Here is a 57,671-nt window from a genome sequence, read left to right as displayed (position 1 = left end):
GCGACCAGAATTAACACGATTTCTGGTCGCATGGTGTTCATTACATCGCGCCAAGGCGTTTTTGCGCTTGTTTCGCGCCATCAGTGCCAGGGTATTTAGTGATAACCTGCTGATAAACGGCTTTAGCTTTCTCTTTATCACCTTTGTCCTGCATGATGACGCCGACTTTATACATCGCGTCTGCAGCCTTTGGTGATTTCGGGAAGTTTTTGACTACTGAAGCAAAATAGAACGCTGCATCATCTTTTTTCCCCTTGTTGTAATTCAACTGACCCAGCCAGTAATTCGCATTTGGCAGGTAAGTCGAGTCTGGGTACTTTTTGATGAAGTTCTGAAATGCTTCAATCGCGTCATCCTGGCGGGATTTATCCTGCACCAGAGCAATGGCCGCATTGTAATCGGTATTCGCATCGCCAGTTTGTACCGGAGCGCCTGACGCTGCCGCCGCGCCCGCATCAGGCGCAGGGGTTGCTGCTGCCCCACTCTGATCGCCGCCCGCAGATTGCGCCGCAGGTGCACTACCGCTGCCCAGATTATTCATCTGCAGCAATATCTGCTTCTGACGCTCAACAACCTGATTCAGCTGATACTGATTTTCCTGAATTTGACCGCGCAGGGAATCAATATCGGACTGATTATCGGAGAGTTGTTGCTGGAGTTGGGTTAAAAGCTGACTGTGAGCGTTAGAAATACGCTCGAGTTGAGTGACACGGTCTTCGACCGAGCCAGAGCCGACACTACTGATTGGCGCCTGTGCAAAAGCGGCCCAGGGGGCCGCTATGCCAACCAGTAACGACAGACTCAACAGATGATGTCTGAAGTTACTGCTCATGCAATTCTCTTAGTAAACCAGTACGGCGCGACGGTTTTTGGCGTAAGCCGCTTCGTCATGACCCAGTACTGCAGGTTTTTCTTTACCGTAAGAAACGATGGAGATCTGGTCAGCAGAAACGCCTTTACCCTGCAGGTACATCTTAACGGCGTTCGCACGACGCTCACCCAGGGAGATGTTGTACTCAGGAGTACCACGTTCGTCCGCATGACCTTCTACGGTGACTTTGTAAGACGGGTTGCTACGCAGGAAGTTAGCGTGAGCATCCAGCATTGCAGCGAAGTCAGAACGGATATCGTACTTGTCCAGATCGAAGTAAACGATGTTGTTCTGCTGCAGCTGTTGCATCTGAAGACGCGCTTGCTCTTCAGAAGACATGTTGCCGCTGCCGTTTGCATCCATACCAGTGCCGGCACCCAGCATGCCTTCGCTGCCGTCATTGCTGGCGTTCTTGTTAGAAGAACACGCTGCAATAGCCATAACAGGCAGAGCAATCATCAGCCCTTTCAGCACTTTGTTCAGTTGCATTTCAATGATTCCTTTATTAATCAATTATTTATTATCACAGATACGGCGACCAGGCAGGGAATTTAACCTGTCCATCAGTTGCCGGAAGACGCGCTTTGAAACGCCCATCTGTAGAAACCAAATTCAGCACGGATCCCATCCCCTGAGAAGAGCTGTAGATTACCATAGTGCCGTTAGGTGCCAGACTTGGCGTTTCGTCCAGGAACGTTGACGACAGAACTTGTACGCCACCCGCTACCAGATCTTGTTTGGCAATGTGCTGCTGACCGTTGGCCGAGCTTACCATTACCATAAATTTACCGTCGCTGCTCACATCCGCATCCTGGTTTTGCGAACCTTCCCAGGTAATGCGCTGCGGAGCACCGCCGTTGACGTTAACTTTATAAACCTGCGGACGACCGGCCTGGTCAGACGTAAAGGCCAGGTTTTGGCTGTCCGGGAACCAGGTAGGTTCCGTGTTGTTGCTACGACCATCCGTCACCTGACGGATCTGACCGGAACCAATGTCCATGACATACAGGTTCAGGCTACCGGTTTTAGACAGGGCAAACGCCAGTTTGCTGCCATCCGGAGAAAACGCAGGCGCACCGTTGTGACGTGGGAACGAGGCTACCTGACGAACCGCGCCGTTAGACAGTGTCTGAATAACCAGCGCAGAACGACCGCTTTCGAAGGTAACGTACGCCAGTTTTGAACCGTCCGGTGACCACGCCGGAGACATCAGCGGCTGCGGAGAACGGTGTACCACGAACTGGTTGTAACCATCGTAGTCGGACACACGTAATTCGTACGGGAACTGACCACCGTTGGTCTGAACAACATAAGCGATACGGGTACGGAATGCACCTTTAATGCCGGTCAGTTTTTCAAACACTTCGTCACTTGCAGTATGGCCCGCGTAACGCAGCCACTGCTTGTTCACTTTATAGGTGTTCTGTGCCAGTACGGTACCCGGTGCGCCACCGGTGTCAACCAGCTGATAGGCAACGCTGTAAGAACCATCCGGGTTCGGCGTAACCTGGCCGACGACTACGGCATCAATGCCCAGCGCAGACCAAGCGGCAGGTTGAACTTCCTGCGCGGTACCGGGCTGCTGAGGCAGACGAGAACGGTCTAACGGGTTAAATTTACCGCTGTTACGCAGGTCAGCACCTACGATACCACCGATATCTTCAGGTGCAGCACCCGGTCCTGCCCACTGGAAGGGGACAACACCAATCGGGCGCGCCGAGTCCACCCCCTGGGTGATCTCGATACGTACTTCTGCGTGCAGCACCGCTGCCCACAGCATCAGAAAACCAAATGCTACTCGTAATGCCTGCTTCATCATATCTCCCTTATCTGGACGGAAAGCCCACGATAATTTAGCAGAATGTTAACAAACTCAAATACACAAAACTACCAGAACTCTGTCTCAACCTTAGACCGTTTCCCCTGATTTCTCAGGGGTCGTTATTACAGTTTGAAGTCCAGTTTGGCATCTTTTACTTTTTCATAAACTGCCTGGCTAGGCGGTTTAGGAATTCTGGCGGTTTTCGCAGCCGTCAGCGCAGCCTGACACAATGCCGGATCCCCGCCCTCTTCGGTCACATCCAGTAACAGACCATCGGGTGCTAACTTGATATGTAATACGCAAGATTTACCTGCATACAAATCTGCACCATACAGACGGCTCTGGATCGCATTACGAATTTGAGATGCGTAAGCACTGATATCAGCGCCAGATGCACCGCCATTGGCACCACTTGTACCACTATCTTTCGCCGGTTGGCCGTTTCCTTTCGCTCCACCGCCCGATTTCGGTGCATTCTTACCGGAGCTCAGGTCGCCCAACAAGTCGTCAACGCCAGAGGCTGCAGCGGCTTTTTCGGCCGCAGCCTTTTTAGCAGCAGCTGCTTTATCTGCCGCAGCTTTCTTATCGGCAGCGGCTTTCTCAGCTGCAGCTTTTTTGTCTGCTGCTGCTTTTTCTGCAGCGGCTTTCTTATCAGCCGCCGCTTTTTCAGCAGCGGCAGCTTTCGCGGCAGCGGCTTTTTCTGCTTTCTCAGCAGCAGCTTTCTCGGCTGCAGCTTGCTTAGCGGCTTCAGCCTGTGCTTTCTTCGCAGCGTCCGCAGCTGCCTTAGCAGCTTGTGCTTCTGCAGCTTTCTTCGCATCAGCGGCGGCTTTAGCGGCTTCAGCCTCAGCTTTTTTCTGTGCGTCCGCAGCGGCTTTCTTCGCGGCATCTGCCGCTTGCTTAGCCTGAGCATCAGCTTTAGCCTTCGCGTCTGCAGCAGCCTTCGCCGCAGCCTCTTCAGCCTGTTTCTGTTGCTCTTGCGCTTTCGCTGCGGCGGCTTCAGCTTGCTTCTGCTGTTCCGCCTGTTCGCGCACTTTTTCCTGCGCGGCTAAACGTTCTTTTTCCAGCTGCTTCAGTCGCTCTTGCTCAGCTGCCTGCTTCTCGCGAAGTTCTTCAGCTTGCTGCTGCGCCTGCTTTTCACGCTGCTCTTCAGCACGTTTCGCACTTGCCTGCTGTTGCTGCTGCCTGTCGTACTGTTGCACAACGGCGCCAGGATCGACCATAACGGCGTCGATGGACGAACCGCCACCGCCGCCGGCTGAAGCATCAATGTGCTCATCGAACGAACTCCAGATCAGCGCTGCAAATAAAATGACATGCAGCACCGCTGAAATAATTATCGCCCTTTTGAGCTTGTCGTTTTGTTCGGTTGCCTTTGACACTCTCGGTTCCCAAAAAACTGTTCGCCTGTTACGTGCTATCTTTCAAGCCAGCAAAACGCAGTCATCAGATTGGCTGCGTCATCAAGCCAACCGATTTTACGCCTGCACTGTGTAACAAGTTCAGCGCTTTAATTATTTCATCATAAGGCACGTCTTTCGCACCACCGATTAAAAAGACCGTTTTCGGATTGGTCTGCAGGCGGCTTTTCGCTTCCGCGATAACCTGCTCCGGCGGCAGTTGATCCATACGATCTTTCTCAACCACCACGCTGTATTGCCCAATACCGGAAACTTCAATAATGACCGGGGGTTCGTCGTTACTGCTGACGGCTTGCGACTCGGTCGCATCCGGCAGGTCGACTTCCACACTCTGCGTAATGATCGGTGCGGTTGCCATAAAGATCAGCAACAGCACCAGCAGTACGTCGAGCAGCGGTACAATATTGATTTCGGACTTGAGTTCGCGACGACCTCGTCCACGCGTTCTGGCCATGGCTTACCCCTTGTTGCTCTCGCTAACGGTAAACGCCTGGCGGTGCAGAATCGCGGTGAACTCTTCCATAAAGTTGTCGTAATTCAGTTCCAGTTTGTTCACGCGCTGGTTCAGACGGTTGTAGGCCATAACCGCCGGGATTGCCGCAAACAGACCGATAGCCGTTGCAATCAACGCTTCTGCGATACCCGGTGCGACCATTTGCAGCGTCGCCTGTTTTACCGCGCCCAGCGCGATAAATGCGTGCATGATCCCCCAAACGGTACCGAACAGACCGATATACGGGCTGATGGAGCCAACTGTGCCGAGGAATGGAATATGCGTTTCCAGCGTTTCCAGTTCACGGTTCATCGAGATACGCATCGCACGGGAAGCCCCCTCTACGACCGCTTCCGGCGCGTGGCTATTTGCCCGATGCAAACGCGCAAATTCTTTGAATCCGCTATAGAAAATTTGTTCCGAGCCCGCCAAATTATCACGACGCCCCTGGCTTTCCTGGTACAGGCGCGACAATTCAATGCCGGACCAGAACTTGTCTTCAAATGCTTCGGCTTCACGCGAAGCAGCATTAAGAATACGGGTCCGTTGGATGATGATGGCCCAGGATGCGATTGAGAAACCAATCAAAATCAACATGATAAGTTTAACCAGAAGGCTTGCCTTCAGGAACAAATCAAGGATATTCATGTCAGTCACTGCTTAAACTCCGCGACAATAGACTTGGGAAGCGCACGAGGCTTCATTTTGAGTGGATCAACGCAAACAATCAGAACTTCGGCTTCATTCAGCACGGTGTTCTCTGCGTTGACAATGCGTTGCGTGAAAACCAATGAGGTGCCACGCATTGACGTAATTTCGGTTTGAACTTCGAGCATATCGTCGAGCCGGGCAGGCGCAAAATACTCGAGGGTCATCTTGCGCACCACAAAGGCTACACGTTCGGCCAACAGGACCTGCTGACTGAAGTGATGATGACGAAGCATTTCTGTGCGTGCTCTTTCATAAAAAGCGACGTAACTGGCGTGGTAAACCACCCCACCGGCATCGGTATCTTCATAATAGACACGAACCGGCCATCGAAACATATACTTATTCATTCCTACTGCCTCTTTGTTGGATTCGCCCACTCGCACCAGTTACTTACCTTTGTAAGCGTCTGGTGATTCGCGTTCTTGCCGCCGCGATGCATCAAGAATGTCGTTGTATATCGCGCTGTCTTCACTGTACATCCCGGTAATGCAACAAAAGGTTAGTGCTTTCAAACTTTGCTACTATACGCGCGGGAATGGTGCTTTGGAATGGGGGAAAGTAAACGGAGAGTAAAAAATTATGGGCTTATGCAAGCCCATAAATATTTAAGGATGTTTCTTATTCAAAAGAAGAAGAAAATCAGACCAACAACGAGGACAATATCCGCGATCAGCGGGCAGAAGATGCCCTGCCAATGTACGGCGCGAGGACGGAAGCCAACGCCGTGAATCATGCCTGCGCAGACCGCCCACATAAGCAGGAAACCATGCCAGATTTCAAGCTCACTGGTTTTGGCTGCAAAACGTGACGGATCCCAGAATATGCAGCCAGCCAACACGATTGCCAGCACAAATGAAAGCGCCCGCAAGGGGCGCTTGTCCATCGCGTTGTATACCATCGCGATAATGTTGGTCATTAGCTATCTTCTTGCCCGGCTTTGCCTGATTCAACGTGCTCAAGCGCCAGCGCTGTGATTATCCCAAATGCACAGGCAAGAAGCGTTCCCAAAATCCATGCGAAATACCACATTTTAAGCTCCTTACTTAGTACAGAGAGTGGGTGTTGCTTTCAATATCTTCTTTAGTGATGCGACCGAACATCTTCCAGTAACACCAGCTGGTGTACAGAAGAATGATCGGTACAAACACCGCCGCGACCCAGGTCATCAGATTCAATGTACGCTGGCTGGAGGTGGCATCCCACATGGTCAAACTTGCGTTCATCATGGTGCTGGATGGCATCACAAACGGGAACATTGCGATACCGGCAGTCAGGATGATGCAGGCTAACGTCAGTGAGGAGAAGACGAACGCCCATGCCCCTTTCTCCATACGAGAAGTCAGGATGGTCAACAGCGGCAGAACCACGCCCAGTGCAGGAACCAACCACAGGATAGGTGCATTGTTAAAGTTCACCATCCATGCGCCAGCCACACGAGCAACTTCTTTGGTCAGCGGGTTAGAGGCGGCATGATGATCCAGTGCAGAGGTCACAACATAACCGTCAATACCGTAAATCACCCACACACCGGCCAGCGCGAAGCAGACCAGAGTCACCAGCGCCGCAACCTGTGAAGTTGCACGAGCACGCAAATGCAGTTCACCTACCGTACGCATCTGCAGATAGGTCGCACCCTGGGTGATGATCATCCCAACGCTCACGACACCTGCCAGCAGACCAAACGGATTCAGCAACTGGAAGAAGTTACCGGTGTAGTACAAACGCATGTAGTCATCTACGTGGAACGGAACCCCTTGCAGCAGGTTACCGAACGCCACGCCAATCACCAGCGGTGGCACGAAGCTACCTATGAAGATGCCCCAGTCCCACATGTTGCGCCAGCGCATATCTTCAATCTTAGAGCGGTAGTCAAAACCGACCGGACGGAAGAACAAGGACGCCAGAACCAGAATCATCGCCACATAGAAACCGGAGAACGCAGCGGCATACACCATCGGCCAGGCAGCGAACAGTGCGCCACCCGCGGTGATGAGCCAAACCTGGTTACCGTCCCAGTGCGGGGCGATGGAGTTAATCATAATTCGACGCTCGGTATCATTACGACCGAGGAAACGGGTGAGCATGCCCACCCCCATGTCGAAGCCATCAGTGACCGCAAAACCAATCAGCAGAATGCCAACCAGCAGCCACCAGATAAAACGCAATACTTCATAATCGATCATTTGACGACTCCTGTCTTAGCGTGCCGGCTGAGAAGTCACAGTGGACTGCTCGTAGTGATAACGACCGGTTTTCAGGCTACTCGGCCCAAGGCGTGCGAACTTGAACATCAGATACAGTTCAGCCACCAGGAACAGGGTATACAGGCCGCAAATCAATAGCATCGAGAAGATGAGGTCGCCAGCAGTCAGCGAAGAGTTCGCTACGGCTGTTGGTAACACTTCACCAATCGCCCACGGTTGACGACCGTACTCTGCAACAAACCAACCGGATTCAATAGCAATCCACGGCAGAGGAATCGCATACAGCGCGGTGCGCAGCAGCCATTTTTTCTCACCGATACGGTTACGAAGCACAGTCCAGAAGGACACCGCGATAATTGCCAGCATCAGAATGCCGCATGCCACCATGATACGGAAAGCGAAGTACAGCGGCGCAACGCGAGGAATAGAATCTTTCGTTGCCTGCTGAATTTGCGCTTCGGTCGCGTCGGTGACGTTATCCGTATAGCGTTTCAACAGCAGACCATAACCCAGGTCTTTCTTCATGCTGTTGAACTGGTCGCGAACGGCCTGGTCGGTAGTACCAGCACGCAGTTCTTCCAGCAACTGATACGCTTTCATCCCGTTACGGATACGCTCTTCGTGCTGCACCATCAGGTCTTTCAGACCAATGACCGGTGTATCAACAGAGCGGGTGGCAATGATGCCCAGCGCATAAGGAATCTGAATCGCAAAATGGTTTTCCTGCGCATCCTGGTCCGGAATACCGAACAGCGTAAAGGAAGCTGGAGCAGGCTGAGTTTCCCATTCTGCTTCAATCGCAGCGAGTTTGGTTTTCTGCACGTCACCCATTTCGTAACCAGATTCATCACCCAGAACGATAACAGACAGAATAGCAGCCATACCAAAGCTGGCAGCGATAGCAAAAGAACGTTTAGCAAACGCGAAGTCACGACCGCGCAGCATATAGTAGGAGCTGATACCCAGAACGAACATCGCGCCACATACATAACCAGATGCCACAGTGTGAACAAATTTCACCTGTGCTACCGGGTTGAGCACCAGTTCAGAGAAACTCAGCATCTCCATACGCATGGTTTCGAAGTTGAAATCCGCTGCGATTGGGTTCTGCATCCAGCCGTTCGCAACCAGAATCCACAACGCAGACAGGTTAGAACCCAGAGCCACCAGCCAGGTGACACACATATGCTGGACTTTACCCAAACGGTCCCAGCCGAAGAAGAACAGACCTACAAAGGTGGATTCGAGGAAGAAGGCCATCAAACCTTCGATCGCCAGCGGCGCACCGAAAATATCCCCTACATAGTGGGAGTAGTAAGACCAGTTAGTCCCGAACTGGAACTCCATGGTCAGACCGGTAGCCACACCCAGAGCGAAGTTGATACCAAACAACTTGCCCCAGAACTTGGTCATATCTTTATAAATCTGTTTGCCGGAAAGGACGTAGACCGTTTCCATAATGGCCAGCAAGAACGCCATACCGAGCGTCAGTGGCACAAACAGGAAGTGGTACATCGCGGTCAAGGCAAACTGTAAGCGCGACAGTTCGACTATATCTAACATCATGACTCCTTGCTCATCGCATGAAGACTCCGAGAGTGAACCCCGTTAGAAAGGGTCACACGCATGCCCCAATACAAATTTATCTGCTTCCTTCCGCCGCTACCCTTCCCTCTCATTTGAAGAAAAGATAATGATGAAAAGTTACAAACATGTTAATAAAACACTCAAATTGATCCCGCAATTATATTACGCCGTAAAATCCTTACAATAAACAGGTTTTTATCGAGACAAATTTGCATTTTTCGATAGTGATCAATTTATAGCTAATTTACCACTTTCAGACCAATTTGATCTGAAGCAATTTAACCTCTTTTGATGCTGTTTTCCAAGTTTTAAACATTGATTTAAATCAATTTTCAAATTTAATGTTAATAGTGTTTAGCACTCACGCTACTAGTAAACACCATGTTAACAACATGTTTTTCAATGAGTAATTGCCGTTACTACAAATGATAGGATATTTATTTAAATGTACACGATCTTTTAACCAGCCCGGCTGACTAAATTGATAGCAGATAAAGAATCACTAATGCTGGGTAGCTCACAGTTTTTTGTTTAGCAAGTCATGGATTTGTTATTTCATACAAATTATTCATTTAAATTTTACTTATAATTAACACCGAGATGTAACTATCTCAACTGGAAGCGAAAACGTTCCACAATGACCGATGCATTGCGTTTGTCGTTCTGCGAGAGAATGCTGACGTTTCGCTTAAATCATCACTGAAAGTTATCATTAACACCCCCTCTTCTCTTATGTGGCAAAGATTAAATATGCCACAAACATTTCCTTATCATTTTTATCCTAAATTTAACAAAAATGAATTATGACATATAAGATTAAAAAATAAAAAACCGTTATGTCGTTCACAAGTTAATTAGTAATTGGGATTTTTGAAATTATTTAAAACACGTCATAAATGGCTCGCATAACAAAATAAGATTTCGATCACAAACATGGCAAGTCATTTATTACCCAATTCTCTAATAAATTAAAAGCAGTTAAAAAAACACATCGCATCATATTGATTACAAAAGAATTTTACACCAACTAAATATAACAATCATTTTTCTCAGGATATTTTGAAAATAGATCAATTGCTTCCTTTTTCGCTTCCACAGAAACTCCAACCCTATTAAGAGGTTGTCACAATCCATGTTCTAAATATTAGAAAATAATTTCACTTATTGACCATCAGCCCTACAGAGGATTACCCATGAAGAAATCTACACTTGTTATTGGCGTCATCGGTGCTGACTGCCATGCAGTAGGTAATAAAGTTCTGGATCGCGTTTTTACTGCTCATGATTTTCACGTAATCAACCTCGGGGTGATGGTGAGCCAGGATGAATATATTGATGCTGCGATTGAAACAGGCGCCGATGCCATCGTGGTGTCCTCTATCTACGGTCATGGCGACATTGACTGCCTCGGGTTACGTGAGCGCTGCATCGAACGCGGCCTTGGCGACATTCTGCTGTACGTCGGCGGCAACCTGGTCGTCGGTAAACATGACTTCGCCGACGTGGAAGTGAAGTTTAAAGAGATGGGCTTTAACCGGGTCTTCGCCCCCAGCCACGATCTGGAAGATGTTTGCGCGCTTATCACTAATGATATTCACCAACACAATGGCCTCGAACAGCATTGCCTGGAAGAGGCCATCTGATGCAAACAGTTTCTGTCGATATCGGCTCTACATGGACCAAGGCAGCCCTCTTCGCACATGAAGGCGAGGAATTAACCCTGGTAAACCATGTCCTGACCCCAACCACCACACATCATCTGGCAGACGGTTTTTTTGCCAGCCTGAATCAGGTGCTGAATGTTGCCGATGCTCGCCCGTTACTGAAAAGTGGTGAAGTGCAGTTGAAATACTCCTCCTCAGCGAAAGGTGGGCTCGCCGTTGCAGCAATGGGGCTGGTGCCTTCCATTACGCTGGAGTCGGCAAAAGTTACCGCCCATTCGGCAGGAGCGAAAATCGCGCAATATTATTCGTACAAGCTGAACCGTCATGACATCCAGGAGCTGGAATCATCACCACCAGACATTCTGTTGTTTACCGGCGGGACAGACGGTGGCGAAGAAAGTTACGGCCTGGCGAATGCACACGCGCTGGCAGGCTCAAAGCTTGATTGCGCCATTATCTACGCCGGAAACCGGGACATTCAGGACGAAATACAAACGATTCTGGGACATAAGGATCTGACCACGGTAGACAACATTCTGCCGGACCTCGATCACCCGAATCCGTTTGCCGCGCGCCAGGCCATTTGCGATGTGTTCTTGTCACGCATCGTCAAAGGCAAAGGTCTGGACGTTATCGTCGGCGAAACAGGCGAAGAGCCTATGCCGACGCCATGGACGGTATATGAGTTAGTCAAAGCCATTAGCGATTACGACAGCGCATGGAAGGAATTCATGCTGATTGATATGGGCGGAGCCACCACGGATGTCTATTCGGCCAGCGCGAATACCCTCTCCCCCGATACCGTCCTGCATGGTGTTCCTGAACCGTTCGTCAAACGTACCGTTGAAGGCGACCTTGGCATGCGCGTTTCCGCCGTTGTGGTGGGAGAAAGCACGCAGGATATGGTGAAAGTCATCTTCGCCCAGCAGCCACAGCGCGAGGAAGCGTTTTACCGCTATCTACGCCACTTGGTTGGGCAACCGGATTACCTGCCACTCAGCGAGGAAGAGAAATATTTCGACACCCTGCTGGCAGGTTTATGCGTGGGCTATGCCGCTGAGCGCCACGCGGGCACTAAAAAGCAGGTTTGCACCTGCGTGGGTAATGTGGATTTACAGATGGGTCGCGATCTCACCACCGTACGCAAAGTCGTCGGTTCAGGGGGATGGCTCTCTCGCGCCAGCCAGTTCGATATCCATAACTGGCTCAAATACAGGGAGCTGGACGACCAGGGTAAAAGAATTCTGTTACCGAATCAGTTTGAGTATTACCGCGATTCAAATGGCCTGCTCCCGCTACTGGCAAACGTCGCCAGGCTGTACCCGCAAGCCGCTGCTCGCACCAGCATTCAGTGTTTAACCCTATAAAACTTAAGGCAGCTACGAATGGAACTTCGAAATAAAAAATTGACCCATGACGAATTCATGACCGAAAGGCATCAGGTGTTACAAACCTGGGAAACCGGTAAAGACGTTGAGAACTTCGAAGATGGCGTGAAGTACCAGCAATCAATTCCAGAGAAAAAGCGTTTCTCCCTCGCCCTGCTGAAGGCCGATCAGGAGGGTAAAACTCTGAGCCAGCCGCGCGCAGGTGTGGCATTAATGGATGAGCATATTGCGCTGCTCAAAACATTGCAGGAAGAGTGCGACCTCCTGCCAAGTACTATCGATGCCTATACCCGTCTGAACCGCTATGAAGAAGCCGCTGTCGGGATCCAAAAATCCATCGAAGCAGGTACTTCCAAGCTGAATGGTTTACCGGTCGTCAATCACGGGGTTGCTGCCTGCCGTCGTATGACTGAATCGCTGGATAAACCGATCCAGGTTCGCCACGGTACACCGGATGCGCGTCTGCTGGCAGAAATCGCCATGGCCAGTGGCTTTACCAGCTACGAAGGCGGCGGTATCTCCTACAACATCCCTTACGCCAAACGCGTCACCCTGGAAAAATCTATCCGCGACTGGCAGTACTGCGACCGTCTGATGGGTCTGTACGAAGAGAACGGCATTCGCATCAACCGTGAGCCGTTTGGTCCGCTGACCGGCACGCTGATCCCGCCGTTCATGTCCCACTCAGTCGCGATTATCGAAGGTCTGCTGGCGCTGGAGCAGGGCGTGAAGTCTATTACCGTCGGTTACGGCCAGGTCGGTAGCCTGACACAGGATATCGCTGCTATTCAGGCACTGCGTGAACTGTCCCACGAATACTTCCATAACCATGGCTTCGACGATTACGAGCTGAGCACCGTTTTCCACCAGTGGATGGGCGGATTCCCGGAAGATGAAGCAAAAGCCTTCTCCGTTATCGCCTGGGGCGCAGCGGTTGCCGGTATGTCTGGTGCCACAAAAGTCATTACCAAAAGTCCGCACGAAGCATTCGGTATCCCAACCGCGGCAGCTAACGCCCAGGGTCTGAAAGCGTCACGCCAGATGCTCAACATGGTCAGCGATCAGAAATTCCCGCAGTGCGCTGCCGTGGAGCAGGAAGTTGACCTGATTAAGAGCGAAGTCCGCGCGGTATTGAAGAAAGTCTTCGAACTGGGCAATGGCGACATTGCGCGCGGTACGGTGCTGGCCTTTGAAGCTGGCGTGCTGGATGTGCCTTTCGCTCCTGCCGCCTGTAACGCCGGTAAGATCCTGCCTGTTCGCGATAACACAGGCGCAATCCGTATTCTTGAAGCCGGTGCAGTGCCGCTGCCGAAAGATATTCTCGCCCTGCACCACGACTACGTTGCAGAGCGCGCGCATTTCGAAGGTCGCAAGCCTTCTTTCCAGATGGTCATTGATGACATCAACGCCGTATCCCACAGTAAATTAATAGGAAGACCATAATGAAAATTAAACAGGCCCTTTTCACAGCTGGCTACTCCTCATTTTATTTTGACGATCAGCAGGCCATCAAAAACGGCGCCGGTCATGACGGGTTTATCTATACCGGCGATCCGGTAACGCCTGGATTTACGTCTGTTCGTCAGGCGGGTGAATGTGTTTCCGTACAGCTGATTCTGGAAAACGGCGCGGTAGCTGTGGGCGATTGCGCAGCGGTGCAATATTCAGGTGCAGGCGGTCGTGACCCACTGTTCCTGGCTGAAAACTTCATTCCGTTCCTCAACGACCACATCAAGCCGTTACTGGAAGGTCGTGACGTTGATTCGTTCCTGCCGAACGCGCGTTTCTTTGACCAACTGCGTATTGACGGTCATCTGCTGCATACCGCCGTCCGCTATGGTTTGTCTCAGGCGCTGCTCGACGCTGCGGCGCTGGCTACCGGTCGTCTGAAAACTGAAGTGGTTTGCGATGAATGGCAACTGCCGTGCGTCCCGGAAGCCATTCCATTATTTGGACAGAGCGGTGACGACCGTTATATCGCCGTTGATAAGATGATCCTCAAAGGTGTGGACGTCCTGCCGCATGCGCTGATCAACAACGTGGAAGAGAAGCTGGGCTTTAAAGGCGAAAAACTGCGTGAGTATGTACGTTGGTTATCCGACCGCATCTTAAGCCTGCGCACCAGCGAACGTTATCACCCGACGCTGCACATTGATGTGTACGGCACGATCGGTCTGATCTTCGATATGGATCCAGTGCGTTGCGCCGAATACATCGCCAGCCTGGAAGCCGAAGCCCAGGGTCTGCCGCTGTATATCGAAGGTCCGGTTGATGCCGGTAACAAGCCGGATCAGATCCGCATGTTGACCGCCATCACCAAAGAGCTGACTCGTCTGGGTTCCGGCGTGAAAATCGTTGCGGATGAATGGTGTAACACCTATCAGGATATCGTGGACTTTACCGATGCGGGCAGCTGCCACATGGTACAGATCAAGACTCCGGATCTGGGCGGTATTCACAACATCGTTGATGCGGTGCTGTATTGCAACAAACACGCGATGGAAGCCTATCAGGGCGGTACCTGTAACGAAACCGAGATCAGTGCCCGCACCTGCGTACACGTGGCACTTGCCGCGCGTCCAATGCGCATGCTGGTTAAACCGGGTATGGGTTTCGATGAAGGTCTCAACATCGTGTTTAACGAAATGAACCGCACCATCGCGTTGTTGCAAACTAAGGATTAAGAGATGGCACGCACATTTAAGATCTTATCGCCTACGGCTATCCTGGGTTATGGCTTCCCGGAAGAAAGTTTTCGTAAAGCCATGGAAGAGTCACCGGATCTTATTGCTGTTGACGCAGGTTCCTCCGATCCTGGCCCCCACTACCTGGGGGCAGGTAAACCCTTTACTGACAGGGCCGGTGTGAAACGCGATCTGCGCTATATGATTGTGGCAGGCGTTAAGAACAACATCCCGGTAGTAATCGGCACAGCTGGTGGTTCTGGCGCAGCTCCGCATCTGGAGTGGTGTCGCCAGATAATCCATGAGATCGCGCAGGAAGAAAAACTGTCTTTCTCAATGGCGCTAATTCCGTCTGATGTCGACAAAGAAATCGTTCATCAGGCGCTGGATAACGGCAAAATCACTGCGCTCGATTTTGTGCCGGAACTGACTCACGAGGCCATTGAAGAGAGCACCTACATTGTCGCACAAATGGGCATCGAGCCTTTCCAGCGTGCGCTGAAAGCCGGTGCGCAGGTGGTCCTGGGCGGACGTGCCTACGATCCGGCCTGCTTCGCCGCACTGCCGATTATGCAGGGCTTTGATGAAGGTCTGGCGCTTCATTGCGGTAAGATCCTTGAGTGTGCAGCCATTGCCGCCACCCCTGGTTCCGGCTCAGATTGTGCGATGGGAATCATTGACGATAACGGCTTTACGCTGAAGGCGTTCAATCCCAAGCGTAAGTTCACCGAGACTTCCGCAGCAGCACACACCCTGTACGAAAAGTCAGATCCGTACTTCCTGCCAGGGCCAGGCGGTGTGCTGAACCTGAAGGCATGCACTTTCACCCAGGTTAACGAGGGTGAAGTGTATGTCAGCGGTTCACGCCATGAAGAAACACCGTATGCGTTGAAACTGGAAGGTGCACGCCAGGTTGGCTTCCGTTGCCTGACCATCGCCGGAACACGTGACCCGATTATGATTGCCGGGATTGACACGATTCTTGAAGAGGTACAGGCAAGCGTGGCACGTAACCTCTCGCTGAATGACGACAGTATTCGCATGACGTTCCACCTGTACGGTAAGAACGGTGTGATGGGCAACCATGAGCCGATGAAAACTGCGGGCCATGAACTGGGAATTTTACTGGATGTCGTCGCGCCAACGCAGGATATCGCCAACAGCGTATGCTCGCTTGTGCGCTCTACCCTGCTGCACTACGGCTATGAAAATCGCATTGCGACTGCGGGCAACCTCGCCTTCCCGTTCTCGCCATCTGATATTCAAAGTGGACCGGTGTATGAGTTCTCGATCTATCACCTGATTGAAGCGAGCGATGCGCTGCGTTTTGATTTCCACATTGAACAGGTGACGCCAGAAGGAGTTCAGGCATGAAACACTCAATTTGTTCACTGGCGCAAGTAATTCGTTCCAAAAACGCCGGACCGTACGAACTAGTTTTAGATATTTTATTTAAAACAAGGGAAGACTATCAGCGGGTAAAAGCCTGCGAGCAATTAACGCCGCAGCTTATTGCCGGTTTATATAATGTTGAGCCTGAGTTTATTCACAATATCGTCTGGTTCGATCCAGCGAATGCCGTAAAAATCGTCATGCCACGGGATATTATTTCCGGCAATGTCGGTGACAATGATGTTTATGGTGCGCAGCAACACGCTCCATTATTAAGTATTGAGTTTGACTTGTAACAAAAAAACACAATAACAACCATTGGAGCACAGAATTCAGCTGTATCACAGTGCTTCGAATTATTCATGCGGTTGGTCACAACAGGCGTGCGTCTGAGCTGCTGTCCAGGTTCAGGCGCACGCCACCCTACACAATTCCAATTACCAGCCTTTATCCGATGGAGTACACATGAAGAAAATTAGTTTAACGAAGATGATCATATTAGGCCTGATACTCGGCATGATTGCCGGGGTGGCCATAAATAATATGGCCGCGGCTGAAACAGCAAAATCTTATGCAGCAGATATTTCCATTTTCACCACTATATTCTTACGTATGGTGAAAATGATTATCGCTCCATTGGTTATTTCAACTCTGGTTGTGGGTATTGCCAAAATGGGCGATGCCAAAACGCTGGGACGTATATTTTCAAAAACCTTCTTCCTGTTTATTTGCGCCTCTCTGGTGTCAATTGCACTGGGTCTGGTTATCGTTAATATCTTCCAGCCAGGCGCAGGTATCAACTTTGTGCCACATGACGTCGGAGCCGTTGCCGCCGTTAAGTCAGAGCCATTCACGCTGAAAGTATTCATCTCACACGCGGTACCGACCAGTATTGTCGATGCGATGGCGCGTAACGAAATTCTGCAGATCGTCGTGTTCTCAATCTTCCTCGGTTGCAGCCTCGCTGCGATTGGTGAAAAAGCCGATCCTATCGTGAAAGTGCTGGATTCACTGGTGCACGTCATGCTGAAGCTGACGGGTTACGTCATGCTGTTTGCACCACTGACCGTTTTTGCCGCTATTTCAGGTCTGATTGCCGAACGTGGTCTGGGTGTGATGGTTAGCGCCGGGATCTTCATGGGTGAGTTCTACCTGACATTGGGTATGCTGTGGGCAATCCTGATTGGCCTGTCTACTATGATCGTCGGGCCTTGCATCGCACGGTTAACTAAATCAATCCTCGAACCCGCTCTGCTGGCCTTTACCACTTCAAGCTCTGAAGCCGCCTTCCCGGGTACGCTGGACAAGCTGGAAAAATTCGGTGTTTCTTCAAAAATCGCCAGCTTCGTTCTGCCTATCGGTTATTCCTTTAACCTGGTCGGTTCCATGGCTTATTGCTCATTTGCCACCGTCTTTATTGCCCAGGCGTGCAACATCGAACTGAGCATGGGCGAGCAAATCACCATGCTGTTGATCCTGATGCTGACCTCAAAAGGAATGGCAGGCGTACCGCGCGCATCAATGGTGGTTATCGCTGCAACCCTGAACCAGTTCAACATTCCAGAAGCTGGCCTGATTCTGCTGATGGGCGTCGATCCGTTCCTCGATATGGGTCGTTCCGCCACCAACGTTATGAGTAACGCAATGGGTGCTGCCATCGTGGGCCGTTGGGAAGGCGAACACTACGGCCAGGGTTGCCGTGGAACTGCGCCGGTGAAGACCCCGGAACAAGAACGTCCGGTTACCGAAACGGAAGTCGCTTTGTCCTGACAGTAGAAGAACGACTAATCGTAGGCCGGATAAAACGCGTCAGCGTTGCCATCCGGCAATTATACCGTGTTAACGCCGGATGGCGGCGTTAACGCCTTATCCGGCCTACAGGATAGTTTTCCCAACAACACCAACAGGAATGCATAATGAATAAAACAATTCTCGGCGTGAGTCTCTTTTCTTTCAGCGTCTTGTTTAGCGCAACCACATTCGCGCAAACCACGCCCGACTACGCCAAGCTGATAGAACAGGCTCATCAGAAGTACAAAAGTAACAACGATGGAAAAGTCGCCGACTACATCCCTGCTCTGGCGACCTATAGCCCGAAAAATTTTGCCATCACCATTGCGACGGTGGACGGCAAGATCTACCAGGTTGGCGATGTTAACAAACCTTTCCCAATGGAATCCCTGAGTAAAGTGTTCACCATGGCGCTCGCCATGGAGCAGCACGGTCCTCAGGTAGTGCTGGATAAACTTGGCGCCAATGCCACCGGTATGCCATTCAACTCAGGTTTAGCCGTTGAACTGACCAAAGGTGCGCCTGAAAACCCGCTGGTAAACGCCGGGGCCATGAGCACCGTTAGCCTGATCGAAGCCAAAGACAAAACCGATCGTTGGAACAAAATTCTCGACAACCTGAACGTCTGGGCCGATGCCACTCTCACCGTGAACGAACCGGTTTTCAAATCTGAAATGGAAACCAACCAGCACAATCAGGCGCTGGCCAAGCTGATGGAATCCTATAACAGCTTCTATGGCAACACTGACGAAGCCGTCGAAATTTATACCCGCCAGTGCTCGGTGGATATCACCGTTGAGCAACTGGCCAAAATGGGTGCCGTACTCGCGAACAAAGGCAAATCTCCGTTCAACGGTAAACAGTTGCTGAACGAGAAATATGTTCCGCAGGTGCTGGCAGAAATGGCAATCGCCGGGCTTTACGACGGTAGCGGTAAATGGCTGTACACCGTTGGCATCCCGGCGAAAAGCGGCGTCGGCGGCGGCATGGTTGCCGTTGTCCCTGGCGAATATGCGATTGCGGTCTATTCTCCGCCGCTGGATGCAGCCGGTAATAGCGTTCGAGCCCAGCAAACTATCGAATATGTCGCCGAAGCGACAAAAGCCAATGTCTTTTTAGCCAAATAACTTTACGCCGGATGGCGCTCCGCTTACCCAGCCTACATCAATGCGTTAATCGTAGGCCGGATAAGCGGAGCGCCATCCGGCAAACAACACGAAGAGGTGAGAAGTAAACATGTCTAAACCATTTGTCTGGCAGGAACTCTTTGTTCAGAGTAAAGATAGTACCGAGTATGAATTACTGAGTAACCAGCACGTTACGGTAACGGAGTTAGACGGAGAGGAAGTGATCAAGGTTGCACCGGAAGCGTTAACCTTGTTAGCACAGCAGGCGTTTTATGAGGCTTCATTTTTCCTGCGCGCCGGACATTTAAAACAGATTGCCAGCATTTTGCACGACCCACAGGCCAGCAGTAACGATAAGTACGTCGCATTGCAGCTGCTGCGCAATGCAGAGGTTTCAGCTAAAGGCGTACTGCCCAACTGCCAGGATACCGGGACGGCAACCATTGTGGCCAGCAAAGGACAACATGTCTGGACCGGCGGCGATGACGCAGAAGCATTAAGCAAAGGCGTGTATTCCACCTTTACCGAAAACAACCTGCGTTACTCGCAAAATGCCCCGCTGGATATGTATACCGAGGTCAATACCCAGACCAACCTGCCCGCACAAATCGATATTAGCGCCACCCCAGGTAACGAATACCGTTTCCTGTTCGTCAATAAAGGTGGCGGCTCAGCTAACAAAGCGGCACTGTACCAGGAAACCAAATCCATTCTACAGCCGGAAAAACTCACTGCGTTCCTGATCGAAAAAATGAAATCACTGGGTACAGCCGCTTGCCCGCCATATCACATCGCTTTTGTGGTTGGGGGCTTATCCGCCGACCAGGCGCTGAAAGTCGCCAAACTGGCTTCAACCAAATATTACGATAATCTACCCACCAGCGGGAACGAGCTGGGCCAGGCGTTCCGTGATACGGCGCTGGAAGCCGAGTTGCTCAATGCCAGCCGCGAGTTTGGCATCGGGGCGCAGTTTGGCGGCAAATACTTTGCCCACGATATCCGCGTAATTCGCTTACCGCGCCACGGCGGCTCCTGCCCAATCGCGATGGCCCTCTCCTGCTCTGCCGACCGCAACATTAAGGCCAAAATTAATAAACACGGTATCTGGCTGGAAAAACTCGAGCATAATCCGGGCAAATTTATCCCCGATTCTCACCGGGTAGAAAACGGCGCTCAGACCGTACAACTGGATCTGAACCGTCCGCTGCGTGACATCCTGCATGACCTTTCCGCTCTGCCCATTGGTACACGCCTGTCGTTAAGCGGCCCGATTGTTGTCGCTCGCGATATCGCCCACGCGAACATCAAAGCGCGACTGGATAACGGCGAACCTATGCCGGAATACATGAAAAAGCATATCGTTTACTACGCTGGTCCCGCCAAAACCCCGGAAAATCAGGCCTGTGGCTCGATGGGGCCCACCACCGGCGGGCGCATGGATGGGTATGTCGATGCTTTCCAGGCACAAGGCGGCAGCCTCATTATGCTCACCAAGGGTAACCGCAGCCAGCAGGTCACTGATGCCTGTCACAAACACGGTGGATTTAGCCTCGGCAGCATTGGCGGTGCCGCAGCCCTGCTGGCGCAGCAGTACGTGAAAAGCCTGCAGTGCCTTGAATATCCCGAACTGGGAATGGAAGCCGTATGGATGATGGAAGTTAAAAATATGCCGGCCTTCGTATTAGTGGATGACAAAGGCAATAACTTCTTTAGCCAGTTCGAGCAGCAGCATCGCTGCGCAACTTGTCCGGCAGGGCATTAAGGAGTTTCCATGGAAGCGCGCGCCAATAACGACAGACACCGTCAGCGTCAGCAGAAGCTGAAAGAGCAGGTTGATACCCGCGTAGCGGCTGCAACGGAGAAGAAAGGGATCCTGATTGTCTTCACCGGCAACGGAAAAGGAAAATCCACCGCAGCCTTTGGCACGGCAACGCGCGCAGTGGGTCACGGAAAAACCGTTGGCATCGCGCAGTTTATTAAAGGTCAGTGGGATAATGGCGAGTACAACACACTGCAACCGCTCGGCGTCGAGTTCCATATTATGGGCACCGGATTTACCTGGGAAACCCAAAATCGGCAAGCAGATATCGAGGCGGCAACGGTTGTGTGGCAGGAGAGTAAGCGCATGCTGGCTGATGCGCATTACGATCTAGTGGTGCTGGATGAACTCACCTACATGCTGGCTTACCACTATCTGGATACGCAAGAGGTTATCAGCGCCATCGAAAATCGCCCTGCCGGTCAGAGCGTTATCGTCACAGGGCGCGGATGCCATACGCTGTTACTGGAACTGGCCGATACGGTCAGTGAAATCCGCCCGGTCAAACACGCGTTTGACCGCGGTATTCAGGCACAGGTTGGGATCGATTGGTAGCCGTTCTTTTGCCGGATAACGATGCTAACGCGTCTTATCCGGCCTACCCATCGTTGTAGGCCTGATAAGGCGCAAGCCACCCTCAGGCAGCCGATACCACGGACTTACTGAGCAACCAGTTACGGAAAATCTGTAAATGCTCGGATTCCGATTTCTCTTCACGCCACGTCATAATAAATCGATTCCCGGTACGCATTGGAACATCGCAAGGAATGACCATATCACCACTGTCCAGATCGTGCTGAATGGCAAAACGCGGGAGCAGCGCAACGCCCAGATTAGAACGGACCGCCGCGATCAGCATCGATAACAAATCAAATCTCGGACCTTTATTCACCAGCGGACTGCTGACATCTGACAGCGCAAACCACTCCTGCCACCCTTTGATGCGCGTACTTTGGTGCAAGAGCGGAAATTCGTTTAGTAATTCGTTCACCGCCAGTTTTCGTTCCGGTTCGGCCAGCAAACAGCGGCTGCATACCGGCAGAATTTCCTCTTCAAACAGGTACTCAACCCCTGACCATGGCGAATAAAAGTCTTCACGCATAATTGCCGCGTCATACTCTCGATTGAGAAAATCACCAATATTCGCCAGGGAATGAATGTTCACGATAATATCGGGATTAAGTTTGTTAAATTCACGCAGGTTTGGGATCAGCCAGTGCGTGCTGAACGTCGGATTCACCGCCAGCTCAATAACCTGTACCGTCGGTTGCCAGGTCATTATCGTCGTCGTATCTCGTTCAAGTTTATTTAACGTTTCTTTAACGATACTTAAATAGTGTTTGCCAGCCGCATTTAAAAAAATGCGTTTTTTGGCATGATTAAATAGCGCGGTATTGAGAAAATCCTCCAGTGCATTTACCTGGCGGAAAACAGCACTTTGTGTTAAAGCCAGCTCTTCAGCTGCCCGGGTATAACTTTCGTGACGCGCAACAACTTCAAAAGTTACCAGCAACTCCGTCTTAGGTATTTTTCCTCTCATAACCTCTTCCATATGCAGCGTGCAAAAATAGTTTAATTTATAAAAAATAATTCAAGATACCCAGATAAGCACCGAGAGTTATATTTTATTTCATCCATTAATGTCATTGATCCAATCCATGATTTGCTCACACTGATGGCGGATAAATATTAACCGATAATACTCAAGGGCAACAATAAACACAATTTAAATAAGGTTAAACCCAAGCAAATAGTGCCAATAAGTTCTTAATAATTTTTCAAGTTATCTTGTTTATTGCAGAAAAAACTTTGCGAGATTAATCAATATTATCAGTGCGATAATTTTGGATAATTTCACGTTATAACTTACGGGCAAACGACTGCTTTTTATCATTCCTTGATGTAGTTTCTGCCTTTTTTTGAATGATGTGATAAAGGACACAATGTGAAAACTTTCGGAAAGGTCTGGCTCGTTGGGGCAGGTCCCGGTGATATTTCATTACTTACCCTCAAAGCAATGATGTGCATTAAACAGGCTGATGTCATTATTTACGATCGGCTGGTCAATCCTAAAATTTTGGAATGGGCATTACCTGATTGTCTGCTTATCAATGTCGGCAAAAACCCAGGCTTCCATTGTGTACCGCAGGATGAAATCAATGCACTGCTTGTCCAGTATGCCCAAACGCACAATAATATTGTGCGTCTGAAAGGCGGCGATCCGTATGTTTTTGGACGTGGGGCTGAAGAAGTTGAGGATCTCGTCGAGACGGGAATCCCGTTTGAAGTGGTGCCGGGTATCAGCTCAACTATTGGTGGCCTGACCTATGCCGGGATTCCGGTAACACACCGCGATTTCGCCTCGGGATTTCACGTGGTAACCGGTCATACGCGGGAGGGCAACCAACAGCAGGACTGGCGTCAGCTGGCCAAACTGAATGGTACGCTGGTTATCGTCATGGGTATCGCCAATCTGGCGTTTATCTGTGAGGAATTATTGATGGGTGGAAAATCGGCAGATACACCTGCAGCGCTAATTATGTCCGCCACCCGGGATAACCAACGCCGACTGACCTGTACGCTCGGTTCACTACTGAGCAAGGCGCAGGAAGCTAACATCCTCCCCCCTGCGCTGATAGTGATTGGTGATGTGGTAACCCTGAGCGATCGGCTCTCTTTTATCCCTGAAGCCATCACGCTGCCAGAAAACCTTTACTGCGACAGTCTGGCATGACGAAAAGACTGGGGCGACGTTTGATGCGCCGCCCGGAAAACGCGGCAAAAGTAACTGGTTTGTGCGTATTGGAGTTTCCGGGCAATGCTGTCTATTGAATGAATGGGATCGTGCAATAACTCCCCCGCTTTTTGCATTTTTTTCTGATTCACCCAGGTTTTAAAGTTAACGCCCTGCCGTTTCTTAAAAAAACGGCTGAAATAGTTTGCGCTTAAGCAGACATGAGCCGCTACGGATTCCAGAGATAATTCACTATATAAATTCTCATCAATATAACGCAACGCTGCCAGAAGCTTTTTTTCGTGTCGGGAAGGTTCTGTAAAATAATGACGCGTGTAACTGGTCGGCGGAATAACAAACTCATCCGATTGCTGCTGTTCTGTCTCGAAATTATCAACAATAAAACTTAATAAATTAGCTGATGCCACCAGCGCATTATTATCTACTACCGCTACCTGACTCCATTCAGCTTTTATTTTTGGTTCATCCATCCATGAGCTTTCATTATCAATAACGATAGTTTTATATTCCTGATATTTTGCCCGCACCTGCCCACAGAGCATAAAACCGTACAGATGCCCCTCGCGAATTAATGGCATAGAAAACAGACTTAGCCCTGCGTGACAGCTGAGTATTCTGGGTTTAAGGTGTTTTAATCCTTCAAAAGCACAATACTTGTCGCACTTTTGGCAACTCACACAATAGCGTTCATCCGCCCGCATTAATGTGCAGAACGAATTAAAGTTATGGCAATCCGAGAGAGTTTTTCCGCTAACATCAACCACAACAGTGGCTAATCCAGTCGCACTGGAGAATACTTTTGCTATCGAGAAAAAACGTTGTAGGTAATCATCCTGGATTTTCAACGACACGGTATCCTCCGGCATTAATGAAATTAAAGCCGGTAATATGCAGAATTTCATCAGGAGAAAGAATGATGCTCACCGCAAAAAATAATCTCATTTATGCAGATGATTATGATCAAATTGCAAGATAAATATTGAATGCCATGATGGTTATTACCTACAGAAGAAAAATCGTATAGCTTTAAGCAGGTTATAAAAATAACGCACAGACAAAAGATGAATTGCAGACATAAAAAAGGCCATCATCAGATGGCCAACCATGTCGAAACGGGACCAGCCCTTAACTATGCAGAGAGTCAGGGCTGTTTTTTATTTCTTACTTAATAACGGTTTTCAGCGCTTCGCCGATATCGGCCAGGCTACGAACAGTTTTCACGCCTGCAGCTTCCAGCGCAGCGAATTTCTCATCCGCTGTACCTTTACCACCCGCGATGATCGCACCCGCGTGCCCCATACGCTTACCTTTCGGCGCAGTCACACCCGCGATGTAACCTACAACCGGCTTGGTTACATGATCTTTGATGTAAGCAGCCGCTTCTTCTTCCGCGCTACCGCCGATCTCACCGATCATGACGATCGCTTCAGTCTGCGGATCTTCCTGGAACAGCTTCAGGATGTCGATGAAGTTAGAGCCTGGGATCGGGTCACCACCGATGCCTACACAGGTAGACTGGCCGAAACCATAGTCGGTAGTCTGCTTAACCGCTTCATAGGTCAGGGTACCTGAACGGGAAACGATACCCACTTTACCCGGCTTGTGAATGTGGCCCGGCATGATACCGATTTTACATTCACCCGGAGTGATAACGCCTGGGCAGTTCGGGCCGATCATGCGTACGCCAGCTTCATCCAGCTTCACTTTCACGGTCAGCATATCCAGCGTTGGGATACCTTCGGTGATGGTGATGATAAGCTTGATGCCTGCATCAATTGCTTCCAGGATGGAGTCTTTGCAGAATGGCGCCGGAACGTAGATAACGGTGGCGGTTGCGCCGGTCGCTTCTACCGCTTCACGTACGGTGTTGAACACTGGCAGACCCAGATGCGTGGTGCCGCCTTTGCCCGGCGTAACGCCACCGACCATTTGCGTACCGTAAGCGATCGCTTGTTCAGAGTGGAATGTCCCCTGGCTACCGGTGAAGCCCTGGCAGATAACCTTGGTATCTTTATTAATTAAAACTGACATTATTTCCCCTCCACTGCGGCAACAACCTGCTGAGCTGCATCCGTCAGACTTTTCGCTGCAATAATATTCAGGCCGCTATCAGCCAGTTTTTTCGCGCCGAGTTCAGCGTTGTTACCTTCCAGACGTACCACGACCGGAACGTTTACGCCTACTTCTGCTACCGCGCCGATGATACCGTCAGCGATCAGGTCGCAACGTACGATACCGCCGAAGATGTTAACCAGTACGGCTTTAACATTGTCATCAGAGAGGATAATTTTGAACGCTTCGGTTACACGCTCTTTGGTCGCACCGCCGCCAACGTCGAGGAAGTTAGCCGGTTCGCCGCCGTGCAGCTTAACGATGTCCATGGTGCCCATTGCCAGGCCCGCACCGTTAACCATACAACCGATGTTGCCGTCCAGCGCAACGTAGTTCAGTTCCCACTGTGCAGCCTGCGCTTCACGCGGATCTTCCTGAGACTGGTCGCGCATTTCGCGCAGGTCAGCCTGGCGGAACAGTGCGTTGCCGTCAGCGCCCAGTTTGCCGTCGAGGCAGATCAGGTCACCCTGCTTGGTCACAACTAGCGGGTTGATTTCGATCAGCGCCAGATCGCGCTCCAGGAAGATAGTCGCCAGACCCATGAAGATCTTGGTGAACTGCTGAACCTGTTTACCTTCCAGACCCAGTTTGAACGCCAGCTCACGCCCCTGGTAGGGCATCGGGCCTGCAAGCGGATCGAGCGCCACTTTGTGGATCAGATGCGGGGTTTCTTCCGCTACTTTTTCGATTTCCACGCCGCCTTCGGTAGAGGCCATGAAGACCACGCGACGGGAGCTACGGTCAACAACTGCGCCGAGGTAAAGTTCTTTACCAATGTCGGTCGCGGCTTCAACCAGAATCTGATTTACCGGTTGGCCATGAGCGTCTGTCTGGTAAGTGACCAGACGTTTACCCAGCCAGTGTTCAGCAAAAGCGCGAATGTCTTCTTTGCTGTTTACCACCTTCACACCGCCCGCTTTACCACGGCCACCAGCGTGAACCTGACATTTCACTACCCACGGGCCAGCACCGATTTTAGATGCAGCTTCTTCGGCTTCACGCGGAGTAGTACAGGCATAACCCACCGGTGCCGGTAAGCCATAGCGGGCAAAAAGTTGTTTTGCCTGATATTCATGTAAGTTCATGTGTTCTGTCCATCCTTCAGGTAATCGTTATCTTTTACCCGTAGGTCTGATAAGCGTCCAGACCTACGGGGCAGGTGATACTCTTATTAACTACACGTCCAGCAGCAGACGCGTTGGATCTTCCAGCAACTCTTTAATGGTTACCAGGAAGCCTACTGACTCACGACCATCGATCAGACGGTGGTCATAAGACAGCGCCAGATACATCATCGGCAGGATTTCAACCTTACCGTCTACCGCCATCGGACGATCTTTGATGGCATGCATACCCAGGATGGCGCTTTGCGGTGGGTTGATGATCGGCGTGGACATCAGGGAACCGAACACACCACCGTTAGTGATGGTGAAGTTACCACCCGTCAGATCTTCGACCGTCAACTTGCCGTCGCGACCTTTAACTGCCAGTTCTTTAATATTCTTCTCAATGTCAGCCATACCCAGCAGATCCACATCACGCAGGACCGGCGTGACAAGGCCACGCGGCGTGGAGACCGCCATGCTGACATCAAAGTAGTTGTGGTAAACCACGTCATCGCCGTCGATGGACGCGTTCACTTCCGGATAGCGCTTCAGCGCTTCAACAACCGCTTTCACATAGAAAGACATAAAGCCCAAACGGATACCGTGGCGTTTCTCGAACGCATCACCGTACTGCTTACGCAGGTCCATGATTGGCTTCATGTTAACTTCGTTGAAGGTGGTCAGCATGGCAGTGGAATTTTTCGCTTCCAGCAGACGCTCGGCTACGCGTTTGCGCAGACGGGTCATCGGAACACGTTTTTCGCCACGTGCGCCCAGTTGAGCCTGTGGTGCAGGTGCTGCTGCCGGCGCTTTTGCTTCGGCTTTCGCAGCCGGCGCTTTCGCCAGATGTTTTTCAACATCTTCACGGGTGATACGACCACCGACGCCGGTGCCGTTGATAGCGCTGGCTTCGAGGTTATGCTCACCCAGCAGGCGACGGATCGCCGGGCTCAGAGCATCGTTATTCTGCTCAGCAAGAGACGCCTGCTGGCGCTGTGCCGGAGTAGAATCTTTCTCTTCAGACTTAGCACTGGTTTCTTTACCGGTGCTATTGCCTTCACGCAGGCGACCGAGGATCTGGCGAGAGGTGACGGTTGTCCCTTCATCTTCCAGAACCGCATCAAGAATACCGTCCGCTGATGCCGGTACTTCCAGTACCACTTTGTCAGTTTCGATTTCTACCAGTACTTCATCACGACGTACTGCATCGCCCGGTTTTTTGTGCCAGGTTGCAACCGTTGCATCCGCTACGGATTCAGGCAGGTCGGGAACAAGAATATCTACGCTACTCATTATTTATCCTTTATTTAATCGACGTTCAGCGCGTCATTTACCAGATCTTGTTGCTGCTTCTGGTGAACGGACATATACCCTACTGCCGGAGAGGCAGAGGCCGGGCGACCTGCATAACGCAGAGCTGACCCAAATGGAATTACTTCACGGAAATGATGCTGGCTGCAGTACCATGCGCCCTGGTTGAGCGGCTCTTCCTGGCACCAGACAAAATCATGTACGTGAGCAAATGGTTTCAGCGCTTCCTGCACCGCTTTATGCGGGAACGGATAGAGCTGTTCGATGCGCACAATGGCGACATCTTTTTGGTCGTTCTTGCGGCGTTGCTCCAGCAGGTCGTAATAAACCTTACCAGAACACATCACGACACGCTTCACGCCTTTAGGATCAAGTTCATCTACTTCGCCAATGGCTGGCAGGAAAGTACCATTTGCCAGTTCGTCCAGCGTAGACACCGCCAGCGGATGACGCAGCAGCGACTTCGGTGACATCACCACCAGCGGACGACGCATACCTCGCAGCGCCTGACGACGCAGCATGTGGTAAACCTGCGCCGGGGTAGACGGGACGCAAACCTGCATGTTTTGCTCAGCGCAAAGTTGCAGATAACGTTCCAGACGCGCGGAGGAGTGCTCCGGACCCTGACCTTCATAGCCGTGCGGCAGCAGCATAACCAGACCGCACATACGGCCCCATTTCTGCTCACCGGAAGAGATGAACTGGTCGATAACGACCTGCGCACCGTTGGCGAAGTCGCCGAACTGTGCTTCCCAGATGGTTAGCGTGCGCGGTTCTGCTGTGGCATAACCGTACTCGAACGCCAGCACGGCTTCTTCAGACAGTACGGAGTCCCATACGCGGAAGGTGCCTTGTCCGTTATGCACATGCTGCAGCGGAGTGTAGGTTGAACCGTTGGCCTGGTTATGAATTACCGCGTGACGGTGGAAGAAGGTTCCGCGACCGGAGTCTTCACCAGACAGACGGACCGGAATGCCTTCGTCAACCAGCGTGGCGTAAGCCAGATTCTCTGCACCACCCCAGTCAAACAGCTTCTCGCCTGCGGCCATGGCCTGACGGTCGCCGTAAATCTTGGCAACACGCGACTGCATTTCAACCGCTTCAGGTACAGTGCTGATGCGTTTTGCCAGCTCCTGCAGACGCTTCATCTCAACTTTGTTCGGGTAGTTTTCATCCCACTCGTGGTTGAGGTACGGCGACCAGGTGAAGGAGTGCATGTTCATTGGACGCCACTCTTTCACTACGCATTCGCCAGCATCCAGCGCGTCACGGTACAGATTGACCATTTCAGTCGCATCTTCCAGCGTGGCGACCTTGTCCGCTTCCAGCTTATCAGCGTAGATTTTGCGCGGGGTCGGATGCTTTTTGATTTTCTGATACATCAGCGGCTGGGTTGCACTCGGCTCGTCGGCTTCGTTGTGGCCGTGACGGCGGTAGCACACCAGATCGATGAAGACATCGCGTTTAAAGGTATTACGGAAATCCAGCGCCAGGCGGGTCACGAAAGCGACCGCTTCCGGGTCATCCGCGTTCACGTGGAAAATCGGCGCCTGAACCATCTTACCGATGTCGGTGCAGTACGGTGTAGAACGCGCATCCAGCGGGTTAGACGTAGTGAAGCCCACCTGGTTGTTGATGACGATGCGAACGGTACCGCCCACTTCGTAACCACGCGCTTTCGACATGTTCAGGGTTTCCTGAACCACACCCTGCCCGGTAACAGCCGCATCACCGTGAATGGTGATTGGCAGGACTTTATTGCTGCTCGGCTCGTCCAGACGATCCAGACGTGCACGTACGGAACCGATAACCACCGGGCTAACGATTTCCAGGTGCGACGGGTTAAACGCCAGCGCCAGGTGTACCAGGCCGCCTTCGGTTTCGATATCAGACGAGAAGCCCATATGGTACTTCACGTCACCGGTGCCGAGGTGTTCTTTATGTTTGCCCGCAAATTCGTCGAACAGTTCCTGCGGGCGTTTGCCCAGTACGTTAACCAGAACGTTCAGACGACCACGGTGCGCCATGCCCAGTACCACTTCACGGGTACCGCTGTTACCGGCGTGGCGGATCATCTCTTTGAGCATTGGGATTAACGCATCACCGCCTTCCAGCGAGAAGCGTTTTGCGCCCGGGAACTTAGCGCCCAGGTAGCGTTCCAGACCTTCCGCTGCGGTCAGTTCGCTGAGGAAGCGTTTCTTCTCTTCACTACTGAACGCGGCACGTCCAGACTCAATACGCTGTTGAAGCCAGCGTTTTTCTTCGGTGCTGGTGATGTGCATATACTCGGCGCCAATTGGGCCGCAGTAGGTTTGTTTCAGCGCGACAACCAGGTCGCTCAGCTTCATGGTGTCTTTGCCGCCGGCAAAAGAACCTACGTTAAAGCTTTCCTGGAAATCCGCATCGGTCAGATCGTGGAAAGACGGGTCCAGATCGGCCACATTTTCTTGTTGCCACAGTCCCAGCGGATCGAGATTCGCATGCTGATGACCGCGGAAACGATAGGCGTTAATGAGCTGCAGGACTTTAACCTGCTTCACATTGGCATCAGGGTCGGAAATAGAAGAAGAGTAACGTGGGGTAATCAACGCCTGTCGACGGAAATAATCACGTGTTTTTGAGTGGAGTTGATCCGGTTTGACTCCGGTACCAGGTAACTGCTGGAACGTCGAACGCCAGTTAGCATCTACCGAGTCAGGGTCGGTTAAGAAGTCTTCATAGAGCTGTTCTATCCAGCTCTGGTTTGAACCAGAGAGGTAAGAAGAGTCCAACCAGGCTTTCAAAGCGCTGTTCTGCATCGTGATCCCTTAAGCATTTGTATGCTTACTTCGCCGTGGATACTACCACGCACACCGATGTGCGTGCCGGGGTTCACTTGTTGCGGACTGTCGTGTTTTCTGCGTCCGCTAAGGAACCTTTAAAAACTGTCTAATAATGTGGCAGTTTTTAGAGGTTTCCTGCACTTATATTGCCTGATGGCGCTTCACTTATCAGGCCTACAAGGTACATAACCCGTAGGCCTGATAAGACGCTACGTCGCCATCCGGCAACCACTACAACAACTTACGCACTACGTTTGAGCAGCATCGACTTAATATGGCCGATGGCACGCGTCGGGTTCAGTCCTTTCGGACATACGCTGACGCAGTTCATGATGCTATGGCAGCGGAATACGCTGAAAGCGTCACTTAAACCTTCCAGGCGGCTGTCGGTCTCGGTATCGCGGCTATCAATTAAGAAGCGATACGCTGCCAGCAGGCCTGCCGGGCCAATAAACTTGTCCGGGTTCCACCAGAATGATGGGCAGGACGTTGAGCAGCATGCACACAAAATACATTCATACAGCCCATCGAGCTTCTCACGCTGCTCTGGCATTTGTAAATGCTCACGAGCCGGCGGATTTTTCCCATTATTCAACAAGTAAGGCTTAATCTTCTCATACTGTGCGTAGAATTGCCCCATGTCTACCACCAAATCGCGCACAACCGGTAAACCCGGCAGCGGGCGAATGACAATTTTTTTGCCCGGCTGATTCAGCGCAGAAATAGGAGTGATACAGGCCAGTCCATTTTTGCCGTTCATATTCAGACCGTCGGAGCCACAAACCCCTTCACGGCAGGAGCGACGAAACGACAGCGACGGATCTTTTTCTTTCAGCTGCATCAAGGCATCCAGCAGCATCATGTCACGCCCTTCTTCCGCCTCCAGGGTGTAATCCTGCATGCGCGGAGCGTCGTCAACATCCGGGTTATAGCGATAAACTGAAAACTCGAGTTTCATTGTCCAGTCTCCGCATTAATAAGTACGAATCTTCGGCGGGAATGCCGGGCGCAGCTTCGGTTCCATATTGACTTGACGTCGCGTCATGGATTCCGATTCTGGCAGGTACAGGGAATGGCACAGCCAGTTTTCATCATCACGTTCCGGGAAGTCGAAGCGGCTATGCGCGCCACGGCTTTCGGTACGGAAGTTTGCAGATACTGCAGTGGCGTACGCGGTCTCCATCAGGTTATCCAACTCCAGACACTCAACGCGCTGGGTGTTGAACTCGCTGGAGGTATCGTCCAGACGGGCATTTTTCAGGCGTTCGCGGATCGCTTTCAGCTCTTCCAGACCTTTCGCCATCGCATCGCCTTCGCGGAATACCGAGAAGTTATGCTGCATACATTCTTGCAGCGCTTTGCGAATCGCCACCGGGTCTTCACCGTTACGGTTACCGTTCCAGCGGTTCAGACGCGCCAGAGAAGCGTCGATTTCATCTTCGGTCGCATCCAGCAGGTCACCCTGCTCAGCGATAGATTCCTGCAGGTGCAGACCAACCGCACGACCAAATACGACCAGGTCCAGCAGCGAGTTGCCGCCAAGACGGTTGGCGCCGTGAACCGATACGCAGGCGATTTCGCCGACGGCAAACAGCCCAGGGATCACCACATCTTCACCCTGCTCATTCACGGTCAGCGCCTGACCAGTGACTTTGGTCGGAATACCGCCCATCATATAGTGGCAGGTTGGGATAACCGGAATCGGCTCTTTGACCGGGTCAACGTGAGCAAAGGTACGGGACAGTTCGAGAATGCCCGGCAGACGGGATTCCAGCACTTCTTTACCCAGGTGGTCGAGTTTCAGTTTGGCGTGTGGACCCCACGGGCCGTCGCAGCCGCGACCTTCGCGAATTTCGATCATGATGGAACGCGCCACCACGTCACGACCCGCCAGGTCTTTCGCATTCGGGGCATAACGCTCCATGAAGCGCTCACCGTGTTTGTTCAGCAGGTAGCCACCTTCACCACGGCAGCCTTCTGTTACCAGAACGCCAGCACCGGCGATACCGGTTGGGTGGAACTGCCACATCTCCATATCCTGCACCGGCACGCCTGCGCGGATAGCCATACCAACACCGTCACCGGTATTGATGTGGGCATTAGTAGTGGACTGATAAATACGGCCAGCACCGCCGGTGGCCAGCACGGTCGCACGGGCTTTAAAGTAAACCACTTCACCGGTTTCGATACACAGCGCGGTACAACCGACAACTGCGCCATCGGCGTTTTTCACCAGGTCCAGCGCATACCACTCGGAGAAGATGGTGGTATGGTTTTTCAGGTTCTGCTGATACAGCGTGTGCAATAGTGCATGACCGGTACGGTCGGCCGCTGCCGCTGTACGAGCCGCCTGCTCGCCGCCGAAGTTCTTCGACTGGCCGCCAAACGGACGTTGATAAATTGTGCCGTTGTCGAGGCGAGAGAACGGCAGCCCCATGTGGTCCAGCTCCAGAATCGCTTCCGGACCGGTTTTACACATATATTCAATAGCGTCCTGGTCACCAATGTAGTCCGACCCTTTAACGGTGTCGTACATGTGCCATTCCCAGTTATCTTCATGGGTATTACCGAGCGCAACGGTGATGCCACCCTGCGCGGATACGGTATGGGAACGGGTTGGGAACACTTTGGAGAGCAGCGCACAGGTCTGACCGCTCTGGGAAATTTGCAGCGCCGCGCGCATACCTGCGCCGCCGGCACCAATCACAACAGCATCAAATTCTCTGACTGGCAGTTTCATTACACACCCCACACCACAACAAATCCATAAATGACGTAAACCACCAGCGCAACGACGATAGCCAGTTGCAGAATCAGGCGCACAGCCAGAGGTTTAACGTAGTCGGTCAACACCTGCCACATGCCGATCCAGGCATGAATCAAGATGGAGAAAAGTGCCAGCAGGGTGAAGACTTTGGTGAATGCCGATGAGAAGAAACCGGTCCAGACTTCATACGTCAGCTCGCCGCTGGTGGCGAAGAAACCGACCATATAGATGATGTATAACGTCAGAACGATAGCGGTAGCACGGACCAGAATGAAGTCATGTACGCCGTTGCGTCCTAATGCGGAGGCGTTGCTTACCATACGAGGACTCCTGCGAGAAGTGAAAGCACGACAATGATAACGAAACAAATTTTGGCGGAGCGTGTCCCTGCTTCGAGGGTTTCTTCGATATAGCCAAAATCCATCAACAGATGGCGAATGCCCATTACGGCGTGATATGCCAGCGCAATCAGGATCCCCCACAGAATTAACTCTACAAAGAAGTTATTCATAATGGATGACGCGGTGAGGAAACCTTCAGGGGAGGAAAGGCTGGTACCCAATAACCACAACAGAATCCCGACCGCCACGAAGGTGATCACTCCGGATACGCGATGGAGAATGGACGCTATCGCCGTGATTGGGAACCGGATCGTTTGCAGATCCAGATTGACAGGTCTTTGTTTTTTCACATTTCTTATCATGAATAACGCCCACATGCTGTTCTTATTATTCCCTTTAGACTTCGGGTACAGAAGATGAAGACACCTGTAGCCTGAAAGACGACGGGATTTCCTTCCTCCGGTCTGCGTGCGGGTCAGACAGCGTCCTTACTATAACTACGCGTCATATAAAACACTGCTTCCAGATGCTAAAACGACACGTTACAACGCTGGTTGGCTCGGGATTGCAGGGTATTCCGGAGACCTGGCGGCAGTATAGGACGTTCACAAAATCATTACAATTAACCTACATATAGTTTGTCGGGTTTTATCCCGAACAGTGACATAGGTCACGATAACAACATTATTTTAATTTTTAATCATCTGATTTGACAATCATTAAACAAAGTTGTTACAAACGACACCAGAAAAAGCATATAATGCGTAAAAGTTATGGGGTCACTCTTTCACCGGAGATTTAGTTATGTAACAGTGTGGAAGTATTGACCAATACCTTCAGGACAGTTATTAGTGATAGACAGGTTAAATAATTCGGATTGCTAAGTTCTTGATTTGCAGTTTATTCGCCATGAAAAGACCGTTTTACCTGCAAGCGCCCATAGCTCTGTACCCAGGTCATCCCCTCTTTCGCAGAGCGGCGAGCCAAATAACAAACTGGTAACGGTTTATTGATGCACGAAGGCAAATTTAAGTTCCGGCAGTCTTAAGCAATAAGGCGCTAAGGAGACCGTAAATGGCTGATACTAAAGCAAAACTCACTCTAAATGGTGACGCTGCTATTGAACTGGATGTGCTGAAAGGTACGCTCGGTCAAGATGTTATTGATATTCGTAGCCTTGGCTCAAAAGGGATGTTTACTTTTGACCCAGGTTTCACCTCTACCGCATCCTGCGAATCCAAAATTACTTTCATCGACGGTGACGAAGGTGTTTTGCTGCATCGCGGCTTCCCGATTGACCAGTTGGCGACCGAGTCCAACTATCTGGAAGTGTGTTATATCCTGCTGTACGGCGAAAAACCGACGCAGGAAGAGTACGACGAGTTCAAAACCACAGTCACTCGCCATACCATGATCCACGAGCAGATCACCCGTCTGTTCCACGGTTTCCGCCGCGACTCTCACCCGATGGCCGTTATGTGCGGTGTAACCGGAGCGCTGGCAGCGTTCTATCATGACTCGCTGGATGTAAACAACGCGCGTCACCGTGAAATCGCCGCCTTCCGCCTGCTGTCCAAAATGCCAACCATGGCAGCGATGTGCTACAAATATTCCATCGGGCAGCCGTTCGTGTACCCACGTAACGATCTCTCCTACGCCGGTAACTTCCTGAACATGATGTTCTCTACGCCGTGCGAAAAATACGAAGTGAATCCTATCCTGGAACGCGCAATGGACCGTATCTTAATCCTGCACGCTGACCACGAACAGAACGCCTCAACCTCTACCGTACGTACCGCGGGCTCTTCTGGCGCTAACCCGTTTGCCTGCATCGCAGCCGGTATTGCTTCCCTGTGGGGACCGGCTCACGGTGGCGCAAACGAAGCTGCGCTGAAAATGCTGGAAGAAATCAGCTCTGTTAAACACATTCCGGAATTTGTTCGCCGCGCGAAAGACAAGAATGATTCCTTCCGCCTGATGGGCTTTGGTCACCGTGTTTATAAAAACTATGACCCGCGCGCTACCGTCATGCGTGAAACCTGCCACGAAGTGCTGAAAGAACTGGGTACCAAAGATGATCTGCTGGAAGTGGCGATGGAACTTGAGCACATTGCGCTCAATGACCCGTACTTCATCGAGAAGAAACTCTACCCGAACGTAGACTTCTACTCCGGCATCATCCTGAAAGCGATGGGTATTCCGTCCTCCATGTTCACCGTGATCTTCGCCATGGCACGTACCGTTGGCTGGATTGCACACTGGAACGAAATGCACACCGACGGCATGAAAATCGCGCGTCCGCGTCAGCTGTACACCGGCTACGACAAGCGCGATTTTAAGTCTGATATTAAGCGTTAATTGTCTGCCGGATGGCGCTAGCGCTTGTCCGGCTTAAAGTTATAAACGCTCCCAGGCCGGATAAAGCAGTGATGCCTATGTCCGGCCTGTTTTTATTTGATCCACATTATTTTATTCTTATCGTGCTTTCTCTATGATTTACTGAGATTTCTCACATTTTACTCAGGAGCATGGGATGCCTGTTTTGCAGTGGAGCCTGTTGTTTGTGCTATCGCTCCTTCTTTCCCTGCTCTTTCTGTTTATCCATCTTCCAGGCCCCTTGCTGCTCGGTTCGATGATCGTCGGCATCATTTTCAGTATGCGCGGCATCTCGCTGCATCCTCCTCGCTGCACATTTCTTGGCGCACAGGCGATTCTCGGCTGCATGATTGCCCAAAATCTGACCGGTTCAATCTTTACAACCCTTGCAGCCCACTGGCCGATGGTGATTGTTATCCTGCTGGCAACCCTTATCAGCAGCGCGATAATCGGCTGGCTGCTGGTTCGCTACAGTAATCTACCGGGGAATACCGGTGCGTGGGGCTCGTCGCCAGGCGGTGCAGCGGCAATGGTCGCAATGGCCCAGGATTATGGAGCCGACATCCGGCTGGTGGCATTTATGCAGTATCTGCGCGTACTGCTGGTGGTCGGCGCGGCTGCGCTGGTCACCCGGCTGGTGATGGGCGACCAAGCCCAAACGATCAGTGAACAAATCATCTGGTTTCCGCCGCTAAGCGGCAATCTTTTCAACACTCTGATGCTGGCCGCCGTTGCCGGCACGGCTGGACGCCTACTGCGTATTCCCTCTGGCGTTATGCTATTGCCAATGCTGGTGGGTGCCATGCTGAATGCAAGCGGAGTGATGGCGATTGAACTGCCGGAATGGCTACTGGCAATAGCCTACATGTCAATTGGCTGGCAAATCGGTCTTGGCTTTGACAAGCAGATCTTTTTGATGGCATTACGACCACTGCCACAGATCCTGTTGTCCATTTTTTCACTGATGGCGATCTGCGCCGCCATGGCCTGGGGACTGGCGCATTACATGCAGATCGACTTTCTCACTGCCTATCTGGCAACCAGTCCTGGAGGCGTGGATTCTGTTGCGGTGATCGCCGCAGGAAGCCACGCTGATATGGCGCTCATCATGGCGATGCAAACCCTGCGACTGTTCAGCATTTTGTTAACTGGCCCCGCAGTCGCGCGTTTTATTTCGGTGCACGCACCAAAACAACCCGCTTAGTGCTGACAACCCGGACACCAGTAAAAGGGGCGCGAAGAGAGCATCGTTTTCTCGATTATTCCACCACAACGCTCACAGGTTTCGCCGTCCCGATGAAAGACCTTAAAGCGAAACAACGCACCGTGATGTTTATTCTCATCGACCAGGCCACGGGTAGTATAAGACAGGCGCGGAATATCAAGCAGCGCATGTGCCAGTTGATCCAGTTGCTCATCACTAAGCTGCGACGCTTTATGCTGCCCGGTCAACCCAACCTGCCAAAGGATCTCTACCCGCAGGTAGTTACCTAATCCCGCCAGAAACGCCTGGTCCAGTAGCAGACCAGAAAACTGGCGGTTGCGAAAACGCGGAGATAGCAGACGCGCTTTAACCTCATCGGGCGTTAAACGTAAATCCAGTACATCCGGCCCTACCCGTTGCAGGAACGGGTGGGTGGAGAGCTGTTCTGGCGTCAGTATTTCGATATCAGACGCGCTATAGAGCAGAATAGTTTTGTCGTGTGTCTGCAGCCTGACACGCAGTACCCGCGAAGTTTGCGGAATTTTGCCGGTATCCACCACTCGCCACACGCCATAGAGCTGATTGTGACTGTACAGCGTCAGGCCATTAGAAAAATGGGTCAGTAATGCTTTCCCCCGCGTTTCAAGCTGGGTTACACGTTGCCCAATCAGTTGAGATTGATACGGTTTTAACTGCTCAAAGGCAAACCAGACATCCGTCAGGGGTTTGCCTTTGACTGCCGCCTCCAGGTTATCCGCCGCGCGGCGGATCTCCGGGCCTTCAGGCATAATACTTTCCTTTGTTAATGTGTTGCGCCGCCCGTCACTGCGATATCGCTTTCCACTTGCAAGGCGGTGGCAATCGCAATCTCCAGCGCACGGCGCACCGTTTCTGTCGCCATACTTGGCGCCCCGGGATGCTGTGCAGCCTGTTGCGGCAAATAAGGGATATGAATAAAGCCGCCCTTCACCGCCGGTACGTCTCGTAGTTTATGCAGCAGGCCATACATCACGTGGTTACACACGAAAGTACCCGCAGTCTGGGAAACCGAGGCCGGTATTCCCGCGTTGCGCATGGCGACAACCATCGCTTTAATCGGCAACGTACTAAACCATGCCGCCGGGCCATCGACTACAATCGGCACATCGACCGGCTGTTGCCCCTGGTTATCCGCAATACGCGCATCGTCAACGTTAATCGCCACGCGTTCCACGGTGATATCCGTACGACCACCCGCCTGCCCCACCGCCAGCACCAGAGATGGCGACAACGCGTCAATCGCGGCATTGAGTACGGCGAGAGACTCGCCAAAAACGCACGGCAGCTGGCGGGCAATAACGCGGCATCCGCCGATAATAGCATTGTCGAGGCTCGAGACCACTTCCCAGGAAGGGTTAACTGACTCGCCGCCAAAGGGTTCAAATCCCGTGATGAGTACTGTTTTCATCCTTCCTCCTTACAGGAACATCAGGAAATACATCAGGAACACGTTGACCAGTAGCAGCAGTACGCCGGTTGGCACCTGCGCTTTAATCACCGCATTTTTGTCCGGTAGTTCCAGCAACGCTGCAGGAACAATATTAAAGTTCGCCGCCATCGGCGTCATCAGCGTCCCGCAATAGCCGGAGAACATACCAATCGCCGCCATTACCGCTGGGTTGCCGCCGTGTTGCAGTACGAGGATTGGGATACCAATCCCAGCGGTCACAATCGGGAAAGCAGCAAACGCATTACCCATAACCATGGTCAGCAATGCCATGCCGATGGTGTACACCGCCACCGCGATAAAGCGACTATCCACCGCCAGATATTCCTGCGTCAGGTATGAAATGCCGCTACCCACACCCGCCGCTGTAAACAGCAGCCCAAGCGTAGCCAGAATCTGCGGCAGAATGAACGCCCAGCCAATGGAGTCCAGCAGACGTCGTGCCTCCTGAATCGGTTGATGCACCCGCTCATGGGTCATTTTTATCGCCATCGCCAGACCAATCAACGAGCCCGCTGTCATTGAAAAGAGCGTTACCAGCGTGGCGTGATTACCCGGCCCGAACAGCGCATCCTGTAAGCCCGGAATATGGTTGAACATCAGTACGCCAATGACCGTTACCACCGGGATCGCTAATGCCGGGAAAAACAGGCGGTTGCCCAGGCGGCTGGCGCTTTCTTCGCGCTGTTGCTGCGTGCGTTGATGGTAGCTTCCCAGCTTCACACCGCCAAAACCCGCGATCAGGGCCAGCACGACCACCGCAACGCCGACGGCAATATGCACTGCGCGTTTATCGCCAAACAGCGAGTATGTCCAGTCACCAAGCAGAAACAGTACGCCATATATGCCCCAAAACAGGCCTGTGGTAAAGCGGCGCGGGTTTGCTTTGTCCTGCCAGGACATCAGCGCCACAATCAGTAATACCGCACCTGCCAGCCAGTAGAGATAGCTTTGTTGAAAATTCATTTCGCTTCCCCTTTCGCTGCGGCATTCGCTTTCGCCACCTCACGTTGCAAATAGCTATCCAGACGCCACAAACGCGTGCCGTGGATCAGGAAAGCACAAATTGCCGTTGGGATCCCCCACAAGGCGATATGCAGCGGTTCGGTCTGGATCCCACCAGACTCCAGCATAAAGTTGTGCATGAATATGATCGCGCCGAAGGCAACAAAGATATCTTCACCGAAAAACAGCCCGACGTTATCGGTCGCCGCTGACATTGCGCGCAGGCGATAGCGAACCGCGCCGGGTATCTCGCCGTGATTTTTCTCGGCGGCCCCTTCCGCCATTGGCGCCAGCAGCGGGCGCACCATCTGCGGATGCCCCCCCAGACTGGTCAACCCTAACGCAGCAGTCGCTTCGCGAATGAACAGATAGACAATAAGCAGACGGCCACTGGTGGCACTGCGGATTTTAGCAATCCACGCCTGAGCACGCTCTTTGAGTCCGTGGCGTTCCAGCAGGCCAATAACCGCCAGCGGGATCAGCAGGATAAACGGCAGGTTGCGGGTGTTAAGAAAACCTTCACCCAGCTTCTCGAGGATGGTGGCGATCGGCATATGCGCCGCCAGTCCCGTGACGATCCCGGCAATAATAACCACCAATACCGGATTAAAACGTAAAAGAAATCCGACCACAATGACGGCGATACCCGTCAATGGCCAGAGAGAAATAGCCTCTCCCATAATTAAAACCCTTATGTTGTTGTGTAATATCTTATTGTTTTATATTAAAAATTATGCGCTAATTTGAATATTGCATGCATTAAAGGCGCTACGCAAGCGACGGGCAAAAGCGAGTGCGTGCTCACCATCCCCATGAATGCATACCGTCTGGGCAGTCACGCTTGCCCATGTTCCACTTTGGCTTTTTACTCTGCCGGATTGCACCATTTCTAACGTTTGCGCCAGCGCCTGTTCTTCATCCTCTATCAGTGCGCCCGGCTGGTTACGTGGCACCAGACTGCCATCGGCCTGATAACCCCGATCGGCAAAAACCTCCTGACGCGTTATCAAGCCATAGTGTTCTCCAGCGCGAATCAGTTCGCTTCCCGCCAGCCCGACCAGAACCAGCGACGGATCGCAGGCATGAACCGCTTTCGCAATCGCATCGGCCAATTGAGGATCTTTCGCCGCCTGGTTATAGAGCATGCCATGCGGTTTGACATGGCGCATCACACCACCTTCTGCCCTCGTGATGGCAGCCAGCGCGCCAATTTGATACAGCGTCTGTGCATACACCGTTTGTGCAGGCAGAGTCATGGCGCTACGACCAAAATTTTCCCGATCCGGAAAGCTGGGATGCGCGCCTACCGCCACACCATTTTTTAACGCATCACGCACGCTTGAGAGCATAGTTTGCGCATCGCCGGCGTGAAACCCACAGGCGATGTTGGCCGATGACACCAATTGCAGCAACGCTGCATCGTTCGCACATCCCTCACCGAGGTCTGCATTGAGATCAATTTTCATTGTTAAGTCGCCATGCTAACTGTTCCAGATAACGCTGCTGGTCGTACCGCGCCTTCAGCGCTTCCTCCAGCGAACACTGCACAAAATGAATCGGCTGACCGAGCGGGATCTGCGCCAGATGATACATATCTGCCTCGATGATACAGGCGATGCGCGGATAGCCACCCGTCGTCTGAGCATCGTTCATCAGCACGATTGGCTGGCCATTATGCGGAACCTGCACCACGCCGGGGAGCAAACCATGCGACAGCAGCTCGCGATCGGTCGTGCGCGTCAGCGGCTGCCCCTGAAGACGATACCCCATACGGTTACTTTGCGGGCTAAGCTGCCACGGCGAGCGCCAGAAAGAGGCCTGCGATACCTCATCAAACTCCTGATACTCAGGGCCGGGCAGTGCGCGAATGAGATTACCCCACATCAGTTGTTTTACACCTTGTGGCCCGCTGAATTGCCGGGTCGATACGCCAATCGCCAGTCGATCGCCATCACGCAGCAGACGCCCTTCAAACCCACCAATGCCCACTTTCAGATCGGTACTACGCGAGCCCATCACTTCGGGAACATCAATACCGCCCGCTACCGCCAGATAACTGCGCATGCCATGAAGCGGGCGTTTTAGCGTCAGGCGCTGCCCGGCTTTTACCGGTAACCGCCATCCGCTCCATACGGGAGTTCGATCCAGATGCGCTTCGCATCCGGCACCGGTCAGGGCAAACCAGCCATCGGCTTCAAACTCCACCACCAGTTGCCCCAGCGTGATTTCCAGCGCTGCGGCATTCGCATCATTACCCACCAGCAGGTTAGCCACGTTCAGCGCCGGTTTATCCAGCGCGCCGCAGTGACTAATTCCGGATTGACGAAAACTATGGCGTCCCCCGTCCTGTACTGAGGTGTACATGCCAGCGCGGATGATGTTTAACATATCCCCTCCTTCTGCGGGACAAAACGCACGGTATCGCCAGCCCGTAACAGAATCGGCTCCTCCCGTTTTGGATCAAATAACGAAACGGAGGTACGCCCAATCAATTGCCACCCACCGGGTGTGGCAAGCGGGTAGATCCCCGTTTGAGATCCACCGATACCGACAGAACCTGCCGGAACAAGCAAACGCGGTTCCGCACGTCTGGGGGTATGCAGCTGTTCAGGTAAGCTCCCGAGATAGGGAAATCCCGGCTGAAAACCGATAAACCACACCACATAGTCAACTGACGCATGAAGTTCGACGACCTGCTTGTCGCTTAATCCACTGTGTCGGGCGACCTCTGCCAGATCAGGGCCAAACTCACCACCATAGGTCACAGGTATTTCAATAAAGCGTGAATCCGGCTCCAGTGCTTCACTCTCTTCCCACCAGCGCTGCAGGCGTTCAATCGCATCCAGCGCCAGTGTTTGCGGGTCGCGCAGGGTAACCGTGATATTGTTCATTCCCGGAATAGCTTCAAGCACATTCGGGGCGTCAACTAAACGCTGAGCCAGACGCCAGATGCGTTTCTGAGTCGCCAGCGTGATGGGGGGCTCCAGTTCAAGAACCACCGCCGTTTCACCTAACAGATAACAACGCGCTCGCTGCACTTTCATCCCTCTTTTATTACGCTGGATTAGGAATATCGATAAAGGTTACGTCCAGATCGGTATTTTCATTCAGCCATTCGCTTAATGCGCGAATGCCGCCGCGTTCGGTCGCATGGTGACCGGCAGCATAAAAATGCAGCCCCTGCTCGCGGGCTGAGTGAATGGTTTGCTCAGAGACTTCACCGGTAATAAAGGCGTCGACACCAAATCGGGCTGCGCTATCAATAAAACTTTGCCCCCCCCCGGTACACCAGGCAACGCGCTGAACTTTCTCCGGCCCGGTATCACCGCACCATAACGGTTTACGACCTAAACGCGCTTCAATCCACGATGCCAGCTCCAGCCCCGGAACCGGCATGGAGAGTTCGCCCCATGGCACCAGCGGTTCAATTTCACCCATCACGGTGATTCCTAACAGCGCGGCCAACTGCGCGTTATTCCCCAATTCCGGGTGTGCATCCAGCGGCAAGTGCCAGCCATACAGGTTGATATCATTTTCTAACAGCGTTTTCAGACGATTGCGCTTCATGCCGCGAATAACCGGAGATTCGCCTTTCCAGAAATAACCGTGGTGAACGATAACCGCATCCGCTTGCTGGCGTACCGCCTCGTCCAGCAATGCCTGGCTTGCAGTCACACCGGTCACGATTTTATGCACCGTCTCTTTGCCCTCAACCTGCAAACCATTCGGCGCATAATCGCTAATGGCGGCGCTGTTTAGTTTGTCGTTGATCAGTTGTTCCAGTTCGGTGTTTTTCATCATCGTCCTCGTAGTCATCATTTCTGCCTGCCCAATCAGCAACACAACTTAGGTTAAAATAGCGTCCCCGCCTGCGTTCGTCGATAGCCATTTCACTGACACATAAAGAAACAATCACACCCGCTTTGAACGTGATTTGCTTACCACTACGCGATCTAATTCATGTATATTTATGCAATCAGACAGCATATTGCAAAAATAATCAGATCTGTATCAAAGTTACAACTTTAAGGAAACACACTCGCGCAGCACGTTCAGCCAGTCGCGAGGCATTTACTTCGAGAAAATAATGAATAAACAAGCATCTCAACCACGGGCGATATACTACGTTGTCGCGCTACAAATCTGGGAATACTTCAGTTTTTACGGCATGCGTGCGCTGCTGATCCTGTATCTCACTAACCAGCTTAAGTACGACGATAATCACGCATATGAACTGTTCAGCGCCTACTGCTCGCTGGTCTATGTCACCCCTATTCTCGGGGGATACCTGGCCGATAAAGTGCTCGGCAATCGAATGGCGGTGATGATCGGCGCATTTTTAATGGCGGTGGGACATCTGGTTTTGGGTGCCAGTGAAATGGCCCCGGCGTTCCTCTATTTGTCGCTGGCGATAATTGTCTGCGGTTACGGTCTGTTTAAATCAAATATCAGTTGCCTGCTTGGCGAGTTATATCAACCTGAAGACCCACGTCGCGATGGTGGATTCTCTCTGCTCTACGCCGCCGGTAACATCGGTTCGATCATCGCACCAATTGCCTGCGGATACGTGCAGGAAGAGTACAGTTGGGCGATGGGCTTTGCGCTGGCTGCCATCGGCATGCTGGCAGGGCTGGTGATATTCTTATGTGGTAATCGCCATTTCGCCCACACCACCGGCGTCAACAAGGCCGTTCTGTGTGCTAAAACCTTTATTCTGCCAAACTGGGCCTGGCTGTTAGTTTTGTTGGTTGCCGCACCGCTGCTGATTACCGTGCTGTTCTGGAAAGAGTGGTCCGTTTACGCACTGATTGTTGCCACCATTATTGGTCTGGCAGTTCTGGCGAAGATTTATCGCCAGGCACAGACGCAGAAACAACGCAAAGAGCTGGGGCTTATCGTCACGCTGACCTTCTTCAGCCTGTTGTTTTGGGCCTTTGCTCAACAGGGCGGCAGTTCGATCAGCCTGTATATCGACCGCTTCGTTAACCGCGATATTCTGGGGTATTCCGTCCCTACCGCGATGTTCCAGTCGGTTAACGCTTTTGCCGTTATGCTGTGCGGTATCGTACTGGCGTGGGTAGTCAAAGAAAGCGTGAGTGGCAATCGTACCGTACGTATCTGGGGTAAATTTGCCCTTGGCCTCGGCTTAATGAGCGCTGGGTTCTGTATTCTAACCTTGAGCGCTCGCTGGTCCGCTGCTTACGGCCACTCTTCGATGCCGCTGATGGTACTTGGGTTGGCGGTCATGGGCTTTGCCGAACTGTTTATCGATCCGGTGGCAATGTCACAAATTACGCGTATTGAGATCCCTGGTGTTACCGGCGTATTAACCGGCATTTATATGCTGCTTTCCGGTGCTATCGCCAATTACCTGGCAGGCGTTATCGCCGATCAGACCTCACAAGGCTCGTTTGATGCTGCGGGCGCTATCAACTACTCCATCAATGCCTATATTGATGTCTTTAGTGAAATTACCTGGGGCGCGCTGGCCTGTGTGGTGCTGGTGCTGATGATTTGGCTGTACCAGTCGCTTAAGTTCAGAAACCGTTCACTGGCGGTAGAATCCTGAGTGTAGGGGCCCGATGATGTAATCTGATTCGGGCTTTTTTCAGGAATTACGCATGACTGGCAGTCAACTTCTCTTCAGAAAGACCTGTAACCAGAAGCACCATGTTGCGATCTATTCCCTGCTCCAACATAGTTTGCGCTATACGTAATGCGGTTTCTCGTTTGCTTTGCTACAAACCTTCCTGTAATCCATCTAAGCGTAACCGCTCCGCAATCGTCATCAGCTTTTCCTTGTGTTGGGGGATCCGTTGCGTCATATCTTGTATAAATTCATTAAAGCGAGATTCATCGCCGGATTGCAGGATGTAATTAAACATCGCCTGTAGTTGTGTGTCATTAGCGCACCCTGTAAGTAACAGCGTGGCAAGCTGATCTACCAGTCCCAGCAAATCCCGCTGACGGATATGTTTTTGCAGATCTGCTGGAAGGTATTACGCAAAAATCCGCTGCGCGCTTATCCCTTACGCGCTGCCTCATATGCCGCCAGCGTCGCCAGCCTTGCCTGTTTATGATCCACAATGGGGCGAGGGTAACTTAGTGTTACCTGCGCTTTTTCAGCCCACGTCCACGGGTCATGAATAGCTTTACCCGGCACGTCGCGCAGTTCCGGCACCCACTGGCGGATAAACTCACCGTCACGGTCGAATTTTTCGCCCTGCGTCGTGGGGTTAAAGATACGGAAATACGGTGCGGCGTCGGTTCCGGTTGAGGCTGCCCATTGCCAGCCGCCGTTATTAGCCGCCAGGTCGCCATCGATCAGTTGCGACATAAAATACTGTTCGCCTTTACGCCAGTCGATCAGCAGGTCTTTCACTAAAAAACTGGCGGTAATCATGCGTAAACGATTATGCATCCAGCCCGTTGCGTTGAGCTGACGCATGGCCGCATCCACAATGGGGTAGCCCGTATTCCCTGTTTTCCAGGCCTGCAAATGCGTCGGATTATTCTGCCATTGCACGCGATCGGTCCAGCGAATAAAAGGTTGATACCGACACAGCGCCGGATGGTAAGTCATCAGATGACGATAAAATTCGCGCCAGATAAGCTCATTCAACCAAACGCTACCTGCCCCATCCTCAAGCGCCTGCGGCTGCTCCACGAGCAGTCGATTCAGGCACTGGCGCGGTGATAGTCCTCCTGTCGCCAGGCTTGCGGATAATCGACTGGTTCCGTCAATCGCCGGAAAGTCACGCAGTTGTTCATATTCTCCGGCGGCCTGCTGGCAAAAATGGCGTAACTGCGCGATGGCCAATTTTTCTTCTGCCGGAAATTGCTGCGTATCAAAATCCTGCTGCGGGTAGCTCAGCGAGATGGATGTTAATGGAGAGTCAAGAGCACCGCTTTCTCTCACCTTCGGCGCACTGACACATTCTGGGATCCCGTCTTTTATCCGCTTCAGCCAGGCATTTTTAAACGGCGTAAAGACTTTATACATCTCGTGATTACCGGTCATGACCGCCCCCGGAGGCAGGATCACGCTGTCGTCAAACCCTTCGCACACCACCTGAGGTAATGACTTTTCGACGGCAGCATCACGCTGGCGTTCGTTTATTTCATATTGATAGTTATAAAATATTCGACTGACGCCATGCTGTACGCAGACGTTTTTGACGGTTTCCACACTGGTCGCAAAATCAGCAACTTCATGAAACAGAAGCGGGATGCCCTTTTCTGCCAGCGCCGTTTGCAACGCGTTCAGTTGCGCATTAACCAATGCCGCCTGACGTGGGGCCATATCATGCGCCTTCCACTGTTCAGGCGTGGAAATATAGAGCGCGAGTACATGTGCAGAACGATCCCGACAAGCCGCCGCCAGCGCGAGATTGTCGTGCAGACGCAAATCACGCCGAAACCAGACCAGATGCGTGGTCATAACACTCCCTGATAAAAATTAATCATTGCCCTGTAAACGCCAAATCGCAGGCCAGAGTTCAAAATAACGTTGCCCGGACAACCAGGTGTTCGGGTGCTCAGCCATATAGTGTTTGAGGAGCATTAAGGGTGCAAGTAGCGGCTGCGCCTCGCGTCGATAGTTATCGATTATCGAGGTCAATTCCTGACGTTGACGCAGATCGAGCTGATTACGGAAATAGCCCTGTACGTGCATCAATACATTGGTATGGTTACGCCGGGTAGCAGGATTTAATAACAGATGGGTCAATCGTAGGCGATACTCGGTAAAAAAAGCATCGAGATCTTGCCATTCATGGATTGCGGCAACGAAGGGGCCAAGCTCCCGATACTCTGGCTGGGAATGCGCCAGTAGTACCAGTTTGTAGCGAGTATGATAGTCAATTAATGCGCCCCGCGTTAATTTTCGCTGACGCAGGCGGTGCAATTCATGCAAAGCGTAAACACGTATTATTGTATTTTCGTCGAACTGAGGTGCCTCACTCGCTTCTGTGGTCAGACAGGTGCGGATACCAACAGGAATTCTCGTGCTCATCGCCACTCCTTATCCGTTACTCAGATAAGTGTAGACGTCGGCGTATAAAAAAACCGCCACATTGCTGTTAGCGGTTTTCTTGAACAATAACGACAACTTAATAGAAGTCGCAGGTGGCTTTTTCAGCCTGCTCCATCCACACCGGTTTATCACTGGTTTTGGACCAGACGCGGTGCAGATAGCTGTAAAAACGGGCGCGGTCTTTCCAGAACAACATGACCGGCAGCGCCAGCACGCCCGCCACAACGGCAAAGGTACGGCGCAAGAAAACAATGTGTGCTGGATATTCTTTATAAAAGTCCATAATCCTCTCCCATATATCTGTTCGGTGAATCGCACCGGAAAAATAAACTTGGTTAACTGATGAAAATAATACCGCCTTGTGTGTAATTTTGCTACTCATCCGACCACTTATTTTTATCTATTGATGCTCCGTTTAGCTAAAAACCGTAATTAAGTTACATAAAAGTTAAATTAATACTAATCATTAGTTAAATAATGGTCTTTGCCATTTTTATACTTTTTTTACACCCCTCCCACTGATTTTTGCGAAATCTTTGCAAGCAAAAATCTACGCTCTGGTTATCACATTTATGCCACTGGAGGTGCACCGTGAGTGCAGGCGTGATAACCGGCATTGTGCTGGTCTTTTTATTATTAGGTTATCTGGTGTATGCCCTGATTAATGCGGAGGCGTTCTGATGGCGGCCCAAGGATTTTTACTCATTGCCAGTTTCTTGCTGGTACTGTTTATCATCGCCAGACCGCTGGGTTTTGGCTTGGCTCGGCTGATCAATAATACGTCCCTGCCGGGCCTGGCTGGCGTGGAACATCTGCTCTGGCGCGGTCTGGGCATCTCGCAGCAGGAAATGAACTGGCGGCAGTATCTGTTGGCGATCCTCGCGCTCAATGTACTGGGGTTGCTGGTCCTGTTTTCAATGCTGATGGCGCAAAACCTGCTGCCGCTAAATCCGCAACAGCTACCTGGGCTTTCGTGGGATTTGGCGCTCAACACGGCGGTAAGTTTTGTCACCAACACCAACTGGCAATCCTATGCTGGCGAAACCACCTTAAGCTACTTCAGCCAGATGGTCGGGCTGACCGTGCAGAACTTCCTGTCAGCGGCAACCGGGATTGCGGTGATTTTTGCCCTGGCCCGTGCCTTTACTCGCCAGAGTATGAACACGCTGGGCAACGCCTGGGTCGATCTGGTTCGCATTACGCTGTGGATCCTGCTCCCCATTGCATTGCTCATTGCGTTGTTCTTCATTCAGCAAGGTGTGCTGCAAAACGTGTTGCCCTATCAGCCCATTACTACCCTTGAAGGGGTGAAACAGGTGCTGCCGATGGGGCCCGTCGCCTCACAGGAAGCGATTAAGATGCTTGGCACTAACGGGGGCGGGTTCTTTAACGCTAACTCATCACATCCGTTTGAAAACCCTACCGCGTTGACCAATCTGGTACAGATGTTGGCCATTTTCTTAATTCCTACCGCGCTGTGTTTTGCCTTTGGTGATGTGGTTGGCGATCGTCGCCAGGGGCGGACCCTGCTGTGGGCCATGTCGCTGATATTTTTGGTCTGCGTAGCCGTGGTGATGTGGGCCGAAGTTCAAGGCAACCCGCACCTGATGGCATTCGGTGCAGACAGTAATATCAACATGGAAGGCAAAGAAAGCCGCTTTGGCGTGCTGGCTACGAGTCTTTTTTCCGTCGTGACGACAGCGGCATCTTGCGGCGCTGTCGATGCGATGCATGACTCCTTCACCGCGCTGGGTGGGATGGTGCCGATGTGGCTAATGCAGATTGGCGAAGTGGTCTTCGGTGGTGTCGGTTCGGGCCTGTACGGCATGCTGCTGTTCGTGTTGTTGGCGGTGTTTATCGCGGGCCTGATGATTGGTCGCACGCCGGAATATCTGGGTAAGAAAATAGACGTGCGTGAAATGAAAATGACTGCACTGGCGATTCTGGTCACCCCTGCGCTGGTACTGCTCGGTACGGCGATAGCGATGATGAGCGATGCCGGGCGCAGCGCCATGCTCAATCCTGGTCCACATGGCTTTAGTGAAGTGTTGTACGCCGTATCGTCTGCCGCGAACAACAACGGTAGCGCCTTCGCCGGATTAAGCGCCAACAGCCCGTTCTGGAACTGTCTGCTGGCCCTGTGCATGTTCTTCGGCCGTTTCGGCGTGATCATTCCCGTGATGGCAATTGCCGGATCGCTGGTCAGTAAAAAGATCCAGCCAGCAAGCCCTGGCACGCTGCCTACTCACGGTGCACTGTTTGTCGGGTTGTTAATCGGTACGGTGTTACTGGTTGGCGCCCTCACCTTTGTTCCTGCCCTGGCACTTGGCCCGGTCGCAGAATACCTGTCATTACACTGAGTGATGCGGAGCACATGACTATGAGTCGCAAGCAACTGGCGCTGTTCGAACCCTCTCTGGTCGCACAGGCGCTGATGGACGCCGTGAAAAAATTAAGCCCACATACCCAGTGGCGCAATCCGGTGATGTTTATCGTCTGGCTGGGCAGTCTGCTGACAACCCTGTTAACGCTGGCAATGGCCACAGGCCATATGCAAGGCAATCCGTGGTTTACCGGCGCGATAAGTCTGTGGCTGTGGATTACCGTTCTGTTCGCCAACTTTGCCGAAGCGCTGGCGGAAGGACGCAGTAAGGCTCAGGCTAACAGTCTGAAAGGAGTTAAAAAAACCGCTTTTGCTCGCAAACTCCGCGAACCGAAATACGGTGCCGCCATGGATCACGTTCCGGCGGAGGATTTGCGCAAAGGAGATATCGTGTTAGTAGAAGCGGGCGATATTATCCCGTGTGACGGCGAGGTCATCGAAGGTGGCGCATCGGTGGATGAAAGCGCCATTACCGGTGAATCCGCGCCGGTCATTCGTGAATCCGGTGGTGATTTCGCCTCCGTCACCGGCGGGACCCGCATCCTCTCCGACTGGCTGGTGATCGAATGTAGCGTGAACCCTGGTGAAACGTTCCTCGACCGGATGATCGCCATGGTTGAAGGCGCGCAGCGGCGTAAAACGCCGAATGAAATCGCCCTGACGATCCTGTTGATAGCCCTGACCATCGTTTTTCTGCTGGCGACCGCCACGCTGTGGCCGTTTTCCGCCTGGGGTGGTAGCGCGGTTAGCGTCACGGTACTGGTTGCCCTGCTGGTGTGTCTGATCCCCACCACCATCGGTGGGTTGCTCTCTGCTATTGGCGTCGCCGGGATGAGCCGCATGTTGGGCGCGAACGTCATCGCCACCAGCGGACGTGCAGTGGAAGCGGCGGGTGACGTGGACGTACTGCTGCTGGACAAAACCGGCACCATTACGCTGGGTAACCGCCAGGCTTCGGATTTTCTGCCCGCCCTGGGCGTGGACGAAAAAACGCTGGCCGACGCCGCGCAGCTTTCATCACTGGCCGATGAAACCCCTGAAGGCCGCAGTATCGTGATTCTGGCAAAACAGCGCTTTAATCTGCGTATTCGCGACGTGCAATCGCTGCACGCCACCTTTGTACCGTTTACCGCCCAAAGCCGAATGAGCGGGATCAACATCGACAACCGCATGATCCGCAAAGGGTCGGTCGATGCTATTCGTCGTCACGTCGAAGCCAACGGCGGCCACTTCCCTGCCGACGTGGAGCAGAAGGTCGAAAACGTCGCACGCCTTGGCGCTACGCCGCTGGTGGTTGCCGAAGGCTCCCACGTGCTGGGCGTGATTGCCCTGAAAGATATCGTAAAAGGCGGAATCAAAGAACGTTTTGCCCAACTACGCAAAATGGGCATCAAAACGGTGATGATCACCGGCGATAACCGCCTGACCGCCGCCGCGATTGCGGCAGAAGCCGGGGTAGATGACTTCTTAGCTGAAGCCACGCCGGAAGCCAAGCTGGCGCTGATTCGTCAGTATCAGGCGGAAGGTCGTCTGGTGGCGATGACCGGCGACGGAACCAATGACGCCCCGGCGCTGGCGCAAGCCGACGTGGCGGTCGCCATGAACTCCGGGACCCAGGCGGCGAAAGAAGCAGGCAACATGGTGGATCTCGACTCTAACCCCACCAAGCTGATTGAAGTGGTGCACATTGGTAAACAGATGCTGATGACGCGTGGTTCGCTGACCACCTTCAGTATCGCCAACGACGTGGCGAAGTATTTCGCCATTATCCCGGCCGCGTTCGCCGCCACCTACCCGCAGCTCAATGCGCTTAACGTGATGGGCTTGCATTCGCCGGACTCGGCGATCCTCAGCGCGGTTATCTTTAATGCGCTGGTTATCGTCTTACTGATCCCGCTGGCGCTTAAAGGCGTGGGCTACAAACCGTTATCCGCATCCGCAATGCTGCGCCGTAATTTGTGGATCTATGGTCTGGGTGGTCTGGTTGTGCCGTTTATCGGTATCAAAGCAATTGATTTACTGCTGACCCTACTGGGTCTGGTGTGAGGTTTCAGATGAGTGGATTACGTCCTGCATTATCAACATTGATTTTCCTGATGCTTATCACCGGCGGAGCTTACCCGTTGTTGACCACCGCGTTGGGGCAGTGGTGGTTTCCCCACCAGGCTAACGGCTCGCTTCTACGCGAAGATCAAGTCGTTCGCGGCTCTGCGCTCATTGGGCAACATTTTACCGCGGCCGGTTATTTTCAGGGACGTCCGTCAGCTACAGCAGAAATGCCCTATAATCCAATGGCTTCAGGCGGCAGTAACCTGGCAGCCAGCAATCCGGAACTGGATAAACAGCTGCAAAGCCGGATAGCCGCACTGCGTGCTGCTAACCCGCAGGCAAATCCTGTCGTTCCGGTAGAGCTGGTAACGGCTTCTGCCAGCGGGTTGGATAACAATCTGACGCCAGCCGCGGTGGCCTGGCAAATCCCCCGCGTGGCGCAGGCTCGCAACCTCAGCGTTGAAGAGGTCACGCGCCTGGTTGCACAATACACGCAAAAGCCGTTGGTCAGTTTTATCGGCCAGCCGGTGGTGAACCTGGTAGAACTTAATTTAGCGCTGGATAAGCACTGAGAAAAAGGACATGCATAACGAACCCTCACGCCCCGACCCCGATCGCCTGCTGGAGCAGACCGCTGCCCCGCACCGCGGAAAACTGAAAATTTTCTTCGGCGCGTGTGCAGGCGTCGGTAAAACCTGGGCCATGCTGGCAGAGGCCCAACGGTTGCGGGCGCAGGGGTTAGATGTGCTGATTGGGGTGGTGGAAACCCACGGACGCAAAGAGACCGCCGCGTTGCTGGACGGTCTCAGCATCCTGCCGCTAAAGAGACAGGCGCGCCATGGTCGTCATATTAGCGAGTTCGATCTCGACGCGGCGCTGGCCCGCCGTCCGGCGCTCATTTTGATGGATGAACTGGCGCACAGTAATGCGCCTGGCTCACGCCACCCTAAGCGTTGGCAAGACATTGAAGAGCTGCTCGAAGCCGGTATTGACGTTTTTACTACCGTCAACGTGCAGCATCTGGAAAGCCTCAATGATGTGGTCAGCGGCGTCACCGGCATTCAGGTTCGCGAAACCGTCCCCGATCCTTTTTTCGATGCCGCCGACGATGTGGTGCTGGTCGATCTTCCCCCCGATGATTTGCGCCAACGCCTGAACGAAGGCAAGGTCTATATCGCCGGTCAGGCGGAAAGAGCCATCGAGCATTTCTTTCGCAAAGGGAACTTGATCGCGCTACGTGAGCTGGCCCTGCGCCGCACGGCCGATCGGGTTGACGATCAGATGCGTGCCTGGCGAGGGCGTCCGGGGGAAGAAAAAGTCTGGCATACCCGTGACGCCATTTTACTGTGCATTGGACACAATACCGGCAGCGAAAAGCTGGTGCGTGCTGCCGCGCGTCTGGCAGCGCGCCTCGGCAGCGTCTGGCATGCAGTGTATGTCGAAACGCCAGCGCTGCACCGACTGCCCGAAAAACAGCGCCGCGCAATTTTAAGCGCTCTGCGGTTAGCCCAGGAGCTGGGTGCAGAAACCGCCACCCTTTCCGATCCCGCTGAAGACAAGGCTGTAATCCGCTACGCCCATGAGCATAATCTGGGAAAAATTGTCCTCGGACGTCCGGCTACACGACGCTGGTGGCGCAGTGATTCTTTTGCTGACAAACTGGCCCATCGCGCACCGGATCTCGACCTGATGATTGTTGCGCTCGATGAGCCACCTTCGCGCCCTGTGCTACAAACTGCAGATAACCGCACCTTTAAGGATAAATGGCGGGTACAAATTCAGGGTTGTGTGGTTGCCGTCGCGCTGTGCGCCATCATTACGTTGATTGCCATGCAGTGGTTGATGGCCTTTGACGCCGCCAACCTGGTGATGATCTATTTATTGGGCGTGGTGGTTATCGCCCTCTTTTACGGACGCTGGCCGTCGGTGCTGGCAACTTTTGTTAACGTCGCCAGCTTCGATCTCTTCTTTATTGCTCCACGCGGCACGCTGGCCGTTTCCGACGTCCAGTACCTGCTCACCTTCGCCGTGATGCTAACGGTAGGGCTGGTAATCGGTAATCTTACCGCCGGAGTGCGTTATCAGGCGCGGGTAGCCCGTTATCGCGAACAACGTACGCGCCATTTGTATGAGATGTCGAAAGCGCTGGCCGTCGGACGGAGTCAGCAAGATATCGCCGCCACCAGCGAACAGTTTATTGCCTCAACGTTCCAGGCCCGCAGCCAGGTTTTACTGCCCGGTGAGAACGGTAAGCTGGCCCCTCTCACCCATCAACAGGGCATGACACCGTGGGATGATGCCATTGCCCAATGGAGCTTTGATAAAGGGCAACCGGCTGGCGCAGGTACTGACACGTTGCCAGGAGTGCCGTATCAAATTTTACCGTTAAAAAGTGCCGACAAAACGCATGGGCTGCTGGTTGTGGAACCGGGAAATTTACGCCAGCTGATGATCCCCGAACAGCAACGCCTGCTGGAAACTTTCACTTTACTGGTCGCCAGTGCGCTGGAGCGTCTGACGCTAACCGCCAGCGAAGAGCAGGCCCGGTTTGCCAGCGAGCGCGAAAGCATTCGTAACGCGCTGCTCGCCGCCCTTTCCCACGATTTACGTACGCCGCTAACGGTGCTGTTTGGTCAGGCAGAGATCTTAACGTTGGATCTGGCAAGCGAAGGATCGCCGCACGCGCGCCAGGCCAGTGAGATTCGCCAGCACGTCCTTAATACGACCCGACTGGTTAATAACCTGCTGGATATGGCGCGAATTCAGTCCGGCGGCTTTAATCTTAAGAAGGAGTGGTTAACACTGGAAGAGGTGGTCGGCAGCGCCCTGCAGATGCTGGAGCCAGGACTCTCTGCTCCTATTAATTTGTCGCTACCAGCACCGTTGACGCTGATCCACGTCGATGGCCCACTCTTTGAACGGGTGCTGATTAATCTGCTGGAAAACGCCGTTAAATACGCAGGTCCAGCGGCGCAAATCGGTATTGATGCCAGCGTCGATGGCGAGCACCTGCAACTGGACGTCTGGGATGATGGCCCCGGCATTCCATCGGGTATGGAGCAGCGAGTTTTTGACAAGTTTTCCCGGGGAAACAAAGAGTCATCGGTACCGGGCGTTGGGCTGGGGCTGGCAATCTGTCAGGCCATTGTGGACGTGCACGGCGGTACGATTTCCGTCCACAATCGCGCACAGGGAGGAGCATGTTTCCGTGTTACACTGCCCCAGGAAATCCCCCCTGAACTTGAAGATTTTCATGAGGATATGTGACGAACGTACTGATTGTTGAAGATGAACAGGCTATCCGTCGCTTTCTGCGTACCGCGCTGGAAGCCGATGGTCTGCGTGTATATGAAGCAGAAACGCTGCAACGTGGTCTGCTGGAAGCCGCCACGCGAAAACCCGATCTCATCATTCTCGATCTCGGTCTGCCGGACGGTGACGGTATTGATTTTATTCGTGACCTGCGACAATGGAGCGCGATACCGGTAATTGTGCTCTCAGCTCGCAGCGAAGAAAGCGATAAAATCGCCGCTCTGGATGCCGGCGCCGATGACTATCTCAGTAAACCCTTTGGTATTGGCGAGCTACAGGCGCGATTACGTGTGGCATTGCGCCGCCACACCAGCGGCGCGTCTCCCGAGCCAGTGGTGCATTTTTCCAACGTAAAAGTAGATATCGCCACCCGGCTCGTACATCGTGGTGATGAAGAGATTCATCTGACGCCGATTGAGTTTCGCCTGTTAGCGGTACTGCTGAATAATGCCGGAAAGGTACTAACGCAACGCCAGCTGTTAAATCAGGTTTGGGGACCGAACGCCGTCGAACACAGTCACTATCTGCGAATTTACATGGGACACCTACGCCAGAAGCTGGAACTGGACCCGGCGCGTCCGCGTCATTTTCTGACCGAAACCGGGATTGGTTATCGGTTTATGCCGTGAATCTAAGCCGAATAAAAAAAGCCGGATCAGCACAAAGCTATCCGGCTTTTTAATTCATGCCGGATAGCGACGCTAGCGTCTTATCCGGCCTACGGTTTACGCGTTTTTCAGCACTTCGCTGACGATTTCAACCGCTTCTTTTTCGATCTGCTTGCGGTGTTCTTCACCGAGGAAGCTCTCGCAATAGATTTTATAAGCGTCTTCGGTGCCGGACGGACGAGCGGCAAACCAGCCGTTGTCAGTCATCACTTTCAGACCGCCGATAGAAGCACCGTTGCCCGGTGCCGCCGTCAGACGTGCGGTGATCGGATCGCCCGCCAGCGTGCTGGCACTCACCATTTCCGGAGACAGCTTAGACAGCGCCGCTTTCTGTGCGGAGGTCGCACTTGCCTGCAGGCGGTTGTAGCTCGGCGCACCAAAGCGGGCAGCCAGTTCGTTGTAGTGCTCCTGCGGATTCTTACCGGTCACTGCGGTAATTTCTGCCGCCAACAAGCACATGATGATGCCGTCTTTGTCGGTCGACCACGGTGTACCGTCGAAACGCAGGAAAGATGCCCCCGCGCTCTCTTCACCACCAAAGCCAAAGCTGCCGTCGAACAGACCGTCAACAAACCATTTAAAGCCAACCGGCACTTCGACCAGTTTACGCCCTAAATCATTCACCACGCGGTCAATCATCGCCGAGGACACCAGCGTCTTACCAACGGCAACATCTTTGCCCCACTGCGGGCGATGCTGGAACAGGTAGTTGATCGCCACCGCCAGATAGTGGTTCGGATTCATCAGCCCTGCCGGGGTGACAATACCGTGACGGTCGTAGTCTGGGTCGTTGGCAAAGGCCAGATCGAACTTGTCGCGCAGCGCCAGCAGGCCTGCCATCGCGCACTCGGAGGAGCAGTCCATGCGGATTGCGCCATCTTTGTCGAGATGCATGAAACGGAAAGTCTGATCAACGTGATCGTTAACGATAGTCAGGTTCAGGTTGTAGTGCTTAGCAATACGCTTCC

52 protein-coding genes and 3 pseudogenes (1 of these 55 cut by a window edge) are annotated in these 57,671 nt (G+C 52.5%); 21 read left to right on the top strand and 34 right to left on the bottom strand.

The features are described 5' to 3' along the window. Positions 1 to 40: 40 nt before the first annotated feature. The 11 genes from cpoB to cydA form a co-directional block, all read right to left on the bottom strand. Positions 41 to 832, bottom strand: a complete 792-nt coding sequence (gene cpoB / locus OGY72_RS03350) for a cell division protein CpoB (protein ID WP_003831441.1) — start codon at positions 830 to 832, stop codon at positions 41 to 43. Positions 833 to 841: 9 nt separating this feature from the next. Continuing rightward, on the bottom strand, positions 842 to 1,360 hold the full coding sequence (gene pal, locus OGY72_RS03345) for a peptidoglycan-associated lipoprotein Pal (protein WP_003022983.1): 519 nt from the start codon (positions 1,358 to 1,360) through the stop codon (positions 842 to 844). 34 nt (positions 1,361 to 1,394) lie between these two features. Beyond that, the gene (gene tolB / locus OGY72_RS03340; RefSeq protein WP_003022981.1) at positions 1,395 to 2,687 is read right to left on the bottom strand and encodes a Tol-Pal system beta propeller repeat protein TolB; all 1,293 of its coding nucleotides are present in this window, start codon (positions 2,685 to 2,687) and stop codon (positions 1,395 to 1,397) included. A 128-nt stretch (positions 2,688 to 2,815) separates the two neighbouring features. Then, entirely contained in the window at positions 2,816 to 4,072 is a 1,257-nt protein-coding gene (gene tolA, locus OGY72_RS03335; protein ID WP_008784157.1) for a cell envelope integrity protein TolA, read from the bottom strand. Positions 4,073 to 4,136: 64 nt separating this feature from the next. Then, the gene (gene tolR / locus OGY72_RS03330) at positions 4,137 to 4,565 is read right to left on the bottom strand and encodes a colicin uptake protein TolR (RefSeq protein WP_003022978.1); all 429 of its coding nucleotides are present in this window, start codon (positions 4,563 to 4,565) and stop codon (positions 4,137 to 4,139) included. A gap of 3 nt (positions 4,566 to 4,568) precedes the next feature. Continuing rightward, a complete protein-coding gene (gene tolQ, locus OGY72_RS03325; RefSeq protein WP_003022976.1) occupies positions 4,569 to 5,261 on the bottom strand; it encodes a Tol-Pal system protein TolQ in 693 nt (230 codons plus the stop codon). After that, positions 5,258 to 5,662 (bottom strand): tol-pal system-associated acyl-CoA thioesterase, encoded by a 405-nt coding sequence (ybgC, locus tag OGY72_RS03320; protein WP_003831439.1) that lies wholly within the window; start codon positions 5,660 to 5,662, stop codon positions 5,258 to 5,260. The genes tolQ and ybgC overlap by 4 nt, the downstream gene beginning before the upstream one ends. 275 nt (positions 5,663 to 5,937) lie before the next feature. After that, positions 5,938 to 6,231 (bottom strand): cyd operon protein YbgE, encoded by a 294-nt coding sequence (gene ybgE, locus OGY72_RS03315; RefSeq protein ID WP_063940682.1) that lies wholly within the window; start codon positions 6,229 to 6,231, stop codon positions 5,938 to 5,940. Further along, a complete protein-coding gene (gene cydX / locus OGY72_RS03310; protein ID WP_003022970.1) occupies positions 6,231 to 6,344 on the bottom strand; it encodes a cytochrome bd-I oxidase subunit CydX in 114 nt (37 codons plus the stop codon). Before cydX ends, ybgE begins: the two co-directional genes overlap by 1 nt. Before the next feature lie 14 nt (positions 6,345 to 6,358). Further along, entirely contained in the window at positions 6,359 to 7,498 is a 1,140-nt protein-coding gene (gene cydB, locus OGY72_RS03305) for a cytochrome d ubiquinol oxidase subunit II (RefSeq protein ID WP_003831431.1), read from the bottom strand. 15 nt (positions 7,499 to 7,513) lie between these two features. Next, on the bottom strand, positions 7,514 to 9,082 hold the full coding sequence (cydA, locus tag OGY72_RS03300; protein WP_003022965.1) for a cytochrome ubiquinol oxidase subunit I: 1,569 nt from the start codon (positions 9,080 to 9,082) through the stop codon (positions 7,514 to 7,516). A gap of 1,217 nt (positions 9,083 to 10,299) precedes the next feature. Here cydA and glmS point away from each other — a divergent pair. The 10 genes and pseudogenes from glmS (at position 10,300) to cobO (ending at position 21,526) form a co-directional block, all read left to right on the top strand. Further along, on the top strand, positions 10,300 to 10,749 hold the full coding sequence (gene glmS, locus OGY72_RS03295) for a methylaspartate mutase subunit S (protein ID WP_286546799.1): 450 nt from the start codon (positions 10,300 to 10,302) through the stop codon (positions 10,747 to 10,749). After that, positions 10,749 to 12,137, top strand: a complete 1,389-nt coding sequence (glmL, locus tag OGY72_RS03290) for a methylaspartate mutase accessory protein GlmL (RefSeq protein WP_003831429.1) — start codon at positions 10,749 to 10,751, stop codon at positions 12,135 to 12,137. The genes glmS and glmL overlap by 1 nt, the downstream gene beginning before the upstream one ends. Positions 12,138 to 12,155: 18 nt before the next feature. After that, positions 12,156 to 13,601, top strand: a complete 1,446-nt coding sequence (locus OGY72_RS03285; protein WP_003831428.1) for a methylaspartate mutase subunit E — start codon at positions 12,156 to 12,158, stop codon at positions 13,599 to 13,601. Then, positions 13,601 to 14,842, top strand: a complete 1,242-nt coding sequence (locus OGY72_RS03280; protein WP_003831427.1) for a methylaspartate ammonia-lyase — start codon at positions 13,601 to 13,603, stop codon at positions 14,840 to 14,842. The genes OGY72_RS03285 and OGY72_RS03280 overlap by 1 nt, the downstream gene beginning before the upstream one ends. 3 nt (positions 14,843 to 14,845) lie before the next feature. Next, entirely contained in the window at positions 14,846 to 16,216 is a 1,371-nt protein-coding gene (locus tag OGY72_RS03275) for an acyclic terpene utilization AtuA family protein (RefSeq protein ID WP_003831426.1), read from the top strand. Next, positions 16,213 to 16,530, top strand: coding sequence for a DUF4387 domain-containing protein (locus tag OGY72_RS03270; RefSeq protein ID WP_003831425.1), 318 nt, complete (start codon positions 16,213 to 16,215; stop codon positions 16,528 to 16,530). The genes OGY72_RS03275 and OGY72_RS03270 overlap by 4 nt, the downstream gene beginning before the upstream one ends. Before the next feature lie 169 nt (positions 16,531 to 16,699). Continuing rightward, a pseudogene (locus tag OGY72_RS03265) lies at positions 16,700 to 17,981 on the top strand (dicarboxylate/amino acid:cation symporter); the annotation flags it as partial. A 169-nt stretch (positions 17,982 to 18,150) separates the two neighbouring features. Then, positions 18,151 to 19,152 (top strand): glutaminase A, encoded by a 1,002-nt coding sequence (gene glsA / locus OGY72_RS03260; protein WP_063940684.1) that lies wholly within the window; start codon positions 18,151 to 18,153, stop codon positions 19,150 to 19,152. Between the two features lie 109 nt (positions 19,153 to 19,261). Next, positions 19,262 to 20,914 (top strand): class I fumarate hydratase, encoded by a 1,653-nt coding sequence (locus OGY72_RS03255; protein ID WP_003831421.1) that lies wholly within the window; start codon positions 19,262 to 19,264, stop codon positions 20,912 to 20,914. 9 nt (positions 20,915 to 20,923) lie between these two features. Then, on the top strand, positions 20,924 to 21,526 hold the full coding sequence (cobO, locus tag OGY72_RS03250; RefSeq protein WP_063940686.1) for a cob(I)yrinic acid a,c-diamide adenosyltransferase: 603 nt from the start codon (positions 20,924 to 20,926) through the stop codon (positions 21,524 to 21,526). 82 nt (positions 21,527 to 21,608) lie between these two features. On the opposite strand, the gene OGY72_RS03245 is transcribed toward cobO, so the two are convergent. Continuing rightward, entirely contained in the window at positions 21,609 to 22,511 is a 903-nt protein-coding gene (locus OGY72_RS03245) for a LysR substrate-binding domain-containing protein (protein WP_003022936.1), read from the bottom strand. A gap of 405 nt (positions 22,512 to 22,916) precedes the next feature. Between OGY72_RS03245 and cobA the strand changes: the two genes are divergently transcribed. Further along, positions 22,917 to 23,705 (top strand): uroporphyrinogen-III C-methyltransferase, encoded by a 789-nt coding sequence (gene cobA, locus OGY72_RS03240; RefSeq protein ID WP_003831416.1) that lies wholly within the window; start codon positions 22,917 to 22,919, stop codon positions 23,703 to 23,705. Here the strand turns inward: cobA and OGY72_RS03235 are convergent. The 9 genes from OGY72_RS03235 to sdhC all read right to left on the bottom strand — a co-directional run bounded on the left by OGY72_RS03235 (position 23,684) and on the right by sdhC (position 34,562). Then, positions 23,684 to 24,577 (bottom strand): PocR ligand-binding domain-containing protein, encoded by an 894-nt coding sequence (locus OGY72_RS03235; protein ID WP_286546793.1) that lies wholly within the window; start codon positions 24,575 to 24,577, stop codon positions 23,684 to 23,686. The genes cobA and OGY72_RS03235 overlap by 22 nt on opposite strands. A 310-nt stretch (positions 24,578 to 24,887) precedes the next feature. Then, complete coding sequence (gene sucD, locus OGY72_RS03230) at positions 24,888 to 25,757, bottom strand: succinate--CoA ligase subunit alpha (protein ID WP_003022929.1); 870 nt, start codon at positions 25,755 to 25,757, stop codon at positions 24,888 to 24,890. Next, complete coding sequence (sucC, locus tag OGY72_RS03225; RefSeq protein ID WP_003022927.1) at positions 25,757 to 26,923, bottom strand: ADP-forming succinate--CoA ligase subunit beta; 1,167 nt, start codon at positions 26,921 to 26,923, stop codon at positions 25,757 to 25,759. The genes sucD and sucC overlap by 1 nt, the downstream gene beginning before the upstream one ends. 90 nt (positions 26,924 to 27,013) lie before the next feature. After that, positions 27,014 to 28,237 carry a 2-oxoglutarate dehydrogenase complex dihydrolipoyllysine-residue succinyltransferase gene (gene odhB / locus OGY72_RS03220; protein WP_003022925.1) on the bottom strand — a complete coding sequence of 408 codons (1,224 nt, stop codon included), beginning with the start codon at positions 28,235 to 28,237 and terminating at the stop codon, positions 27,014 to 27,016. Between the two features lie 14 nt (positions 28,238 to 28,251). After that, positions 28,252 to 31,053, bottom strand: coding sequence for a 2-oxoglutarate dehydrogenase E1 component (sucA, locus tag OGY72_RS03215; protein WP_003831411.1), 2,802 nt, complete (start codon positions 31,051 to 31,053; stop codon positions 28,252 to 28,254). Positions 31,054 to 31,318: 265 nt separating this feature from the next. Continuing rightward, positions 31,319 to 32,035, bottom strand: coding sequence for a succinate dehydrogenase iron-sulfur subunit SdhB (gene sdhB, locus OGY72_RS03210; protein ID WP_003022921.1), 717 nt, complete (start codon positions 32,033 to 32,035; stop codon positions 31,319 to 31,321). A 15-nt stretch (positions 32,036 to 32,050) separates the two neighbouring features. Continuing rightward, entirely contained in the window at positions 32,051 to 33,817 is a 1,767-nt protein-coding gene (gene sdhA / locus OGY72_RS03205; RefSeq protein WP_003831409.1) for a succinate dehydrogenase flavoprotein subunit, read from the bottom strand. Further along, on the bottom strand, positions 33,817 to 34,164 hold the full coding sequence (sdhD, locus tag OGY72_RS03200) for a succinate dehydrogenase membrane anchor subunit (protein WP_003831408.1): 348 nt from the start codon (positions 34,162 to 34,164) through the stop codon (positions 33,817 to 33,819). Before sdhD ends, sdhA begins: the two co-directional genes overlap by 1 nt. After that, the gene (gene sdhC / locus OGY72_RS03195) at positions 34,158 to 34,562 is read right to left on the bottom strand and encodes a succinate dehydrogenase cytochrome b556 subunit (protein WP_003831406.1); all 405 of its coding nucleotides are present in this window, start codon (positions 34,560 to 34,562) and stop codon (positions 34,158 to 34,160) included. The genes sdhD and sdhC overlap by 7 nt, the downstream gene beginning before the upstream one ends. 383 nt (positions 34,563 to 34,945) lie before the next feature. Here sdhC and OGY72_RS03190 point away from each other — a divergent pair. The 3 genes and pseudogenes from OGY72_RS03190 to OGY72_RS03180 all read left to right on the top strand — a co-directional run bounded on the left by OGY72_RS03190 (position 34,946) and on the right by OGY72_RS03180 (position 37,765). Next, positions 34,946 to 35,056 (top strand): annotated as a pseudogene (locus tag OGY72_RS03190) (hypothetical protein). Between the two features lie 203 nt (positions 35,057 to 35,259). Then, on the top strand, positions 35,260 to 36,543 hold the full coding sequence (locus OGY72_RS03185) for a citrate synthase (protein WP_003831404.1): 1,284 nt from the start codon (positions 35,260 to 35,262) through the stop codon (positions 36,541 to 36,543). 175 nt (positions 36,544 to 36,718) lie between these two features. After that, positions 36,719 to 37,765, top strand: coding sequence for an AbrB family transcriptional regulator (locus OGY72_RS03180; protein WP_063940690.1), 1,047 nt, complete (start codon positions 36,719 to 36,721; stop codon positions 37,763 to 37,765). Here the strand turns inward: OGY72_RS03180 and nei are convergent. From nei to ybgI, 8 genes are read right to left on the bottom strand one after another with little or no spacing between them, the layout of a single operon-like run. After that, positions 37,762 to 38,553, bottom strand: a complete 792-nt coding sequence (gene nei, locus OGY72_RS03175) for an endonuclease VIII (RefSeq protein ID WP_286546787.1) — start codon at positions 38,551 to 38,553, stop codon at positions 37,762 to 37,764. The genes OGY72_RS03180 and nei overlap by 4 nt on opposite strands. Positions 38,554 to 38,567: 14 nt before the next feature. Next, positions 38,568 to 39,212, bottom strand: coding sequence for a pyroglutamyl-peptidase I (gene pcp, locus OGY72_RS03170; RefSeq protein ID WP_003831398.1), 645 nt, complete (start codon positions 39,210 to 39,212; stop codon positions 38,568 to 38,570). Positions 39,213 to 39,221: 9 nt separating this feature from the next. Beyond that, positions 39,222 to 40,217 carry a DUF979 domain-containing protein gene (locus OGY72_RS03165; protein WP_008784131.1) on the bottom strand — a complete coding sequence of 332 codons (996 nt, stop codon included), beginning with the start codon at positions 40,215 to 40,217 and terminating at the stop codon, positions 39,222 to 39,224. Continuing rightward, positions 40,214 to 40,936 (bottom strand): DUF969 domain-containing protein, encoded by a 723-nt coding sequence (locus OGY72_RS03160; RefSeq protein WP_063940693.1) that lies wholly within the window; start codon positions 40,934 to 40,936, stop codon positions 40,214 to 40,216. The genes OGY72_RS03165 and OGY72_RS03160 overlap by 4 nt, the downstream gene beginning before the upstream one ends. Positions 40,937 to 40,987: 51 nt before the next feature. Next, a complete protein-coding gene (gene pxpA, locus OGY72_RS03155) occupies positions 40,988 to 41,722 on the bottom strand; it encodes a 5-oxoprolinase subunit PxpA (RefSeq protein ID WP_149335053.1) in 735 nt (244 codons plus the stop codon). Continuing rightward, positions 41,712 to 42,644: a 5-oxoprolinase subunit PxpC gene (gene pxpC / locus OGY72_RS03150; protein ID WP_048214672.1), complete on the bottom strand. Its 933-nt coding sequence runs from the start codon at positions 42,642 to 42,644 to the stop codon at positions 41,712 to 41,714. The genes pxpA and pxpC overlap by 11 nt, the downstream gene beginning before the upstream one ends. Continuing rightward, entirely contained in the window at positions 42,638 to 43,294 is a 657-nt protein-coding gene (gene pxpB / locus OGY72_RS03145) for a 5-oxoprolinase subunit PxpB (RefSeq protein WP_003831391.1), read from the bottom strand. Before pxpB ends, pxpC begins: the two co-directional genes overlap by 7 nt. Before the next feature lie 16 nt (positions 43,295 to 43,310). After that, positions 43,311 to 44,054, bottom strand: a complete 744-nt coding sequence (gene ybgI, locus OGY72_RS03140; RefSeq protein WP_003831390.1) for a radiation resistance protein YbgI — start codon at positions 44,052 to 44,054, stop codon at positions 43,311 to 43,313. A 289-nt stretch (positions 44,055 to 44,343) separates the two neighbouring features. On the opposite strand from ybgI, the gene dtpD reads away from it, so the two are divergent. After that, positions 44,344 to 45,825, top strand: a complete 1,482-nt coding sequence (dtpD, locus tag OGY72_RS03135) for a dipeptide permease DtpD (RefSeq protein WP_003831389.1) — start codon at positions 44,344 to 44,346, stop codon at positions 45,823 to 45,825. Between the two features lie 46 nt (positions 45,826 to 45,871). Here the strand turns inward: dtpD and OGY72_RS03130 are convergent. The 4 genes and pseudogenes from OGY72_RS03130 to OGY72_RS03115 all read right to left on the bottom strand — a co-directional run. Beyond that, positions 45,872 to 46,240 (bottom strand): annotated as a pseudogene (locus tag OGY72_RS03130) (Rpn/YhgA-type helix-turn-helix domain-containing protein); the annotation flags it as partial. 38 nt (positions 46,241 to 46,278) lie between these two features. Continuing rightward, positions 46,279 to 47,697: a deoxyribodipyrimidine photo-lyase gene (phrB, locus tag OGY72_RS03125; protein ID WP_286546769.1), complete on the bottom strand. Its 1,419-nt coding sequence runs from the start codon at positions 47,695 to 47,697 to the stop codon at positions 46,279 to 46,281. Positions 47,698 to 47,715: 18 nt separating this feature from the next. Next, entirely contained in the window at positions 47,716 to 48,270 is a 555-nt protein-coding gene (locus tag OGY72_RS03120) for a DUF1722 domain-containing protein (protein WP_286546767.1), read from the bottom strand. A 97-nt stretch (positions 48,271 to 48,367) separates the two neighbouring features. Continuing rightward, positions 48,368 to 48,574 (bottom strand): YbfA family protein, encoded by a 207-nt coding sequence (locus tag OGY72_RS03115; RefSeq protein ID WP_003022870.1) that lies wholly within the window; start codon positions 48,572 to 48,574, stop codon positions 48,368 to 48,370. A gap of 308 nt (positions 48,575 to 48,882) precedes the next feature. Here OGY72_RS03115 and kdpF point away from each other — a divergent pair, with 308 nt between their 5' ends. The 6 genes from kdpF to kdpE are packed head-to-tail and all read left to right on the top strand — an operon-like array spanning position 48,883 to position 56,664. After that, positions 48,883 to 48,972, top strand: coding sequence for a K(+)-transporting ATPase subunit F (gene kdpF / locus OGY72_RS03110; protein WP_001670793.1), 90 nt, complete (start codon positions 48,883 to 48,885; stop codon positions 48,970 to 48,972). Then, positions 48,972 to 50,651, top strand: a complete 1,680-nt coding sequence (gene kdpA, locus OGY72_RS03105; RefSeq protein WP_286546765.1) for a potassium-transporting ATPase subunit KdpA — start codon at positions 48,972 to 48,974, stop codon at positions 50,649 to 50,651. The genes kdpF and kdpA overlap by 1 nt, the downstream gene beginning before the upstream one ends. 20 nt (positions 50,652 to 50,671) lie before the next feature. Next, positions 50,672 to 52,720, top strand: coding sequence for a potassium-transporting ATPase subunit KdpB (kdpB, locus tag OGY72_RS03100; RefSeq protein WP_286546762.1), 2,049 nt, complete (start codon positions 50,672 to 50,674; stop codon positions 52,718 to 52,720). Between the two features lie 8 nt (positions 52,721 to 52,728). Beyond that, complete coding sequence (kdpC, locus tag OGY72_RS03095; RefSeq protein ID WP_003831371.1) at positions 52,729 to 53,295, top strand: potassium-transporting ATPase subunit KdpC; 567 nt, start codon at positions 52,729 to 52,731, stop codon at positions 53,293 to 53,295. A 10-nt stretch (positions 53,296 to 53,305) separates the two neighbouring features. Beyond that, positions 53,306 to 55,990: a two-component system sensor histidine kinase KdpD gene (gene kdpD, locus OGY72_RS03090; RefSeq protein WP_286546759.1), complete on the top strand. Its 2,685-nt coding sequence runs from the start codon at positions 53,306 to 53,308 to the stop codon at positions 55,988 to 55,990. Beyond that, entirely contained in the window at positions 55,987 to 56,664 is a 678-nt protein-coding gene (gene kdpE / locus OGY72_RS03085; protein ID WP_286546757.1) for a two-component system response regulator KdpE, read from the top strand. Before kdpD ends, kdpE begins: the two co-directional genes overlap by 4 nt. 96 nt (positions 56,665 to 56,760) lie before the next feature. On the opposite strand, the gene pgm is transcribed toward kdpE, so the two are convergent. Then, positions 56,761 to 57,671, bottom strand: partial view of a phosphoglucomutase (alpha-D-glucose-1,6-bisphosphate-dependent) gene (gene pgm / locus OGY72_RS03080; RefSeq protein WP_126955847.1) — the 3' portion only. 730 nt of this gene lie beyond the right edge of the window; 911 of the gene's 1,641 nt are visible here — the last part of the coding sequence; its start codon lies beyond the right edge, outside the window — the gene reads right to left on this strand; it ends in the stop codon at positions 56,761 to 56,763.

The sequence above is a fragment of the Citrobacter sp. Cpo221 genome, assembly GCF_030332345.1.
Classification (GTDB): Bacteria; Pseudomonadota; Gammaproteobacteria; order Enterobacterales; family Enterobacteriaceae; genus Citrobacter; species Citrobacter portucalensis.
Note: the sequence above shows the minus strand (reverse complement) of the source record. Positions and strands in the feature narration are given on the sequence as shown.

Bases quoted from the DNA above. Each gene is read 5' to 3' on its own strand.
- cpoB (WP_003831441.1), bottom strand. From the start codon at position 832: ATGAGCAGTAACTTCAGACATCATCTGTTGAGTCTGTCGTTACTGGTT.
- pal (WP_003022983.1), bottom strand. From the start codon at position 1,360: ATGCAACTGAACAAAGTGCTGAAAGGGCTGATGATTGCTCTGCCTGTT.
- tolB (WP_003022981.1), bottom strand. From the start codon at position 2,687: ATGAAGCAGGCATTACGAGTAGCATTTGGTTTTCTGATGCTGTGGGCA.
- tolR (WP_003022978.1), bottom strand. From the start codon at position 4,565: ATGGCCAGAACGCGTGGACGAGGTCGTCGCGAACTCAAGTCCGAAATC.
- ybgC (WP_003831439.1), bottom strand. From the start codon at position 5,662: ATGAATAAGTATATGTTTCGATGGCCGGTTCGTGTCTATTATGAAGAT.
- ybgE (WP_063940682.1), bottom strand. From the start codon at position 6,231: ATGACCAACATTATCGCGATGGTATACAACGCGATGGACAAGCGCCCC.
- cydX (WP_003022970.1), bottom strand. From the start codon at position 6,344: ATGTGGTATTTCGCATGGATTTTGGGAACGCTTCTTGCCTGTGCATTT.
- cydB (WP_003831431.1), bottom strand. From the start codon at position 7,498: ATGATCGATTATGAAGTATTGCGTTTTATCTGGTGGCTGCTGGTTGGC.
- cydA (WP_003022965.1), bottom strand. From the start codon at position 9,082: ATGTTAGATATAGTCGAACTGTCGCGCTTACAGTTTGCCTTGACCGCG.
- glmS (WP_286546799.1), top strand. From the start codon at position 10,300: ATGAAGAAATCTACACTTGTTATTGGCGTCATCGGTGCTGACTGCCAT.
- glmL (WP_003831429.1), top strand. From the start codon at position 10,749: ATGCAAACAGTTTCTGTCGATATCGGCTCTACATGGACCAAGGCAGCC.
- OGY72_RS03285 (WP_003831428.1), top strand. From the start codon at position 12,156: ATGGAACTTCGAAATAAAAAATTGACCCATGACGAATTCATGACCGAA.
- OGY72_RS03280 (WP_003831427.1), top strand. From the start codon at position 13,601: ATGAAAATTAAACAGGCCCTTTTCACAGCTGGCTACTCCTCATTTTAT.
- OGY72_RS03275 (WP_003831426.1), top strand. From the start codon at position 14,846: ATGGCACGCACATTTAAGATCTTATCGCCTACGGCTATCCTGGGTTAT.
- OGY72_RS03270 (WP_003831425.1), top strand. From the start codon at position 16,213: ATGAAACACTCAATTTGTTCACTGGCGCAAGTAATTCGTTCCAAAAAC.
- glsA (WP_063940684.1), top strand. From the start codon at position 18,151: ATGAATAAAACAATTCTCGGCGTGAGTCTCTTTTCTTTCAGCGTCTTG.
- OGY72_RS03255 (WP_003831421.1), top strand. From the start codon at position 19,262: ATGTCTAAACCATTTGTCTGGCAGGAACTCTTTGTTCAGAGTAAAGAT.
- cobO (WP_063940686.1), top strand. From the start codon at position 20,924: ATGGAAGCGCGCGCCAATAACGACAGACACCGTCAGCGTCAGCAGAAG.
- OGY72_RS03245 (WP_003022936.1), bottom strand. From the start codon at position 22,511: ATGAGAGGAAAAATACCTAAGACGGAGTTGCTGGTAACTTTTGAAGTT.
- sucD (WP_003022929.1), bottom strand. From the start codon at position 25,757: ATGTCAGTTTTAATTAATAAAGATACCAAGGTTATCTGCCAGGGCTTC.
- sucC (WP_003022927.1), bottom strand. From the start codon at position 26,923: ATGAACTTACATGAATATCAGGCAAAACAACTTTTTGCCCGCTATGGC.
- odhB (WP_003022925.1), bottom strand. From the start codon at position 28,237: ATGAGTAGCGTAGATATTCTTGTTCCCGACCTGCCTGAATCCGTAGCG.
- sucA (WP_003831411.1), bottom strand. From the start codon at position 31,053: ATGCAGAACAGCGCTTTGAAAGCCTGGTTGGACTCTTCTTACCTCTCT.
- sdhB (WP_003022921.1), bottom strand. From the start codon at position 32,035: ATGAAACTCGAGTTTTCAGTTTATCGCTATAACCCGGATGTTGACGAC.
- sdhA (WP_003831409.1), bottom strand. From the start codon at position 33,817: ATGAAACTGCCAGTCAGAGAATTTGATGCTGTTGTGATTGGTGCCGGC.
- sdhD (WP_003831408.1), bottom strand. From the start codon at position 34,164: ATGGTAAGCAACGCCTCCGCATTAGGACGCAACGGCGTACATGACTTC.
- sdhC (WP_003831406.1), bottom strand. From the start codon at position 34,562: ATGTGGGCGTTATTCATGATAAGAAATGTGAAAAAACAAAGACCTGTC.
- OGY72_RS03185 (WP_003831404.1), top strand. From the start codon at position 35,260: ATGGCTGATACTAAAGCAAAACTCACTCTAAATGGTGACGCTGCTATT.
- OGY72_RS03180 (WP_063940690.1), top strand. From the start codon at position 36,719: ATGCCTGTTTTGCAGTGGAGCCTGTTGTTTGTGCTATCGCTCCTTCTT.
- nei (WP_286546787.1), bottom strand. From the start codon at position 38,553: ATGCCTGAAGGCCCGGAGATCCGCCGCGCGGCGGATAACCTGGAGGCG.
- pcp (WP_003831398.1), bottom strand. From the start codon at position 39,212: ATGAAAACAGTACTCATCACGGGATTTGAACCCTTTGGCGGCGAGTCA.
- OGY72_RS03165 (WP_008784131.1), bottom strand. From the start codon at position 40,217: ATGAATTTTCAACAAAGCTATCTCTACTGGCTGGCAGGTGCGGTATTA.
- OGY72_RS03160 (WP_063940693.1), bottom strand. From the start codon at position 40,936: ATGGGAGAGGCTATTTCTCTCTGGCCATTGACGGGTATCGCCGTCATT.
- pxpA (WP_149335053.1), bottom strand. From the start codon at position 41,722: ATGAAAATTGATCTCAATGCAGACCTCGGTGAGGGATGTGCGAACGAT.
- pxpC (WP_048214672.1), bottom strand. From the start codon at position 42,644: ATGTTAAACATCATCCGCGCTGGCATGTACACCTCAGTACAGGACGGG.
- ybgI (WP_003831390.1), bottom strand. From the start codon at position 44,054: ATGAAAAACACCGAACTGGAACAACTGATCAACGACAAACTAAACAGC.
- dtpD (WP_003831389.1), top strand. From the start codon at position 44,344: ATGAATAAACAAGCATCTCAACCACGGGCGATATACTACGTTGTCGCG.
- phrB (WP_286546769.1), bottom strand. From the start codon at position 47,697: ATGACCACGCATCTGGTCTGGTTTCGGCGTGATTTGCGTCTGCACGAC.
- OGY72_RS03120 (WP_286546767.1), bottom strand. From the start codon at position 48,270: ATGAGCACGAGAATTCCTGTTGGTATCCGCACCTGTCTGACCACAGAA.
- OGY72_RS03115 (WP_003022870.1), bottom strand. From the start codon at position 48,574: ATGGACTTTTATAAAGAATATCCAGCACACATTGTTTTCTTGCGCCGT.
- kdpA (WP_286546765.1), top strand. From the start codon at position 48,972: ATGGCGGCCCAAGGATTTTTACTCATTGCCAGTTTCTTGCTGGTACTG.
- kdpB (WP_286546762.1), top strand. From the start codon at position 50,672: ATGAGTCGCAAGCAACTGGCGCTGTTCGAACCCTCTCTGGTCGCACAG.
- kdpC (WP_003831371.1), top strand. From the start codon at position 52,729: ATGAGTGGATTACGTCCTGCATTATCAACATTGATTTTCCTGATGCTT.
- kdpD (WP_286546759.1), top strand. From the start codon at position 53,306: ATGCATAACGAACCCTCACGCCCCGACCCCGATCGCCTGCTGGAGCAG.